This window comes from Sphingomonas sp. F9_3S_D5_B_2, assembly GCF_054263715.1.
This window is the reverse complement of the sequence record NZ_JBSZFB010000004.1, coordinates 1-54,497: the sequence shown is the minus strand read 5'-3', so window position 1 is coordinate 54,497 and position 54,497 is coordinate 1. Positions and strand designations below refer to the sequence as shown.

The 54,497-nt window shown below is 65.4% G+C and carries 58 protein-coding genes and 1 tRNA gene (1 of these 59 running past the window's edge); 34 read left to right on the top strand and 25 right to left on the bottom strand.

The genetic code is table 11. The features are described 5' to 3' along the window. Window positions 1-664, top strand: the 3' portion of a protein-coding gene (locus ACUXST_RS11420; protein WP_458390111.1) for a DUF2793 domain-containing protein. 122 nt of this gene lie to the left of the window's left edge; only the last 664 of its 786 coding nucleotides appear in the window; its start codon lies off the left edge, out of view; it ends in the stop codon at window positions 662-664. A 13-nt stretch (window positions 665-677) separates the two neighbouring features. On the opposite strand, the gene ACUXST_RS11415 is transcribed toward ACUXST_RS11420, so the two are convergent. Both ACUXST_RS11415 and ACUXST_RS11410 read right to left on the bottom strand, forming a co-directional pair. Then, window positions 678-1,904: a L,D-transpeptidase family protein gene (locus ACUXST_RS11415; RefSeq protein ID WP_458390110.1), complete on the bottom strand. Its 1,227-nt coding sequence runs from the start codon at window positions 1,902-1,904 to the stop codon at window positions 678-680. A 198-nt stretch (window positions 1,905-2,102) separates the two neighbouring features. Beyond that, window positions 2,103-2,498 (bottom strand): hypothetical protein, encoded by a 396-nt coding sequence (locus ACUXST_RS11410; protein WP_458390109.1) that lies wholly within the window; start codon window positions 2,496-2,498, stop codon window positions 2,103-2,105. A gap of 139 nt (window positions 2,499-2,637) precedes the next feature. Between ACUXST_RS11410 and ACUXST_RS11405 the strand changes: the two genes are divergently transcribed. After that, window positions 2,638-3,417, top strand: a complete 780-nt coding sequence (locus ACUXST_RS11405; RefSeq protein WP_458390108.1) for an SDR family oxidoreductase — start codon at window positions 2,638-2,640, stop codon at window positions 3,415-3,417. Next, window positions 3,392-4,243 (top strand): 3'(2'),5'-bisphosphate nucleotidase CysQ, encoded by an 852-nt coding sequence (cysQ, locus tag ACUXST_RS11400; protein ID WP_458390107.1) that lies wholly within the window; start codon window positions 3,392-3,394, stop codon window positions 4,241-4,243. Before ACUXST_RS11405 ends, cysQ begins: the two co-directional genes overlap by 26 nt. Here the strand turns inward: cysQ and ACUXST_RS11395 are convergent. Further along, window positions 4,240-4,515 (bottom strand): hypothetical protein, encoded by a 276-nt coding sequence (locus tag ACUXST_RS11395; protein ID WP_458390106.1) that lies wholly within the window; start codon window positions 4,513-4,515, stop codon window positions 4,240-4,242. The two genes, cysQ and ACUXST_RS11395, sit on opposite strands and share 4 nt — an antisense overlap. Window positions 4,516-4,674: 159 nt before the next feature. On the opposite strand from ACUXST_RS11395, the gene ACUXST_RS11390 reads away from it, so the two are divergent. Continuing rightward, window positions 4,675-5,589 (top strand): MarR family transcriptional regulator, encoded by a 915-nt coding sequence (locus ACUXST_RS11390; protein ID WP_458390105.1) that lies wholly within the window; start codon window positions 4,675-4,677, stop codon window positions 5,587-5,589. A 45-nt stretch (window positions 5,590-5,634) separates the two neighbouring features. Continuing rightward, window positions 5,635-5,710, top strand: a tRNA-Val gene (locus ACUXST_RS11385). Window positions 5,711-5,728: 18 nt separating this feature from the next. On the opposite strand, the gene ACUXST_RS11380 is transcribed toward ACUXST_RS11385, so the two are convergent. Next, complete coding sequence (locus tag ACUXST_RS11380; protein WP_458390104.1) at window positions 5,729-6,583, bottom strand: MBL fold metallo-hydrolase; 855 nt, start codon at window positions 6,581-6,583, stop codon at window positions 5,729-5,731. Window positions 6,584-6,887: 304 nt separating this feature from the next. On the opposite strand from ACUXST_RS11380, the gene ACUXST_RS11375 reads away from it, so the two are divergent. Next, window positions 6,888-7,064, top strand: coding sequence for a hypothetical protein (locus ACUXST_RS11375; protein WP_458390103.1), 177 nt, complete (start codon window positions 6,888-6,890; stop codon window positions 7,062-7,064). 44 nt (window positions 7,065-7,108) lie between these two features. Then, a complete protein-coding gene (locus ACUXST_RS11370) occupies window positions 7,109-7,267 on the top strand; it encodes a hypothetical protein (protein WP_458390102.1) in 159 nt (52 codons plus the stop codon). A 79-nt stretch (window positions 7,268-7,346) separates the two neighbouring features. Here the strand turns inward: ACUXST_RS11370 and ACUXST_RS11365 are convergent, their stop codons facing one another. Further along, window positions 7,347-7,913 (bottom strand): helix-turn-helix domain-containing protein, encoded by a 567-nt coding sequence (locus ACUXST_RS11365; RefSeq protein ID WP_458390101.1) that lies wholly within the window; start codon window positions 7,911-7,913, stop codon window positions 7,347-7,349. 91 nt (window positions 7,914-8,004) lie between these two features. On the opposite strand from ACUXST_RS11365, the gene ACUXST_RS11360 reads away from it, so the two are divergent. Continuing rightward, window positions 8,005-8,478 carry a DUF6456 domain-containing protein gene (locus ACUXST_RS11360; protein ID WP_458390100.1) on the top strand — a complete coding sequence of 158 codons (474 nt, stop codon included), beginning with the start codon at window positions 8,005-8,007 and terminating at the stop codon, window positions 8,476-8,478. Window positions 8,479-8,488: 10 nt separating this feature from the next. On the opposite strand, the gene ACUXST_RS11355 is transcribed toward ACUXST_RS11360, so the two are convergent. The 5 genes from ACUXST_RS11355 to rpsF form a co-directional block, all read right to left on the bottom strand. Further along, window positions 8,489-8,635 carry a hypothetical protein gene (locus tag ACUXST_RS11355; RefSeq protein WP_458390099.1) on the bottom strand — a complete coding sequence of 49 codons (147 nt, stop codon included), beginning with the start codon at window positions 8,633-8,635 and terminating at the stop codon, window positions 8,489-8,491. 147 nt (window positions 8,636-8,782) lie between these two features. Next, window positions 8,783-9,496 carry a hypothetical protein gene (locus tag ACUXST_RS11350; RefSeq protein ID WP_458390098.1) on the bottom strand — a complete coding sequence of 238 codons (714 nt, stop codon included), beginning with the start codon at window positions 9,494-9,496 and terminating at the stop codon, window positions 8,783-8,785. 161 nt (window positions 9,497-9,657) lie between these two features. Beyond that, window positions 9,658-10,263 carry a 50S ribosomal protein L9 gene (rplI, locus tag ACUXST_RS11345; RefSeq protein WP_458390097.1) on the bottom strand — a complete coding sequence of 202 codons (606 nt, stop codon included), beginning with the start codon at window positions 10,261-10,263 and terminating at the stop codon, window positions 9,658-9,660. 12 nt (window positions 10,264-10,275) lie between these two features. Then, complete coding sequence (rpsR, locus tag ACUXST_RS11340; RefSeq protein WP_249830161.1) at window positions 10,276-10,500, bottom strand: 30S ribosomal protein S18; 225 nt, start codon at window positions 10,498-10,500, stop codon at window positions 10,276-10,278. Next, window positions 10,500-10,952, bottom strand: coding sequence for a 30S ribosomal protein S6 (gene rpsF / locus ACUXST_RS11335; protein WP_458390096.1), 453 nt, complete (start codon window positions 10,950-10,952; stop codon window positions 10,500-10,502). The genes rpsR and rpsF overlap by 1 nt, the downstream gene beginning before the upstream one ends. Window positions 10,953-11,193: 241 nt before the next feature. On the opposite strand from rpsF, the gene ACUXST_RS11330 reads away from it, so the two are divergent. Next, complete coding sequence (locus ACUXST_RS11330; RefSeq protein ID WP_458390095.1) at window positions 11,194-11,718, top strand: hypothetical protein; 525 nt, start codon at window positions 11,194-11,196, stop codon at window positions 11,716-11,718. Between the two features lie 285 nt (window positions 11,719-12,003). Next, the gene (locus tag ACUXST_RS11325; RefSeq protein WP_458390094.1) at window positions 12,004-13,179 is read left to right on the top strand and encodes an aromatic ring-hydroxylating oxygenase subunit alpha; all 1,176 of its coding nucleotides are present in this window, start codon (window positions 12,004-12,006) and stop codon (window positions 13,177-13,179) included. Here ACUXST_RS11325 and ACUXST_RS11320 read toward each other — a convergent pair. Then, entirely contained in the window at window positions 13,115-14,464 is a 1,350-nt protein-coding gene (locus ACUXST_RS11320) for an amino acid permease (protein WP_458390093.1), read from the bottom strand. The two genes, ACUXST_RS11325 and ACUXST_RS11320, sit on opposite strands and share 65 nt — an antisense overlap. A 120-nt stretch (window positions 14,465-14,584) precedes the next feature. Here ACUXST_RS11320 and fabD point away from each other — a divergent pair, with 120 nt between their 5' ends. The 4 genes from fabD to dnaJ all read left to right on the top strand — a co-directional run bounded on the left by fabD (window position 14,585) and on the right by dnaJ (window position 19,558). Next, a complete protein-coding gene (gene fabD, locus ACUXST_RS11315; RefSeq protein ID WP_458390092.1) occupies window positions 14,585-15,523 on the top strand; it encodes an ACP S-malonyltransferase in 939 nt (312 codons plus the stop codon). Next, on the top strand, window positions 15,523-16,263 hold the full coding sequence (gene fabG / locus ACUXST_RS11310) for a 3-oxoacyl-[acyl-carrier-protein] reductase (RefSeq protein WP_458390091.1): 741 nt from the start codon (window positions 15,523-15,525) through the stop codon (window positions 16,261-16,263). The genes fabD and fabG overlap by 1 nt, the downstream gene beginning before the upstream one ends. Before the next feature lie 165 nt (window positions 16,264-16,428). After that, window positions 16,429-18,369, top strand: coding sequence for a molecular chaperone DnaK (gene dnaK / locus ACUXST_RS11305; RefSeq protein WP_458390090.1), 1,941 nt, complete (start codon window positions 16,429-16,431; stop codon window positions 18,367-18,369). Window positions 18,370-18,436: 67 nt separating this feature from the next. Continuing rightward, on the top strand, window positions 18,437-19,558 hold the full coding sequence (dnaJ, locus tag ACUXST_RS11300) for a molecular chaperone DnaJ (RefSeq protein ID WP_458390089.1): 1,122 nt from the start codon (window positions 18,437-18,439) through the stop codon (window positions 19,556-19,558). On the opposite strand, the gene ACUXST_RS11295 is transcribed toward dnaJ, so the two are convergent. Continuing rightward, entirely contained in the window at window positions 19,555-20,403 is an 849-nt protein-coding gene (locus ACUXST_RS11295) for a GAF domain-containing protein (protein ID WP_458390088.1), read from the bottom strand. The two genes, dnaJ and ACUXST_RS11295, sit on opposite strands and share 4 nt — an antisense overlap. 36 nt (window positions 20,404-20,439) lie before the next feature. After that, window positions 20,440-21,765: an adenylosuccinate lyase gene (gene purB / locus ACUXST_RS11290; RefSeq protein ID WP_458390087.1), complete on the bottom strand. Its 1,326-nt coding sequence runs from the start codon at window positions 21,763-21,765 to the stop codon at window positions 20,440-20,442. A 367-nt stretch (window positions 21,766-22,132) separates the two neighbouring features. On the opposite strand from purB, the gene ACUXST_RS11285 reads away from it, so the two are divergent. Beyond that, window positions 22,133-24,115, top strand: coding sequence for a TIR domain-containing protein (locus ACUXST_RS11285; RefSeq protein WP_458390086.1), 1,983 nt, complete (start codon window positions 22,133-22,135; stop codon window positions 24,113-24,115). Between the two features lie 128 nt (window positions 24,116-24,243). Here the strand turns inward: ACUXST_RS11285 and radC are convergent, their stop codons facing one another. Next, a complete protein-coding gene (gene radC / locus ACUXST_RS11280) occupies window positions 24,244-24,942 on the bottom strand; it encodes a RadC family protein (protein ID WP_458390085.1) in 699 nt (232 codons plus the stop codon). Window positions 24,943-25,119: 177 nt separating this feature from the next. On the opposite strand from radC, the gene ACUXST_RS11275 reads away from it, so the two are divergent. Genes ACUXST_RS11275 through ACUXST_RS11265 form a run of 3 tightly spaced genes read left to right on the top strand, consistent with a single transcriptional unit; the run spans window position 25,120 to window position 28,921 of the window. Then, on the top strand, window positions 25,120-28,332 hold the full coding sequence (locus ACUXST_RS11275; RefSeq protein WP_458390084.1) for an intermembrane phospholipid transport protein YdbH family protein: 3,213 nt from the start codon (window positions 25,120-25,122) through the stop codon (window positions 28,330-28,332). 5 nt (window positions 28,333-28,337) lie between these two features. After that, window positions 28,338-28,547, top strand: coding sequence for a YnbE family lipoprotein (locus ACUXST_RS11270; protein ID WP_458390332.1), 210 nt, complete (start codon window positions 28,338-28,340; stop codon window positions 28,545-28,547). Continuing rightward, window positions 28,544-28,921 (top strand): YdbL family protein, encoded by a 378-nt coding sequence (locus ACUXST_RS11265; protein ID WP_458390083.1) that lies wholly within the window; start codon window positions 28,544-28,546, stop codon window positions 28,919-28,921. Before ACUXST_RS11270 ends, ACUXST_RS11265 begins: the two co-directional genes overlap by 4 nt. Here ACUXST_RS11265 and ACUXST_RS11260 read toward each other — a convergent pair. Beyond that, the gene (locus ACUXST_RS11260; protein WP_458390082.1) at window positions 28,909-29,601 is read right to left on the bottom strand and encodes a PdaC/SigV domain-containing protein; all 693 of its coding nucleotides are present in this window, start codon (window positions 29,599-29,601) and stop codon (window positions 28,909-28,911) included. The genes ACUXST_RS11265 and ACUXST_RS11260 overlap by 13 nt on opposite strands. 165 nt (window positions 29,602-29,766) lie before the next feature. On the opposite strand from ACUXST_RS11260, the gene ACUXST_RS11255 reads away from it, so the two are divergent. Genes ACUXST_RS11255 through ACUXST_RS11235 form a run of 5 tightly spaced genes read left to right on the top strand, consistent with a single transcriptional unit; the run spans window position 29,767 to window position 32,256 of the window. Then, the gene (locus ACUXST_RS11255; protein WP_458390081.1) at window positions 29,767-30,105 is read left to right on the top strand and encodes an AtpZ/AtpI family protein; all 339 of its coding nucleotides are present in this window, start codon (window positions 29,767-29,769) and stop codon (window positions 30,103-30,105) included. An 18-nt stretch (window positions 30,106-30,123) separates the two neighbouring features. After that, the gene (locus ACUXST_RS11250; protein ID WP_458390080.1) at window positions 30,124-30,900 is read left to right on the top strand and encodes a F0F1 ATP synthase subunit A; all 777 of its coding nucleotides are present in this window, start codon (window positions 30,124-30,126) and stop codon (window positions 30,898-30,900) included. A 24-nt stretch (window positions 30,901-30,924) separates the two neighbouring features. Continuing rightward, entirely contained in the window at window positions 30,925-31,152 is a 228-nt protein-coding gene (locus ACUXST_RS11245) for a F0F1 ATP synthase subunit C (protein WP_249830143.1), read from the top strand. 32 nt (window positions 31,153-31,184) lie between these two features. Continuing rightward, entirely contained in the window at window positions 31,185-31,676 is a 492-nt protein-coding gene (locus tag ACUXST_RS11240; RefSeq protein WP_458390079.1) for a F0F1 ATP synthase subunit B family protein, read from the top strand. Beyond that, window positions 31,669-32,256: a F0F1 ATP synthase subunit B family protein gene (locus ACUXST_RS11235; RefSeq protein ID WP_458390078.1), complete on the top strand. Its 588-nt coding sequence runs from the start codon at window positions 31,669-31,671 to the stop codon at window positions 32,254-32,256. Before ACUXST_RS11240 ends, ACUXST_RS11235 begins: the two co-directional genes overlap by 8 nt. Window positions 32,257-32,295: 39 nt before the next feature. Here ACUXST_RS11235 and ACUXST_RS11230 read toward each other — a convergent pair whose 3' ends face one another. The 4 genes from ACUXST_RS11230 to paaG all read right to left on the bottom strand — a co-directional run bounded on the left by ACUXST_RS11230 (window position 32,296) and on the right by paaG (window position 35,854). Continuing rightward, entirely contained in the window at window positions 32,296-32,724 is a 429-nt protein-coding gene (locus ACUXST_RS11230; protein WP_458390077.1) for a CBS domain-containing protein, read from the bottom strand. Between the two features lie 62 nt (window positions 32,725-32,786). Further along, complete coding sequence (gene paaZ, locus ACUXST_RS11225; RefSeq protein ID WP_458390076.1) at window positions 32,787-34,808, bottom strand: phenylacetic acid degradation bifunctional protein PaaZ; 2,022 nt, start codon at window positions 34,806-34,808, stop codon at window positions 32,787-32,789. Window positions 34,809-34,861: 53 nt separating this feature from the next. Continuing rightward, window positions 34,862-35,017, bottom strand: a complete 156-nt coding sequence (locus ACUXST_RS11220; RefSeq protein ID WP_458390075.1) for a DUF3309 family protein — start codon at window positions 35,015-35,017, stop codon at window positions 34,862-34,864. Window positions 35,018-35,077: 60 nt separating this feature from the next. Continuing rightward, window positions 35,078-35,854, bottom strand: coding sequence for a 2-(1,2-epoxy-1,2-dihydrophenyl)acetyl-CoA isomerase PaaG (gene paaG, locus ACUXST_RS11215; protein WP_458390074.1), 777 nt, complete (start codon window positions 35,852-35,854; stop codon window positions 35,078-35,080). Between the two features lie 56 nt (window positions 35,855-35,910). Between paaG and paaA the strand changes: the two genes are divergently transcribed. The 10 genes from paaA to ACUXST_RS11165 are packed head-to-tail and all read left to right on the top strand — an operon-like array spanning window position 35,911 to window position 46,272. After that, entirely contained in the window at window positions 35,911-36,891 is a 981-nt protein-coding gene (paaA, locus tag ACUXST_RS11210; protein ID WP_458390073.1) for a 1,2-phenylacetyl-CoA epoxidase subunit PaaA, read from the top strand. Further along, window positions 36,888-37,172, top strand: coding sequence for a 1,2-phenylacetyl-CoA epoxidase subunit PaaB (paaB, locus tag ACUXST_RS11205; RefSeq protein WP_458390072.1), 285 nt, complete (start codon window positions 36,888-36,890; stop codon window positions 37,170-37,172). Before paaA ends, paaB begins: the two co-directional genes overlap by 4 nt. Then, window positions 37,172-37,981 (top strand): 1,2-phenylacetyl-CoA epoxidase subunit PaaC, encoded by an 810-nt coding sequence (gene paaC / locus ACUXST_RS11200; RefSeq protein WP_458390071.1) that lies wholly within the window; start codon window positions 37,172-37,174, stop codon window positions 37,979-37,981. Before paaB ends, paaC begins: the two co-directional genes overlap by 1 nt. 13 nt (window positions 37,982-37,994) lie before the next feature. After that, on the top strand, window positions 37,995-39,068 hold the full coding sequence (locus ACUXST_RS11195; protein ID WP_458390070.1) for a 2Fe-2S iron-sulfur cluster-binding protein: 1,074 nt from the start codon (window positions 37,995-37,997) through the stop codon (window positions 39,066-39,068). A gap of 19 nt (window positions 39,069-39,087) precedes the next feature. Continuing rightward, window positions 39,088-40,284 (top strand): amino acid aminotransferase, encoded by a 1,197-nt coding sequence (locus ACUXST_RS11190; protein ID WP_458390069.1) that lies wholly within the window; start codon window positions 39,088-39,090, stop codon window positions 40,282-40,284. Window positions 40,285-40,286: 2 nt separating this feature from the next. Continuing rightward, window positions 40,287-42,344: an alpha-ketoacid dehydrogenase subunit alpha/beta gene (locus ACUXST_RS11185; protein ID WP_458390068.1), complete on the top strand. Its 2,058-nt coding sequence runs from the start codon at window positions 40,287-40,289 to the stop codon at window positions 42,342-42,344. Between the two features lies 1 nt (window position 42,345). Next, on the top strand, window positions 42,346-43,545 hold the full coding sequence (locus tag ACUXST_RS11180; RefSeq protein ID WP_458390067.1) for a dihydrolipoamide acetyltransferase family protein: 1,200 nt from the start codon (window positions 42,346-42,348) through the stop codon (window positions 43,543-43,545). A 51-nt stretch (window positions 43,546-43,596) separates the two neighbouring features. Further along, window positions 43,597-44,274, top strand: a complete 678-nt coding sequence (locus tag ACUXST_RS11175; RefSeq protein ID WP_458390066.1) for an SRPBCC family protein — start codon at window positions 43,597-43,599, stop codon at window positions 44,272-44,274. Window positions 44,275-44,285: 11 nt separating this feature from the next. Next, complete coding sequence (locus ACUXST_RS11170) at window positions 44,286-45,506, top strand: zinc-dependent alcohol dehydrogenase (RefSeq protein WP_458390065.1); 1,221 nt, start codon at window positions 44,286-44,288, stop codon at window positions 45,504-45,506. Continuing rightward, entirely contained in the window at window positions 45,493-46,272 is a 780-nt protein-coding gene (locus ACUXST_RS11165; protein WP_458390064.1) for an SDR family NAD(P)-dependent oxidoreductase, read from the top strand. Before ACUXST_RS11170 ends, ACUXST_RS11165 begins: the two co-directional genes overlap by 14 nt. A gap of 7 nt (window positions 46,273-46,279) precedes the next feature. Here the strand turns inward: ACUXST_RS11165 and ACUXST_RS11160 are convergent, their stop codons facing one another. The 5 genes from ACUXST_RS11160 to ACUXST_RS11140 form a co-directional block, all read right to left on the bottom strand. Further along, window positions 46,280-47,314 carry a sensor histidine kinase gene (locus ACUXST_RS11160; RefSeq protein ID WP_458390063.1) on the bottom strand — a complete coding sequence of 345 codons (1,035 nt, stop codon included), beginning with the start codon at window positions 47,312-47,314 and terminating at the stop codon, window positions 46,280-46,282. Further along, window positions 47,314-47,757: a response regulator gene (locus ACUXST_RS11155; protein ID WP_458390062.1), complete on the bottom strand. Its 444-nt coding sequence runs from the start codon at window positions 47,755-47,757 to the stop codon at window positions 47,314-47,316. The genes ACUXST_RS11160 and ACUXST_RS11155 overlap by 1 nt, the downstream gene beginning before the upstream one ends. Then, a complete protein-coding gene (locus tag ACUXST_RS11150; RefSeq protein WP_458390061.1) occupies window positions 47,754-49,250 on the bottom strand; it encodes a sensor histidine kinase in 1,497 nt (498 codons plus the stop codon). Before ACUXST_RS11150 ends, ACUXST_RS11155 begins: the two co-directional genes overlap by 4 nt. A 79-nt stretch (window positions 49,251-49,329) precedes the next feature. Beyond that, entirely contained in the window at window positions 49,330-50,058 is a 729-nt protein-coding gene (locus tag ACUXST_RS11145; protein WP_458390060.1) for a metallophosphoesterase family protein, read from the bottom strand. Next, window positions 50,048-50,827 carry a nucleotidyltransferase gene (locus ACUXST_RS11140; protein ID WP_458390059.1) on the bottom strand — a complete coding sequence of 260 codons (780 nt, stop codon included), beginning with the start codon at window positions 50,825-50,827 and terminating at the stop codon, window positions 50,048-50,050. The genes ACUXST_RS11145 and ACUXST_RS11140 overlap by 11 nt, the downstream gene beginning before the upstream one ends. Window positions 50,828-50,962: 135 nt before the next feature. Here ACUXST_RS11140 and ACUXST_RS11135 point away from each other — a divergent pair, with 135 nt between their 5' ends. Continuing rightward, window positions 50,963-52,825, top strand: coding sequence for an ABC-F family ATP-binding cassette domain-containing protein (locus ACUXST_RS11135; protein ID WP_458390331.1), 1,863 nt, complete (start codon window positions 50,963-50,965; stop codon window positions 52,823-52,825). A gap of 1,087 nt (window positions 52,826-53,912) precedes the next feature. Here the strand turns inward: ACUXST_RS11135 and ACUXST_RS11130 are convergent. Then, the gene (locus ACUXST_RS11130) at window positions 53,913-54,101 is read right to left on the bottom strand and encodes a hypothetical protein (RefSeq protein ID WP_458390058.1); all 189 of its coding nucleotides are present in this window, start codon (window positions 54,099-54,101) and stop codon (window positions 53,913-53,915) included. Between the last annotated feature and the right edge of the window lie 396 nt (window positions 54,102-54,497).

Here is a 54,497-nt window from a genome sequence, read left to right as displayed (position 1 = left end):
GGTATTCCGGCGCAATCCGGTCGGCCAGCGCGCGGTGCGGCTGGTGTCGGGAATGCTCGGCGCGCTGACGATCGATGCGGTCGAGGGTGATCCGCGTGCGGTCGCGCTGATCCAGGCGGACGGGCTGCTGGAGAGCATCGCCGCGAACCTGCTGCTGCACGGCAATGCCTATGTGCAGCTGATCGCCGACGACCGCGACTTGGCGATCGTGCTCGGCTCCCACGTCTTCGAAAATTCATGCGCAGCGGCGGGGTTCGACCTCATCGCCGCCGCCGCGGTGGAGGAGGGACCGCGCGCGGCGCCTCCGGCGACTCCAGAGGTCGGAGCGACCTACATCGTGGCGGCAGGTGCGACGGGAGAATGGGTGGGCCGCGATCAGTGTCTTGCCGGATCCACGGACGGCGGCTGGCGGTTCATCGAGGCGCGACCAGGCATGTTTGCCTATGTCGTGAACGCGTCGCTCTGGGCGGTATTCAGAAGCGGCACCTGGGAGATTGGCGCAGTACGTGGTGATCGCCTGCTAGTCGCCGGCCAGCCGGTGGTCGGCCCAAGAGCAGCGGCGATCCCGAGGCCGTCGGCCGGCTCCGTCGTCGACACGCAGGCGCGCACCGCGATCGAACAGATCCTGTCGGCGTTACAAACTCACGGACTGATCGAGAGCTAGGCTCCCGGCGCGATCACTGCCCGGCGGAGGCGAGCTGCGACCTTGAGTTCGAATCCCAGCCGTACGGATCGGGCAGGTAGGCGATCTGACCGTTCCGTGCCTGGGCCGTGATGTAAGTCAGATAGACTGGGACGCCGCGCGGGAGCTGCACCTGAATTTCCGCGTCTCCTCCTGGAGCGCTCGGGTCCTGCCCAAGCAGCCAACGGCCGAGGCGGCGCGCGTCCTGGAGACGGACGCAACCATTGCTCAACGAGCGCTGGTCGCGATCGAAATACTCACGCTCCGGCGAATCATGCAGGTAGATGTCCTGGCTGTTCGGGAACGGGAATTTCAGCTTGCCCATCGAATTGGCAGGCCCCGGACGCTGACGGACACGGATGTGCACCTTACCTGAGGCGACCCCCTTCCAGTCAACTTCTGTCCACGGAACGACCGCAGAATTGACCGTCCAGTCGGCCATTACCTCATAGCCCTGGCGCTTCAGATAAGCGTTGCCTTCCTTGAGCACGTTCGGCGCCATGACCTTGCGGACCAGGTGATCCGGCACGTTCCAGTATGGGTTGTAGACGATGTAGTGCATGATGCTGGCGATGAGCGGCGTCGGCAGGTCGGGCTTGCCCGTGACGATGCGCATCGAGTCAACCGGCTGCCCGTTGTCGAACATCGTCAGCAGCTGCGAGCCGGAATCCACCAGGAGGTAGCGACCGCTTGCCGGGATCGAGCGTACCCGATCGAGGTTCGCCAGGAGCCGCGGGTCCGGGGTCAGATTGCCGCTAGCCTGCGCCTGAGCCCAAGCCGTGTCGCGGAGCTGCGAGTAGATCGGATTCACGTTGGCGACGCTTGAAATGTATGCGCCCAGCGAAGGCGCGGCGGCGGCCGTGAGCAGGATCTGGTCTGCGCGCGATCCCTGCGGCGCAAGCACCGGATAGGCGTAGATCATGCCTGCCGTCGGCTGCTTCACCGCCTGAGCGTACTCAACCCACGCCGTGGAGATGGCGCGGTCGGCCGCGGTGATGTCGGCCGGGTTGCCGCTACGCGCCTGGGCAAGCGCTCCCTGGACGTTGGCAGCGAGGGCTGGGCCGCTGGCGAGACCGTCGAACGGCGCGCGCTGCAGGATGTTGATCAGCTGGCCGACCGCCGGATCAGCGACGCCGTTACGGAACCAGATGGGGCGCGACTGGAAGCTGTTGTAGAAGCTTGCAACGGAGCTCGCCGCAGCAACACCCGAACCAGGGTTCATCTGGGCGGTTGCAAGGCTCGACGCCGAAATCAGTGACGCGCCGAGGACAAGACGCAGAGCAGACCGAAACTTCACCATAACCCCCCACAACCAAGACGAACGCAACATTGCATAGCGACTTGCTTGTGCGCCAGTTCATCTGGACGCAGGATGAATCCGGGCGGTCGAGTGTTGCCTATTTGCGGCAGAACGGCCCGATCAGGCCTCCGCGCGCTCACTTCGGGGCCACGTGCGGCCGGTTTGAGTGTCGAGACCGCGGGCGGCGTAGACATCCAACGCCGTGGCTCCGGCCACGAAACCGATCGCTCCCGCCAGAGCTGCCGGACGTGAAGTGCGCGGTGCGGCGATAACCAGTGCGCCGAGATCGATGATGTCACCGATCACTCGGTTCCAGACGTTGGTCGAAACCGCGGGGCCGCGCAGCAGCATGCCGCCGGCGAGAAGCTCACGAGCGCCGAACAGGCGGATCGTCGTCTCGGCCGCGCCGCCTTCGACGCCGATGCCCTTGGCGACCCGCTTCGTGGCGAGCACTTCGACTAGACCAAGCCCGATGCTGAAGATGCCGAGGCCGAAGCCCAGTTTCTTGTAATCCATCGCGAATACCTCCGGAACAGTTCACCCAATCCAACTGATCGCCCGCGGCGACTGTTCCCACGGTTGATGAGCGCCGACCTTGTCTTGGACGGCGTTCAGCGCATAGGCGTGCCGGGTCTTCACCGCGGAAGGGACAAGCATGGACGTCAACGGAGTAGCGGCAGTCGTCACAGGGGCGGCGTCGGGGCTCGGCGAAGCGACCGCGCGGGCACTTGCCGGGCGCGGCGCGAAGGTCGCCCTCTTCGACCGCGACGCGCAGCGAGGGGAGCAGGTTGCAAGCGAGATCGGCGGCGTGTTTTGCGAAGTCGACGTGACCAGCGACGACAAGGTGGCCGCTGCCTTCGCGAAAGCCCGGGACACGCACGGGCAGGAGCGGGTGCTGGTCAATTGCGCAGGCATTGCGAACGCCGCCAAGACCGTTGGCCGCGACAAGGAGACCAAGGCGCCCAAGTTCTATCCCATCCAGCAGTTCGAGCTGGCCATTCAGATCAATCTAATCGGCAGTTTTCGCTGCATCGCCCATTCCGCGTTCGGAATGGTGAGCCTCGACCCGCTCGCCGACGGCGAGCGGGGGGCCATCGTGAACACGGCGTCGGTCGCAGCGGAAGATGGCCAGATCGGCCAGGCCGCCTATTCCGCCTCCAAGGGCGGAGTCCTGGCGATGGCACTGCCGATTGCCCGCGACCTGATGAACGACGGCGTTCGCGTGAACACCATCCTTCCAGGTGTCTTCAAGACTCCGATGGTCGCGATGATGCCGCCGAACGTCCAGGACGCGCTCGGCGCGCAGGTGCCGTTCCCCAAGCGCCTCGGCCAGGCCGAGGAATATGCCCGCCTGGCCTGCTTCATGATCGAGAATTCGTATCTCAACGCCGCGGCAGTTCGCCTCGACGGTGGCATCCGCATGGCGCCGCGCTGAGGTGGATCGCGGCCGCCTGCTCGACGAAATAGCTGAAGCGGCGCGGGAAGCCGGTGCGACGATCCTGGAGATCGTCCGCCGCGGCTTCGAGATCGAGACCAAGTCGGATGCGTCTCCGGTCACCGTGGCTGACCGCGCGGCCGAGCGGATCATCCTGGCGGCACTGGCGCGGGCGGCGCCTGGCCTTCCGGTGATTGCCGAGGAGGAGGTTGCCGCAGGGCGCATACCGCAGCACGGCGGCACCTTCTTCCTGGTCGACCCGCTCGACGGCACGAAAGAGTTCGTGCGCGGCGGCGACGATTACACCGTCAACATCGCCCTAGTCGAAGACCGGCAGACGACACTGGGTGTGGTGTTTGCGCCTGCCACAGGCCGCTTGCATGCCGGTGCAGTGGGGCAGGGAGCCTGGCTCGACGAAGGCGCGGGACGCCGGCCGATCAACACGCGGTCCCGCAAAGATGAACCAGTCGCGGTCGCGTCGAAGTCGCACTTCACGCAGGTCACCGCCGACTATCTCGAACAGAGCATCGGCGTGTGCAGTCACCTCAGCATCGGCTCGAGCCTGAAGTTCTGCATCGTCGCGGAAGGCCAAGCCGACATCTACCCGCGCCTGTCGCCGACGAGCGAGTGGGATACCGCGGCAGGCCACGCCGTGCTGCTGGCGGCTGGCGGGCTGGTCGACGGTCCGGATGGAACGCCGCTGCGATACGGCAAGCCCGCGTTCCTGAACCGCGGCTTCGTGGCCACGGGCGGGTGGCAAGCGCCTCCGATCGGTCCGTTCGTCCAGCCGTTCTCGGGCGGCGGAGATCTCCCGCAGGGCGTTTAACGCCGCTCGCCAGATTTGCTGGGCCACGGCGCCGGATTGCTCCAGTTTGGACTACATTCCCCCGTCCGCTCATCAGCCTGGCCGAGCCTCAAGCTCCGGACCTGCGCGCGGGCGACAGTGACACGGGCAAAGAACTCCACATGTTCGGCCCTGCGCGATTGCGCCAGGCCAAGCTCTGCCGCCACGTTTACCGCCTCGACGAGCGCCTTCGCGAGTTCGGCGAGCCAGCGCGCGCGTTCGGCTGCACTATATTCCTTCGGTACCCAGCCCACCCGCAGCCCCCCGGCGCTCGTCAGCGGCGCCTATGCACGCGCAATCCTTGCCGCCTTCCAGCCGTTTGGTCCGATGTGGAGCCGAAAGCGTCTAACTCTTCTCCACTTTGCGCGTTATCAACGACCTGCTCGGTCCGCTTTTCTTATTGGGGTAGCCCAATGGATGCGATTTCGACCGTTTCGACTCTCGACTATTCTTACGCGCCGCCGGTCCTGATTGCCGGTTCAAACGAGGCGTGCATCCTGCGTGCGACCCGCACGGTCCGCGCTTTGGGCCTGCGTATCGGCGCGGCGATCCCGATCGAAGAAGCGGAGGCGAGGCTGCAGCGCCAAGGTGCGGCGGCGGCGGTGTGGCTCGAGCTTGATGGCGAGGTAAACGACGAGCTCGCGGCAACGCTGGCGACGCTTAACCGTGACGCAGCTGCGGGCCGCTATCCTGCGGTGGTATCGGCGACTCCGCTGCTCCTCGATCACCTGTTCGGAGCGGTCGACGACGAGGTTCAGTTGCTGATCGGTGCGAACGATGCCGAGCGCGCTTCGGCACTGTTGCTAGCGCTCGCGCTCCGCGGCGAGCGTCAGGTCGCTGCCGACGTGGCGTCCGACCGAAGTGCGGAGCGGCTACGGCAGCTCAGTGACGAAGTCGGCCGCATCGCCTCCACGCTCGCACGTCTTTCGATCGGACCTTCGGCAGCGACGCCGGCGCCGGTCATTGAGCAGAGCGGGACGACACCGGACGTTCCGTTGGAGGTGGTTCGCAAGGTAATCCGGGCGCGCCGCCTCCGAACGCAATTTTTTGCCGAGGACCTGTTCGCCGACCCCGCCTGGGACATGCTTCTCGACCTCCTCTGCGCCGAGATCGCACACCTGCGGGTTCCGGTCTCCAGCCTGTGTATCGCGGCGGCGGTGCCCGCGACGACGGCGCTCCGCTGGCTCAAGCGCACGGTTAAGGAAGGGCTGTTCGTGCGGCGCTCCGATCCGCACGACGGCCGCCGCGTGTTCGTTGAGCTCGCGCCGCAGACCAGTGACGCGCTGCGCCGATACTTCGCGGAAGTGGGCCCCGCCGCGGCAATCTAGCCCGCGCTTGCAGCCCAAGCGGCGCCGTGGCAACGGCGATGCCTTGGGCGGTTAGCTCAGTTGGTAGAGCATCTCGTTTACACCGAGAGGGTCGGCGGTTCGAGCCCGTCACCGCCCACCATTGCGCGCGACGAGTCGCTCAGCGCTCCCAGGTGACGGGTAGTTTCAGCATCCTCGGGACCCGGCCGGCGCGTATGTTCACCTGAAGCGCGGCGAGTAGCATCGCCGGGACTGCGAGCGTGGCATCGCGGGCCTCCCGCATCGCCACGAACGCCTCTTCACCGCCACCCCGGATGTGCACGTTCGCGCCTTGCTGCGCCACCGTCGTCTCCCATGCGTAGAAGTCGCGGCCAGGCGCCTTGTAGTCGTGGCAAAGGAACATGCGCGTTTGTGATGGCAGCGCGAGGAGGCGCTGCACCGACGCATAGAGCTGTCTTGCCGAACCGCCCGGGAAGTCGCACCGCGCGGTCCCGTAGTCCGGCATGAACAAGCTGTCGCCCACGAACACTGCGTCACCGATAGAGTATGCAACATCGGCGGGTGTGTGGCCCGCAACGGCGATGACGCTGATTTCGAGGTCGCCCAGCGGGAGGCGATCGCCGTCGACGACGAGGCGGTCGAACTCGCTGCCCTCGCCGGCAAGCGCGATCCCGAACCGCGGCGCGAACTCCCGCTGCACGTCGGTGACGGCGGCGCCGATCACGGTCCGCGCTCCCGTCTCTCCTCGGACGCGCTGCGCCGCCGAGAGGTGATCGGCGTGGACGTGGGTCTCGAGCGACCATTCGATCTGCAGCTTGAGCTCGCGAGCGCGGTCGAGGACCGCATCGACGGAGCGCGTGCCCGCTGTTCCGCTGGCAGGATCGAAGTCGAGCACCGGATCGACGATCGCGCCAGACAACGTCGCCGGATCCCAGACCAGATAGCTGATTGTGTTCGACGGCGCGTGGAAAAAGCCCTGCACCTGCGGACGCCGTTCAGTGTCGCTGCCGTCCATGCACCCCCCGTGGCCGCTCACAGACGGTGTAGTCGTCGGTGCGCCGGCGAGCAAACTCGGCCGCTCGACGGGCTTCGCACGCGCCCGCCTAGAGCCGTATCCAGCCGAGCAGGATCAGTAGCACCAGGGTGACGGCGGCGCTCACGAGCAAAGAGGCGATGCAGCCGAGCCGGTTCGAGAAAAGCAAGAACATGGGGGCCCGAACTCCTGGGCAGCGAGGCGGGTCCGATCTTCCTCGCTGAAATCGTGGCGACGTTTCATTCCGGCTACGAATCGTTGTAAGCGGCAGGCCAGAAGGGGGCAGATGCCAGAGTATCGATTGTACTGCTTCAACGAGCACGGCGGGATCAGCAAGGCGCACGAAATTGCCGCCGAGGACGACGCGGACGCGATCGCCCGGGCACGCGCTGTCGAACCGAAAGTACGCTGCGAACTCTGGAACCGCGACCGGCTCGTGGCGAAGCTCGGCGCGAGCCGCTAGCTGTCTGCGGATCGTTCGGGAGGCAAGCTTCCGCCGGCCCGCAAGTGCTCGAGATCGGCTTCGCCTTCTGCGGCCATCTGCAGGAGTATCGCGGCGACTCGTCGATCGGTTGTACTCGCAGCCAGGCGGCGGCAACGCTCGACCCGGCTGCGGATGTTAGCGATCACATCCTCATCCATGCAGGTCACAATAGCGCAGGGTGAACTGTCGTTCCGCCGACACTTGGATCGAGCGAAGATGAGCGCTTCTTGTTGCTTTCCGGCAACAGCGGAGTCACTGATGCTAAAGGCTGCGAACCAGCTTGGATGCAACTGCGATCCAGGGCGGGTTTGCCACCACTTGCTGGCGTCCACCGGCTTCCAGCGGCAGGATCTGCAGCTTGTCGACGTCCCGGTTGATCAAACGGCCGAACAGGAAGCGCCCAGCAGCCCTCGGGACGAGGATGTCCCGGTTCAGCGCCCGGGCGAAATCGCTGCTGTCGAGGACGTCGCACCAGATGTCGTCGCCGGCACGATAATTCCCGACGCTTGACGAAACGGTAACAGCGAGCTGCGCCTCTGACGGCCGCGGCGGAATGACCACGGCGGCCTTGCGCGGTGCGGTCGCGCCTGAAGCGCCGAGGACCGCTGCAACCTTGAGTTCGGCCTGCTCTGCACCAGTCGCGACCAGGTCCTGGGCATCGACCCCCACAGCCTTCGCGATCCGGTTGAGCCAGCCGACCGAGACGGTGCGTGTGCCAGTCTCCAGGCGGCCTATGGTCTGCGGGGTCGTCGGCGGATCGCAACGCTGAGCGACATCGTCGAGCGTGAGTCCGCGCGCCTTACGGACTTCCCGGATCCGAGTGATCATGTTTGCCTCCCCAGCTAACCAGAACGGTTTGTCCCTGTCCTACAGTTTCTCCGCTGTGGCAAGTCGCTGAACGACTCGAAGAGGAGAGGTCATGGCCAAGGATCAGTCCCGACTGCTGGAGGAGCGGCCAATCGACGGCGATGTTGGACCGGCGGTTAGATCCGTGACCGTCAACCTCGCCGAATCCCCGCTCGGTTGGCTGTTCTCGCGTGGCATGCTGACACAGCGGCAGTTCGACGCGGGCGAGCGCCTCCGCGGGGACTGGGAGCGCGCGCAACTGGCGCCTCGGGTGACGATGGGCTGGGACAACTCGCCAGTTTCGGGGAGCCGTGGCGGATCGGCGCCGTCGCCCGACCTGGCCGGCGCACAGATCGACTCCAAGCGCCGCTTCGAAGGCGCTGTGGCGAGTGCCGGTCCGGGCCTCGCGGACATCCTCTGGCGGATCGTCTGCGCCGGCGAGGGGATGCGGGATGCCGAGAGTGCCCTTGGCTGGCCGGCCCGGGCTGGCAAGCTCGTTCTGACGTTCGCCCTGGATCGCGTTGCGGATTATTACCGCGTGCGCTGATCCCCCTGAGTTAGTCCTTGCGGCCTTGCCTGTTGTCGGCGGGAGCCTTGGGCTCCTTCTCGGAATTGCCGGTCTCATCCCGGCCCATGCTGCGGTCGCGCAGGGTAGGGTCATGCAGATTGTTGCGGGCCTCGTCCTTGCCGCTGTTGCTGCGCATTCCTGGTCTCCTCGATTGCACCACATCAACGGATCAGGACGCCGCGTTCTCCACGGTTCATCGCTGACGGAACCGCGGCTCACCGTCGCGGACAAAAAGAAAGCGCCGCGCCCCACGAGGAGCGCGGCGCTTCCATGAGCCTAAGGCCTAGATAGAGCGGTCGCTCGACCCCGAGCCCCCGCCAGTCGATCCGGCGCCGGACTCGTCATCCGCATCGAGAGCGCCGCGGCCCTGGTTCGCAAAGTCCGCGCCGCCGGTCGCGCCGGCCGAGGACGATCCGCTGGTCGCGTCTGATGACGGGCCGTCCTGCTGCTGCAGGTAATCGTCCGAGCCGGTGCCCTGCGAGCCGATGAACCCTTCGCCCGTCGAACCGGGCGTCGTGCCGCCCTGGCCGCCGGTGCCGATGCCGCCGCCAGTGCCGCCGCTGCCCTGATCCGTGGTCAGCGTATCGCTGTCCGCGCCGAGCTGCGTCTGGCCGCTGGAACTCTGGCCCTGGCTGCCGAGACCCGATCCCTGACCGCTGCTGCCGATGTCGGAGCCGCCACTCTGGCTAAGCGTCGTTCCCGAGCCGATGTTGCTGTCGTTACCACCGATCGGCTGGCCGTTCTGCGCGCCGAGGCTGGATCCGCCGCTAGAGCTTTGACCCGAGCTCTGGCCGCCGAAGCTGCCCTCCGAGCCCTGGTTGCTCATGGTCGGTTGCGAGCCGTAACCCGGCTGTTCCTGGCTCTGCTGGCCTTGGCTGAACGCGCTCTGCTCGTTGTGTTGGCCGATCTCATTTTGTTGGCTCTGCTGGCCGGTGAACTGCTGGTTGTCGTTGCCTTGCGGCTCGCTCGATTGATCCTGGTCGCGTTCGTCAGCCATCGGAAATCTCCTTGTCCACGCCCACCTTGCTCCAGCGCCTAGAACAAGGTGGCGACAGCAACCGTTCCGAGCAGCAAACGAGCGATGCGACAAACGGCTGGTCGCAACGAAAAAGGCCGCCCCCGAAGGAGCGGCCTTTCGCTTGATCGTCAGTGAGGCGATTAGCCCTCCTGGGCGTCGCCACCTGCCGGAGCCGCAGCAGCCGCTTCCGCGGTAGCGCCGGGCTCGGCGTTCGGATCATAGTCTTCGGTGAACGCGGCGGTGTCGCGCTCGAACATCTGCGCCATGACGTCGACACCCTGCGCCTGCAAGTCGGCTTCCTCGGGCGAACGGGCCACGTTGACCTTCACGGTCACGGACACTTCCGGGTGCAGAGCGATGCGGATCTCGTGCACGCCGATCGCCTTGATCGGGCGATCGAGCACGACCTGGCTCTTGGTCACGTGGGCGCCTTCGGTCGCCAGCGCATCGATGATGTCGCGAGCGCTGACCGAACCGTAAAGCTGGCCGGTGTTCGAAGCCTGGCGGATCAGCTGGACCGTCTTGCCGTCGACACCCTTGGCGGACTTCTCCGCGTCGGTGCGACGGCTCGCATTGTCCTCTTCGATCTTCGCACGATTGGCTTCGAAGACCTTGCGGTTAGCTTCGTTGGCGCGAAGCGCCTTCTTGTTCGGGAGGAGGTAATTGCGGGCGAACCCGTCCTTGACCTTCACCACGTCGCCGATGGCGCCGAGCTTCTCGACGCGCTCAAGCAGAATGATTTCCATGTTCGCCGCTCCTTATTTCACGACGTAGGGAAGCAGGCCGATGTGGCGCGCGCGCTTGATCGCACGGGCCAGTTCACGCTGCTTCTTGGATGAGACGGCGGTGATGCGCGACGGGACAATCTTGCCGCGCTCGGACACGAAGCCCTGAAGCAGCCGGACGTCCTTGTAATCGATGCGCGGCGCGTCCTTGCCGGAGAACGGGCAGGACTTGCGGCGGCGGAAGAATGCGCGAGCCATTATTCGACCTCCTCTTCACGGGCGGCACGGAAGTCCGGGCGGTCGCCACGGTCGCCGCGATCACGGTCGCCGCTGCGGAACTCGCCGCGATCGCCACGGTCGCTGCGCGGGCCACGCTCACGCTCCTTTTCGCCGCGGCGCATCATTGCCGACGGTCCGGACTCATGCTCGTCGACGCGGAGCGTCAGAAAGCGGATGATGTCCTCGTTGATGTTCGACTGGCGCTCGAGCTCGGCAATGGCCGGAGCGGGCGCGTCGATGTCGAGAGCGACGTAATGGGCCTTGCGGTTCTTGGCGATCCGGTAGGCGAGGGAGCGAAGCCCCCAGGTCTCGGTCTTGGCGATCTTGCCGCCATTGTCCTCGATGATCTTGGTAGCGTTTTCCGCAAGCGCATCGACCTGTGCCTGTGCAAGGTCCTGACGCGCGAGGAAAACATGCTCGTAGAGCGGCATGCTGTTCTCTCATGTTGGCCGATCGCTGACGCCGCCCAGTGCGGCGCCCCTCCGGCTGTCGTTCCAAAAGATACAGGCGCCGTGGCAGGGCCGTGCGCCAGCGCCGCGCCTATGACGCCGGACGCCTGAAAAGGCAAGCTCGCGATAGACTTCAGTTCGGCTGCCGTTCACCCAGCATCGTGCAAGAAGCTTGGGAGCCGCTGTGCCTTTTCGCCGTTTAGACATCCGAAGGAGCTACACTATGAGTTCGAAACTGTTGAGAGGCGCAACTGCCTCGCTAATTGCCATCGCGATGGCGGGCTGCACGACCACCGGCGTCGGAACCGGCCAGGCGGTGGGTCAGAACCTTGGCGCAACTTTCACCTGGACCGAGAATGGCGGCACCCGGGGAACGATGGTCGCCCAGCTGAGCAATGGACAGGTCTACCAGGGACCGTTCTTCCAGGTCACCCAGGAAAGCCGCATCGACATGTACGGCCCGCTCTGGAACGGCTGGGGCGGCGGCTTCGGCTGGGGCCATGGCTGGGGCGGTCGCCGCTTTGGTTGGGGCTGGGGCGGCTGGGGTCCGTGGGGTCCGTCCGATGACACCATCACCCACTACAGCGGCCAGGTCCTTGCCAACCTGCAGGGTCCGGGTGGCTTCATGCGCTGCCACTTCAACCTGATGCGGCCAATGTCCGGAATGGCCGGCGGCGGCATGGGCGAGTGCCAGTTGCCGACGGGAACGATCATCAACGCTCAGTTCCCCGGCCGCAGCGGCTGGTAAGGGTCAGTCACGAGCGAGGGTTCGCGGGAGCGAACCCTCGTTCTGTATCAAGCTGATCAATTCCAGACGGCGTGCGCTCCGATGTAGGGCCCGCTCAGAAGTGGTTGTTGAGCTGTCCTACAGGCGCACGGTCTGACACACGGGGTGGTGCCCAAAAAAGGAGGTGGCGTCTCGGCCAGGTCGCAGTCCGTAGATTCGCCGTCGTCAGTGCGAACTTTGGGAACATTCCGCTTAGCTGAAGCGGATCGCTCTCCCGGACTCGCGCGAACGGCGCTAGAAGACATCATGGCCACCCAGCTTCGCACCGTTGAACCCACGCCCGATCCGCTCAACGGCATGAGCTTGCCGGGCTGGCTGTACCATGATGCGGAGTTCTTCGGGGCCGAGCAGCGGGCGTTCCTTCGCGCCGCGCCGCAAGTGGTTTGCCACGAAAGCGAGATCGCGCTGGCCGGCGAGTGGCGGAGCCTCGAATATCTCGGCGAAAGCGTGATCGTAATCCGCGGCGACGACGGGGAGGTCCGCGCCTTCGCCAACGTCTGCCGGCACCGCGGCTCACGGCTGGTCGACGGCACCGGAGGCTGCGCACGCGTTCTGACCTGTCCCTATCACGCCTGGAGCTACGCCCGCGACGGGCGGCTGGTCGGCGTGCCTCATCGCTACGAATATCCCTACCTGCAGACCGACAAGCTAGGCCTGGTGCCGCTGCCGCTCGAGCGCTGGCACGGCTTCCTGTTCGTGACGCTGGAGCCGGGTGCACCTTCGGTTGCCGAGATGATGGCGCCTTATGAGGAGGAAGTTGCGCCCTATCGGCTGGAGGACTTGCAGGCGATCGGCCGCGTGACCCTCCGGCCGCGCCCGCTGAACTGGAAGACCATCGCCGACAACTACTCCGACCACCTGCACATCCCGGTCGGGCACCCTGGCCTGACGCGGCTGTTCGAGCGCAACTACCGGATCGAGGCGCGCGATCACGTCGACCGCATGGAGGGCGATCTCGTCGAGAAGGACTCGGCCAACCCGTCCGAGCGCGCCTACCAGCACCTGCTCCCGGCGGTTGGTCACCTGCCGGCGTCGCACCAGCGCAAGTGGCTCTATTACAAGCTGTTCCCGAACGTAGCGTTCGACATCTACCCTGACCAGGTCGACTTCATGCAATTCCTGCCGGTCAGCGCGACGGAGACCGTGATCCGCGAGATCAGCTACGCTCTCCCCGATGACCGCCGTGAAATGCGCGCGTCTCGCTATCTGAACTGGCGGATCAACCGGCGGGTGAATGCCGAGGACACCGAACTGATCACCCGGGTCCAGCTCGGCATGCAGTCGCCGAGCTACGTGGCGGGGCCGCTGGGAAAGAGTGAGGTCTGCCTGCGCAGCTTCGCAGCCAAGCTCCGCAAGCTCATTCCGGAAGCGCGGCTGGAGCGAGCTCCGGCACCCGGCTGGAGCGGTTCAGCACGCGCGTGAAAAGATAGATGACTACGCCGGCGACGAGCAGAACGGCTCCCCACTTCAGCGCCTCGAGCCCCGCACCATAGAGGGCCCAAAGCGAGTAGATGATCGCAGCAATCGCCACGGCCGTCATCGGCCAGCGCCGCGCCATCAGTCCTGTTGCCTGAAGCCTTAATGCAGATGCAGCGCACGACAGGTACAAGATCAGGGCTGCAGCCGTTGCGAGCAGGGCCATGAAGGCAAACAGTCCGGCGAGCGTCCGGCTGTAATTGGCCGCGACGAGAATGGTGGCCAACGTGCTCGAGAGGATCTGCCCACGGACGGCGATGCCACGCCGCGATGCCTGGCCGAAGAAGCGCGGGAACACGCCGTCCCGCGCCCAGGCGAGCGGAAACTCTCCGGAGATCAGCACCAGACCATTTAGCGCGCCGATGCAGCTGATTGCCGCGAACAGCGCGATCAGGTTGCCGGCGGCAGGGCTCCAGAACTGGCTGACGAACATCGCGAACGGCGCATTGGATGCGGCGACGGCGCTGCTTGCCATGAACAAAGTCACCGGAGTGGCGGTAGCAAGGTAGAGCAACCCGACAATCAGCGTGCCCGCGATGGTTGCGCGAGGCACGTTACGTTCCGGGTCGCGCACCGCGCGTGTGGCAATGGAAGCGGCCTCGAACCCGAGCAGTGCCCACAGCGTGAGAGTTGCCGCGGAGTTGACCGACGCCACCGTGATGTCGGCTCCGTGATAGGCTGGCACCGGCGCCCCGTGCGATCCGCTCAGCACGCCCACCGCGAGTACCGCAACCACAATCAGCGGGACTACCTTGATGAGCGTGGTGACGAGCTGGACTCCGCCGCCGCCACGAACACTCAAGCAGTTCACCAGCGTCAGGATCCAGATAATGCTGATCGCGGCCACTGCACCTGCACCGGGCGTGCTGGCGAGCTGCGGAACGAAGACCGAGAGGTTGCTCACTGCCGCAATCGCGATGGCTGCGTTGCCGACCCAGATCGACAGCCAATAGCTCCACGCGACGATGAAAGCCGGCGGCCGGCCGAACGCCTCCTCGACATAGGCATAAGGGCCGGCGGCGAGCGGCAGTGCCCTGGAGAGGTTGGCAAATACGATGGCGAGACAGATCGCGCCGCCGATCGTGATCAGCCAGCCCCAAACGGAACTCCATCCAAGCGGCGCAAGCTGCGCCGGCAGCTGAAAGATGCCTGACCCGATGAAGGTACCGACGACGAGCGCCAGCACCATCCAGAACCCAAGCTTTCGCTCTGCCGGTGCGCCTCGTGTCACCTGCGCGGTGTCGCAGGTCGAGACGCAAGAGGCAACGCCGCGCCGTTCGGCAGCTGCTTGACCCGTCCCAGCCGAGCGGCCAACGAGCGGTCCGATCCAGAGACACAGGGGTTCTTCCGAATGCGCGCGTTCCTTTTCCCAGGGCAGGGCAGCCAGGCCGTCGGCATGGGCGCTGCCCTCGCCGAAGCAAGCCGAACCGCCCGCGACGTGTTCAACGAAGTTGACGAGGCGCTTGGCCAGAACCTGTTCCGGCTGATGCGGGATGGGCCGGACGATGAGCTCAAGCTCACCGAGAATGCGCAGCCGGCGATCATGGCCCATTCGCTCGCCGTCTTCCGGGCGCTGACGAAGGACGGCGGAGTGGAGATCGCAAAGGCGGCGAGCTTCGTCGCCGGGCACAGCCTTGGCGAATATTCGGCGCTCTGCGCTGCGGGTGCCTTCGACCTCGCGACGACGGCGAAGCTGCTGAAGCTCCGCGGGCAGGCGATGCAGCAGGCGGTGCCGGTCGGCGAAGGGGCAATGGCTGCGCTCCTCGGCGCCGACATCGGCCTTGCCCGGAAGATTGCCGATGCTGCCGCGCAGGGCGAGGTCTGCACCGTCGCCAACGATAATGACCCGAGCCAGGTCGTGATCTCCGGCAACACGGCTGCAATCGACCGGGCGATCGCAATGGCGAAGGACATGGGCGCCAAGCGCGCCGTACCGCTTCCGGTCTCGGCGCCGTTCCACTGTCCGCTAATGCAGCCGGCCGCCGAAGCGATGCGCGACGCCTTGAGCTACGTCGTGCTGGAGGAGCCTGCAGTGCCGCTGGTCGCCAATGTTACGGCCGAGCCCGAGAGCGATCCCGACACCATCCGCAACCAGCTCGTCGAGCAGGTCACCGGCATGGTCCGGTGGCGCGAAAGCGTCAGGAATATGGGAGCGGCTGGCGTCGAAGAATTCGTCGAACTGGGCGGCAAGGTGCTCGGGCCCATGGTCAAGCGCATCCTGCCGGATGCAAAGGTCACGAGCGTGATTGCCATCGAAGACATCGAAGCACTGGCAAAGGAGATCGCATGATGTTCGATCTCACTGGAATGACAGCGCTGGTCACGGGAGCATCGGGCGGGCTCGGTAGCGCGATTGCGCAGGCGCTCGCGTCGCAGGGTGCGCGGCTGGCCGTCAGCGGCAGCAATGTCGACAAGCTCGAGAGCTTCCGCGGGACGCTCGGCGGCGATCACGTGGCGCTGCCCTGCAACCTGTCGGACGGAGCTGCGGTGGACCAGCTAGTCCCGCAAGCGGTCGACGCGCTGGGCGGCAAGCTCGACATCCTCATCAACAATGCGGGTGTCACCCGCGACAACTTGCTGATGCGGATGAAGGACGATGAGTTCGAGGACGTCATTCGCATCAACCTCGAGGCTGCATTCCGACTGATGCGCGCGGCGGCGAAGCCGATGATGCGCGCGCGCTTCGGCCGCATCATCTCGATCACTTCGGTGGTCGGCGTAACGGGGAACCCGGGGCAGGCGAACTATGTCGCGTCGAAAGCGGGACTGATCGGCATGACGAAGTCGGTCGCGCAGGAACTCGCGAGCCGCGGCATCACGGTGAACGCCGTCGCTCCAGGCTTCATGAACTCCGCCATGACCGAGGCGCTGAATGATCAGCAGCGCGGCAGCATCCTGTCGCGCATCCCGCTCGGGCAGATGGGCAACGGCGAGGACATCGGCGCCGCCTGCGTCTATCTCGCGAGCCGGGAGGCGGGCTACGTCACCGGGCAAACCGTGCACGTCAACGGTGGCATGGCGATGCTATAAAGGAGCCCGTCGCCGGGAAGGTGCGGCGATCTGCAGCTACTCTCCTGCTGCCCTCCCACAGCAATGCCTTGTTGTCGCGCGGACCGCACCTATATCGCCTTCGAAATCAACAATCCGGCTGCCTGGCGGGGGCCGGAGTGGGGCTGAAGAAGAGGGATAGAAAATATGGCCAAGGTCATTGGTATCGACTTGGGCACGACCAACAGCTGTGTCGCTGTCATGGAAGGCGGCAAGCCGAAGGTTATCGAGAATGCGGAAGGCGCGCGCACGACGCCTTCGACGGTCGCGTTCACCAAGGACGGTGAGCGGCTGATCGGCCAGCCGGCGAAACGCCAGGCGGTCACCAACCCCGACAACACCATCTTCGCGGTCAAGCGCCTGATCGGCCGCCGCTTCGACGACCCGATCACCAAGAAGGACACCGAGCTGGTGCCCTACAAGATCGTCAAGGGCCAGAACGGTGACGCGTGGGTCGGCGCCGGCGGCAAGGACTATTCGCCGTCGCAGATCAGCGCCTTCATCCTCCAGAAGATGAAGGAAACCGCCGAGGCTTATCTCGGCGAGAGCGTTGCCCAGGCGGTCATCACCGTTCCGGCGTACTTCAATGACGCGCAGCGGCAGGCGACCAAGGACGCCGGCCAGATTGCCGGACTTGAGGTGCTGCGCATCATCAACGAGCCGACTGCCGCGGCGCTCGCCTACGGGCTCGAGAAGGAAGACGGCAAGACGATAGCGGTCTACGATCTTGGCGGCGGCACGTTCGACGTGTCGGTCCTCGAGATCGGCGACGGCGTGTTCGAAGTGAAGTCGACGAACGGCGACACGTTCCTCGGCGGCGAGGATTTTGACGCACGGATCGTCAACTGGCTCGCGGACCGCTTCAAGGCCAAGGAAGGCATCGACCTTCGCACCGACCGGCTCGCGCTGCAGCGCCTCAAGGAAGCTGCGGAGAAGGCCAAGATCGAGCTGAGCTCGGCCGCGACGACGGAAATCAACCAGCCGTTCATCACCGCCCGCATGGAAGGCGGAACGACGACGCCGCTCCACCTCGTGGAGACGATCAGCCGCGCCGACCTCGAAAAGCTCGTCGAAGACCTCATCGACCGCACCATGGAGCCTTGCAAGAAGGCGTTGAAGGATGCCGGCGTCGACGCCAAGGACATCGCCGAAGTCGTTCTCGTCGGCGGCATGACCCGCATGCCGCGGGTTCGTGAGCGGGTGAAGGAATTCTTCGGCCGCGAACCGCACACCGGCGTCAACCCGGACGAGGTCGTTGCAATGGGCGCGGCCATCCAGGCTGGCGTTCTGCAGGGCGACGTCAAGGACGTGCTTCTGCTCGACGTCACCCCGCTGTCGCTCGGCATCGAAACGCTGGGCGGCGTGTTCACCCGGATGATCGACCGCAACACGACGATCCCGACCAAGAAGAGCCAGGTCTTCTCCACCGCCGAGGACAACCAGAACGCGGTGACCATCCGCGTTTTCCAGGGCGAGCGCGAGATGGCCGCGGACAACAAGATGCTTGGCCAGTTCGACCTCGTCGGAATCCCGCCGGCGCCGCGCGGCGTGCCGCAGGTCGAGGTCACGTTCGACATCGACGCCAACGGCATCGTCAACGTGTCGGCCAAGGACAAGGGCACCGGCAAGGAGCAGCAGATCCGCATTCAGGCGTCTGGCGGTCTCGGCGACGCGGACATCGACAAGATGGTCAAGGAAGCGGAGCAGTTCGCCGAAGAGGACAAGAAGCGGCGGGCTGCGGCGGAGGCCAAGAACCAGGCCGAGAGCCTCATTCACTCCACGGAGCGCCAGCTTGCCGAACACGGCGACAAGGTCACTCCGGAAGTGAAGACAGAGATCGAGAACGCGATCGCCGAAGCCAAGTCGGCAGTTGAGTCGGGCGATCCCGACCAGATGACGACCAAGACCAACGCCCTCACCCAGGCAGCGATGAAGCTCGGCCAGGCGATGTACGAGCAGCAGCAGGCGGAAACGCAGGCTGCGGCGGGTGCAGACGCCGGAACGTCGGGCACGGAAGAGTCCGGCGCCGGCAAGGAAGAAGTCGTTGACGCCGAGTTCTCCGAAGTCGACGACGAGGCCAAGGGCTGATGACATGGCGCGGCGCCGTCACCTTCCGGGGGGCGGCGCCGCATCCTGTGTTGCGTAGGGGGATCGGGTGACGGTCGAGCAGGATTATTACGAGCTGCTGGGCATTCCGCGCGCGGCGGACGACGCCGCGATCAAGTCGGCGTACCGCAGACTCGCGAAGGAGCATCACCCGGACCGCCGCGGCGGGTGCAAGGATTCCGAAGCGCACTTCAAGGCAATCAACGAAGCCTATGACGTGCTGAAGGATCCGCAGAAGCGCGCGGCTTACGACCGCTTCGGCAAGGCGGCATTCCAGAATGGCGGCGGCGGTGACCCGTTCAGCGAGGGCGGGTTCAACGGCTTTTCCGACATCTTCTCGACGATCTTTGGCGACTTCATGGACCAGCGCGGGCAGCAGCAGAATGCCGCCCGCGGCGCCGATCTCCGGTATGACATTCAGCTGAGCCTGGAAGAGGCGTTCAGCGGTAGCGAAAAGGCAATAACGGTCGAGGCGCTCGCCCGGTGCGAAGTCTGCCACGGCCGTGGCTGCACGCGCAGCGACAATTGCGCGGCGACATGCTCGACGTGCCGCGGCATGGGCAAGGTCCGGGCTCAGCAGGGCTTCTTCGTTGTCGAGCGCGGCTGCCCGACGTGCCGGGGCAGCGGCGAAGTGATCAGCGATCCGTGCGGCAATTGCCAGGGCGAGGGCAGGGCGCTTACGCAGCGCCGGCTGTCGGTCAAGATTCCGCCCGGTGTCGACGAGGGCACGCGTATCCGGATCGCCGGAGAAGGCGAAGCGGGGGTCCGTGGTGCTGCCAGCGGCGACCTCTATCTGTTCGTGCACATGAAGCGGCACTCGATCTACGCGCGTGAAGGTACGACCCTGATCGCCGACTGTCCGGTCAGCTTTACGACGGCAGCGCTTGGCGGAGCGATCACTCTGCCGGGGATCGACGGCGAGAAGGTGGAGCTCAAGATCCCGGCCGGGATCCAGTCTGGCGAGCAGCTGCGGCATCGCGGCTCGGGAATGGCAGTCCTGAACGGCCGCGGGCGCGGCGACCTCGTCGCGCGCATCCTCGTCGAGACGCCGACGCGGATGAGCAAGGAGCAGAAGAAGCTGCTCGAGGAATTCCGCGCGACCGAGACCGGCGACGAATGCCCTGCAGCGAAGGGCTTCTTCGGCCGCGTCAGGGATATGTTCGGCGCCTAGGCGCCAAGGCGGTCCAACTCCATCGCGACGATCTGCGCGAACAGCTCCGCGGCGGCGTGGAGCTCCAGTGAAGGCGATCGCACCGTCCGGCTCTCGCAGCGGAAGCGGCCGATCACATTGCCCCGGCGAGAAACCGGCACCGACAGCGTGGAGCGAATGCCGCTGCCCTGAAGTTCGTCGCGCTCGGCGCCGGTGAGATCGCGCAGCAGTGCGTCGGCGACCATCGTCTCGCCTTTGGCGGCAGGAAATAGCCGCACAGGCGAAGCATCGGTGTCGGCTACGATCGCGGGCAGTGCCAATGCGCTGGCAGGCTTTTCGAAGCGGCTCCGCGTACTCTCTGCCCGCTGCTCGTCAGCGCCGCTCGAGAGGATCAGTGTCACTCGGTCGAAGCCGGTCAGCGCCCGCATGCGGCGAGACGCATTGTCGAGCAGGGCGGCCGGGGTGCCGCCGGTCATTCCGTCGATCAGCCGGCTGACCGCGCCGAGTGCGTCGCCAAAGCCGTCGGTGCCGCTGGGCAGTCCCTCCAGCAGCATCCGGCCGTCGAGCTGCTGGAAAGCGATGTCGAAGTACCGCGGCTCGTTGGTGAGGCGCGTGCGGTAGGCGCGCGCAATGCCGTTGCTGCTGCGTTGTCGCGACAGGCCGTTGCGCAGGTCGTGCAGCGGCTGGGCAAGCGTGAACTTGGAGAGCGGTTCGCCGACGAGCCGTGCGGGATACTCACCAAGGAAACCGTGCGAGTTCTCGGACGCGCGCAGGATGAGCCAGTCGGGCGACAGCTCGAGAACGAAGCCGCAGGATTGCGTCTGGTCATCCGCCTGCTGAAGCGCTGGCGACGGCCTGGAAGTCACGATGCTCGCCATGTCCTGCATCAATCGGCGAAGCGGCTAAGAGTTGCCGCCGAACACGCGCCCGAAGATCGTGTCGACATGTTTCAGGTGATAACCGAGGTCGAACAGGTCCTCGAGCTTTTCGCCGGACAGATGGGCGGTGACTTCCGGGTCCTGCTTCAGCAGGTTGAGCAGCGAGAGCTCACCATCCGACTGCCACACCTTCATCGCGTTGCGCTGAACCAAGGCATAAGATTCTTCGCGGCTGAGCCCGGCCTGGGTCAGGGCGAGAAGCACCCGCTGCGAGTGAACGAGGCCGCCCATCCGGTCGAGGTTCTTCTGCATCCGCTCGGGGTAGACGACCAGCTTGTCGACGACCGCTGTGAGCCGCGCGAGCGCGAAGTCGAGCGTGATGGTCGCGTCGGGGCCGATGAACCGCTCGACCGAGGAGTGGGAGATGTCGCGCTCATGCCAGAGGGCGACGTCCTCCATGGCCGGCAAGGCGTAGCTGCGGACGATGCGGGCCAAGCCGGTGAGGTTCTCGGTCAGCACGGGGTTGCGCTTGTGTGGCATCGCCGAGCTGCCCTTCTGGCCGGGCGAGAAATATTCCTCGGCCTCAAGCACCTCGGTGCGCTGCAGGTGGCGGATCTCGATCGCCAGCCGCTCGATCGACGAGGCGATAACGGCCAGAGTCGCGAAAAACATCGCGTGGCGGTCGCGCGGGATGACCTGGGTGGAGGTCGGCTCGACCGTCAGCCCCAGCTCTCCGGCAACATGCTCCTCGATCGCCGGAGGCACGTTGGCGAAGGTGCCCACCGCACCGGAGATGGCGCAGGTCGCAACGTCGTCACGGGCACGAACCAGCCGCTCGCGATTGCGCTCGAACTCGGCATAGGCCTGTGCCAGCTTCAGGCCGAAGGTCACCGGCTCGGCATGGATGCCGTGGCTGCGCCCGATGGTCGGTGTCAGCCTATGCTCCAGGGCGCGGCGCTTGAGCACTTCGAGAAGCCGGTCAAGGTCGGCAATGAGGAGGTCCGCGGCCTGCTTCAGCTGGACCGCGAGAGCCGTGTCGAGGACGTCCGAGCTGGTCATTCCCTGGTGGAGCCACCGTCGCTCCGGACCGAGCTTCTCACCGGCCCAGGTCAGGAAGGCGATCACGTCATGCTTGGTCACCGCCTCGATCGCGTCGATGGCCGGCACGTCGATGTCTCCGAGCACGTTACCGTCGTAGGCAGCGCGGATCGTCTTCGCGTCCTCGGCCGGGATCATGCCGATCTTGCCCATCGCTTCCGCCGCGAACACCTCGATCTGCCACCAGATGCGGAAGCGGTTTTCGGACGACCAGATGGCCGTCATCTCGGGACGGGAATAACGGGGGACCATGGCCGCGGCGGCTAGCAGGAAGGGCCCGGGGGTTCAAATGGCGCCCGCCAAGGGTCACAAAGTTCGGGTTCGATCCGATCTTTGCGAAGTTGCCGCCTCTCCTCGAGGGCTCGTCAGAGTGGATGGAGATGTGACTTTCGAGGGAGGACGGATGGAGCATCATCCCAGCGGCAGAACAACTCATTCCCCAACTGGAGCACATCGAGCGGACTGTAGGACAGTCTTTCATGTAGTATCGATGAGGGTGGAAAGCTGACATTAGCTGCTGATGTGAGCCAGCAGAAGCAAGACCTATGCGTAGGCGCTCCTGCAAACTTCTAATCCGCGTTGAAGAACTGTAGGTTGCACGCCGCGGCAAGGGGGAACAGTGGACGACCCAGCGCGATCCACTGCTGAAAAAGTCAGGTCCAGCGGACCGGTGTTCATCAGCTACGCCACCGCTGACCGGAAACGGGCGTTGCGCGTTTGCGACGCGATCGAGCAACGCGGCACCGACTGTTGGCTGGCCTTCCGCGACGTTCAACCCGGTGAGAACTATCAGGAAGCCATCGTAAGAGCGATCCGGGGCGCGCCGGCGCTGGTGCTGGTCTTTTCGAAGTCCGCTAACGACAGCGACGAGATCAAGAAGGAGCTGTCGCTCGCCAGCCGTTACCGGAAGCCCGTTCTGGCGGTGAGGATGGAGGCCGTCGAGCCCAGCGACGCCTTCGCCTACGAATTGGCAACGCGGCAGTGGATCGATGCTTTCGAGGGCTGGGAACGTGCCCTCGACGCGCTGATCGGTCGCATCGGGCAGGCCTCGGGCGCTGCGGATGCGGGAGCCTCCGAGAAGCGCACCATACATGGCCGCTCCACCCCGCGCTCCGCGCATCGCACAAGCGGCAAGTGGCGGATCAGCGCCCTCGCGGCAGCCCTGCTCCTTATCGTGGTTGGCACGTTGTGGTGGTCGCTTCGTCCGATGCAGGCAAACGCGCATGCCCTCACGGTTCGCCTCGCCGTCTTCCAGCTACTCTCCCCGGAGCTGCCACCCACAATGGGCGACGCCGTCAGGGCGGAAATCAGCGCGGCCTTCAATGCGGACGGGGCTGTTGGCGTGTCCACTGGCTCCAAACCGCTGAGCGGCAAGGGGCCTGCTTATGCGCTTGGCGGCACTATCCAGCGTTCCGGCAACAGCATTCGGGTGATCCCGCGGCTGATTGATGAACGGTCCGGAGCAACCCTGTGGTCGGGCACATTCAACTATGAAGACGATGTCTCCAGGTTGGCGCGTCACATTGCGGTCGATACGGGCAATGTCGTTCGTTGCGGCCTGTTCGGCGCCTCGACCTACCACAAGCCCATGCCGGCCGACGTGATGCGCAACTACATGCAGTCATGCCAAGCCTACTGGGATCCCAGCATGAGCGAGGGCCGCAAAGGCCTGGTGCCCGCCGAGCGCGTCGTCGCTGCGGCACCGGATTTCTCTTGGGGGTGGGCAGCCGTTGCCGGCGCTTACTGGAAGATCGTGATGGGCGCGAACGATCCGCGGCAGCTCGAGCAGGCGCGGGAAGCCGGCAAGAGAGCAGCGGATCGTGCGGTAGCCATTGACCCAAGAAACAGTGAGGCGCTGTTCATAAAGGCCATGCTTCTGGACCAGCGGGACTGGCTTGGCCGTGGAAGCTTGCTCGAGCGGGCGGTCGGGGCTCAGCGACTGGATTGCGGGTGCGAGCGCCACCAATACGGCGACTTTCTTGTGGAGGTCGGACGGGTCACGGATGGCGTCGACCAGCTTCGGCAAGCGAACCAGATGCTCGCGCTCTACGTTTACACGCCGCTCAGCCTTGCCGGTGCGCTCGTCATGTCGGGGCAGCCGCAGGAAGCGAGAGAGTTCTATTCAGCGGCAGCCGACCTGGCGCCGGACAGCGGGTTTGCTGAAAGCATCCGGACCGCCGAGGCGGAGGAGACCGGAGACCTTAAGACACTCGCTGACCGGAAACTGCCAATATCCGCCGAGCGCCGCGCCGCTCTGGTTGCCGCCTACCGTGCGGTGGGTTCGGCAGAGGTTGGAGCAAAGGCGCAGGCGGTGCGTGCATTGCTTGCTCTTCCCGAAGACAATCAGGACGGGATCGTCGCGCGGCTGCTGGCTGGCCTCGGTGAGCCTGAGAAAGCATTTCAGATCACGCGAAGACTGCTGATCGACCGCCGCGGCTATTCGGAGTTCTTGTGGCATCCGCAAATGCGTGCGGTGCTCGACGACCCGGCCGCTCCGGCACTCTTCAGACAGCTTGGCCTGCTTGATTACTGGAAAAGGTCGCACAGCAGACCTGACGTTTGCGGCGGGAACAAACAGCCGCAATTTTGTTCAGCAATTTAGCTGACGTGTCCGATCGCACTTGCGCTTTCGCTTCCTTTTCGCCGGGGAGCTGAAACAGCCAACTCTCATACTCACATCTCTGCGCAGGCGCTGATCCGAGCGCGAGTAGGAGCGGTCGAAAGCAGACATCAGATCAGTCCCATTGCCCGCATGCTCGTGCGGCCGCTCGCGCCCACGATGACGTGATCGTGCACCGTCACCTTCATGTGCCGCCCGGCCTCGACCAGGTCGCGGGTCAGGCGGATGTCCTGGTTCGAGGGGGTCGCGTCGCCGCTCGGGTGATTGTGGACGATGATGATCGCGCTGGCGCCGAGCGCGATGGCGCGGGCGATGACCTCGCGCACGTGGACGGAGGCTTCATCCACCGAGCCCTGCCACAGGGCTTCGTTGGCGAGGAGCTGGTTCTTGGCGTTCAGGAACAGCACCCGGACTTCCTCAGTCCGCCTGTGGGCCATTCGGGCGTGGAGATAGTCGCCCAATGCATCCCAGCTCGAGAGCACCGGCCGCTCCTCGACCCGCACTTCAAGCATCCGCAAGGCGGTGGCTTCCGCGATCTTGAGAGCGGCGATCGTCGCGTCGCTCAGCCCCTCGCGCCTGAGGTTGTCGGCATTTTCGGTAAGCAGGCCGCCGATGCCCCCGAAGTCGTCCAGCAGCCGCTTTGCAAGCGGCTTGGTATCGACGCGCGGGATGGTGAGCGTCAGCAGATATTCGATGAGCTCATAATCATGGAAGCCGGCCGGCCCTGCATCGAGCAGCCGCTGGCGAAGGCGCGCGCGGTGTCCGCCGCTCCCGTCCTGTGCTTCCGTTCTTGGGGCGCGCTCAAGCACTCGCCGCTTCTCCCTTGCGACGTCGAGCCGAGCACGGCTGCAATAAACAACGGCCGCAGGCTTTGGGAAGTGGCTCGCCGGCCACAGCAAGGCGTCAGTCATGCCGCTTCTGGAACGGTCGCGTGACGGGAGGGTTAGATATCGCCATTGGCGGGGTGAAGGAGCAACGAGGCTCGAGTGCCGGACGGAGCTGGCGAGACGATTGTGATCCACCGGCGGCGCCCCTGGCGTCGGCTGGCGATCATCGTCGCCTGCTCGCTGCTGGCGTTGATGCTGGCTGCCGTCATCGGCGTCTGGATCGAGCGGCGACCGATCGCCACCCACTTCCTGCAACAGGAATTCCAGCGCCGGGGAGTGCAGTCCAGCTATCACCTCGACCGGGTGGGACTGCGGACCCAGCAGGTCAGCAATCTCGTCATCGGGGATCCCAAGCGGCCTGACCTCACTGCCCGCTACGCGCAAATCCAGATGCGGGTGCACTGGACCGGCAATTTCGAAGTCTACCGGATCGTCGCTCGCGGCGTCCGCCTGCGCGGCCGGATGGTAAACGGGCGGGTGAGCTGGGGCCAGATCGACAAGCTGATGCCGCCGCCGAGCAATAAGCCGTTTGCTCTGCCCGACTTCGTCATCGACGTGGCCGACAGCAGCATTGCGCTCGCAACGCCGTTCGGGCCGCTGGGCGCCTCCGTCGAAGGCGCCGGGCGCCTTAGCGGCGGGTTCAAGGGCCGCATCGCGCTTTCGAGCCCGCACATGGCGCCGGGCCGCTGCGCCGGGACCGGGCTGCGCGCCAATTTCGCCGTTGCCGTGGTCGCCCGTCACCCGCGCGTGAAGGGGCCGGTCAGCCTGGCGCGGTTCAGCTGTCCAAGCAGCGGCATCGACATCGCCGCGCCCCGCTTCGACGCGAAAGCAAGCTTCGACGAGGCGTTCACGAAGGTGGACGGCAGCGGGCGAATGGCGATCGCCAAGCTCACCGCGGGAGCGAACGGCCTCGCGAACTTCGCCGGCGAGTTGACCTACAGCGGCTCCTTCGCGGACGTCCGCGGTCAAGTGAAGCTGTCGGCGCAGCAGTCGCGAATGGCGACCATCTATGCCGACCGGACCGCGCTGAACGGCCGTTATGCGCTCGGCACGCGAGCCGGCACCTTCGTGCTTGTCGGCAACGTGCTTGCCGACAGCGCCAAACTCGACCCGTCGATGATGGCTGGGGTGACGCAACCGCTTGCCGCTGCCTCGGCCACTCCGATCGGACCCATCGCCTCGGCGATGGGCGGCGCGATCATCCGGACGGCGAACAACTTCGACACATCGGGCGAGCTGCGCGTCGTGAACTTCCCGGGCGGCGGCGCGGCGCGGATCCAGAACGCCGCGATCCACGGCCCGCAAGGCGCCCAGGCGCGGATCGTCGGCGGCAGCGGCGTGACTTATTACTGGCCCGCGGGAGCGCTGCGCATCGACACTAACATCCAGATGGGCGGCGGCGGGCTCCCGAACGGCCGGGTAACGCTTCGCCAGCCGCGCCCCGGAGCACCGATGAACGGTGTCGCCGTAATCGCGCCCTATAGCGCGGGCGGCGCACGACTTGCGATGGCGCCGATCCGCTTCGCCGATGCCGGCGGCGGACGCACCCGTCTGAGCACTGCGGCCCAGCTCGACGGACCGTTCCCGAACGGCCGGGTGGTGGCGCTCCGAGTGCCGATCGAGGGGCACGTCGGTCAAGGCGGCAGCTTCGCATTCGGCACCGCGTGCGAGGTCGTGAGCTTCAACTATCTCGAGACTGGACCCCTGAAGCTCGGGCCGACGCGGCTTCCGGTCTGCCCGGTTGGCGCAGCGATGATTTCGAAGACCGGGTCGGGGCCGCTGCTGATGGGCGCGCGGATGAACTCGCCGGTGCTGAACGGCAGGATCGGCAGCTCGCCGCTACACGTCGCTGCGGCAAGTGGCCGGATCGTCGGCAAGCAGTTCAACTTCGACCGGATGGAAATGCGGTTGGGTCGCTCGGCGTCACCCATCGTATTCAAGGCGGCGCACCTCAGCGGCAGCTTCCTGTCGTCGGGATTCGGCGGTGTATTCAGCGGTGCCGGCGGGACCGTTGGCAACGTGCCGCTGGTGATGAGCGATGCCACGGGCAAGTGGAGCTTCATCAACAGCAACCTCAAGGTCGACGGCGCCATGCTGGTGGCGGACCGCGACCCGAACCCGCGCTTCTATCCGCTACGCAGCAACGACATGCATTTCACGCTCGCCGGCGATTACGTCCGTGCGGCCGGGATTCTCCGGCACCCTGCGAGCGGGACGGAACTCACCGACGTCAGCATCGAGCACCGGCTGTCCACGGGCGCCGGTCACGCCAGCCTGGACGTTCCCGGAATCCCCTTCGGACCGGACCTGCAGCCCGAAGAGCTGACGCGGCTGACGGAGGGGGTCGTCGCGCTGGTGAACGGCACGGTGCGGGGGCAGGGCCGCATCAACTGGAGCTCGACGGGTGAGGTGACCTCGACCGGCGACTTCTCGACGCAGAACATGGATCTGGCGGCGCCGTTCGGGCCGGTGGCCGGTCTCACGACCAGCCTGCACTTCACCGACCTGCTGAACCTGGAGACCGCTCCGCACCAGGTCGCGACGGTCGCGACGGTGAACCCCGGCATCACGGTCACCAACGGGGTGATCAACTACCAGATCCTGCCGGGTAACCGGGTCAAGGTGGAGCGCGGCGAGTGGCCGTTCATGGGCGGGCAGCTCGTGCTGCGGGAGACCGTGCTCGATTTCAGCGCGCCAACCGCGAAGAAGCTGACCTTCCAGCTCGTCGGCTTCGACACCAAGCAGTTTATCGACAGCCTCGGCTTCCAGGGAATCGAGCTTACCGGCCGATTCGACGGCGACCTGCCGATGGTGTTCGACGAAAATGGCGGCCGGATCGTCGGCGGCCGGCTCGACGCCCGCGCTCCTGGCGGAGAGCTCAGGTACACCGGCACCAAGCCCAAGGGACTAGTTCCTGGCCTCGCCTTCAGCATCCTCAGCGACATCCGCTACCGGACCATGATCATCCGTCTAGATGGCGACCTCGCCGGAGAGTTCGCGACCAAGGTCGCGATCGACCACGTGTCGCTCGGGCCGGGTCACGGCATCGTAGCGGCGCTGTTCCATCGCGCGTTCGACCGCTTGCCGCTGAAGCTCAACCTCAACATCAACGGGCCGTTCCGCGCGCTCATCCAGACCGCCAAGGCGTTCAAGGATCCGACGCAGGTGATCGCCCCGGTGATGCCGTTCCCGATCGATTCGCCGGCGCTCAAGGTCGAAGTCCTCAGCACCACCAAGCAGCAGCGGCCCGCGGCCGCGCCCGCCAAATCGCCACCCGCAAACCCGTCCCCACCACCTGGAGGCAAGAAGTGACCAGAATGCATTGGAAGACCGCTCGGCTGGCGGCAGGAATCTCGGCCATCCTGCCGCTCACCGGCTGCATCACGGTCAAGCCGCCGGACAAGCCCATCGAGGTCAACCTCAACGTCGACATCAGGCAGGAGGTGCTGGTGCGCCTTCAGCAGGACGTCCAGCAGATGATCCAGAAGAACCCGCAGGCCTTCCCGCCGGCGCCGACCAACCCATGACCCCGGCACGTGCGTTCGTGATTGCCGCGACGGCTGCCCTGGCATGCGCTCCGGCCGCCGCCCAGGCGCCGACCTCCTTGGGAGCGGCGGTGCGGGCGGGGCAGGTGGGAGAGCGGTTCGACGGCTATATGGGGATCGCGGGCGCGCCATCAGCCGAGGTGCGCCGCCAGGTCTCGGCGGTAAACCTGCAACGGCGCACTCTGTATCTGCAGCTTGCGTCCGCGCGCCACGTCAACGCTCAGGTCGTAGGGATTGCGACCGGGTGCGAGCTGATCGGGCGACTGGCGGTCGGGCAGGCCTACATGCTCGGTGACGGCGTGTGGCGGCGTCGCGTCGCCGGGCAGGCGCCTCCTTCTCCGGACTACTGCCGCTGAACCTCGAAGGAGGAGCGATACCGGGGCCTCAGGGCGGCCAACAGAGCCGGCGTAACCGGCAGCAGCACGATATAATAGCCTTCGGCATATGAGCCGACGTCGTACGGATTGGCGGTAACGTTGATGGTCTCGAACCGACCGTTCCTATCCTGGTCCTCGGGGATGATCGAGAGCTTCAGGGGATCCGGGCATCGTTCCCAGATGCTGATCACCTCGTCGGTGCCGGTCTTTTGCTTCCGCTGCCTGGCCAGTTGCTTGCAATAAGCGGGCTGAAGGATCTTCGGCGACCTCACGAACAGATCGGCAAAAGCGGCGGTCTTGTTGGCGGCGAGGTCCCACAGGAGTGCTTGCGTGCTCGGGTTACCGTGCGCGCCTCCCGTGAAGGCATTGCGCTCATCAGCAAACGACACCAGCCGCGGGGTCCGACCGCCGAAATGAAGAACACGGCTGAACGAGTAAGGGAAGAAGGGAAAGTTCTTGTCGGTCCGCTGGGCGCGATCGCTTCGGGCCATATTCGTATAGCGGGATCGATCGTGCTCCATCTGGGTCGCCAGCTGGCGCCGGAGCGCAGGGATCGCAGATGCCTGGCTCGGCCACTTGTACTCGAAATCGAGAAGGGCGCTCTGGCGGTGGATCTGGAAAGCCGGCGCGGAAGCCGCAAGCAGCAAGGCGAAGATCATGCGGAAGTTTAGCTGCCGGTCCGTGCCTTGGAAACGCCTGAGTGCGGTTGACTATATGGACGTCCGTTCATAAAGGAGCGGCGCCTTGGCGGTCGCGAATTCCGCCATGTTCCTCGTCCTTTGCTTGGCTCCACTCACAGGCGGGGCGACGCACAGGGGAGACGCATGGCAGAGGACGAAACCGGTGAGGTCCCGAGGCTTCCACCAGACGCACGGCTCGAATCGCTCGATAAGCGGCTCGAGCATTTGCAGCAGGCGGAAGCCAGGCGGACCGAGGGGAAGCAGCCCGATCCGAGCACTCGGCTCTGGCAGCAACTCTTTGGGCAACTGATCGGCGCTCCCTTCGCGGGGGCCTTGATCGGCTGGGGTCTGGATCATGTGGCCGCGATGTTCGGCCACCGGACTTTCCCGCTGTTCTTCCTGCTGATGCTGTTCTTCGGTTTCGGCGTCGGCGTGAGGAACATCATGCGACTTTCCAAGACCCGGACTCCTCCGGGCAACTGAGTAGAGGCGAAGAGAAGCGTGGCGGCCGGCACCAAGATCGACCCGATGCACCAGTTCACGGTGGAGCCGCTGGTTCCGCTGCACCTGGGCAAGTACGACATCAGCTTCACGAACAGCTCGCTGTGGATGCTGATCACGCTTGCGCTGATCGGCGGTTTCATGGTGCTCGGGTCGAAGGGGCGACTGGTCCCGGACCGCTGGCAAATGGCCGTCGAAGGCCTGACCGGCTTCGTCGACGACATGGTCAAGGTCAACGTTGGCCCCGAGGGCAAGAAGTATGTCCCCTACATCTTCTCCCTGTTCACCTTCATCCTGGTGTCGAACTTGCTGGGGCTGCTGCCACTGGCAGTGATCCCCGGCCTTCACTCGTTCACCACGACGAGCCACTTCAGCATTACCTACGTGCTTGCGATCCTGAGCTTTTCGATCGTCCTGATTGTCGGCTTCTGGCGCCACAAGCTTCATTTCTTCTCGCTATTCGTCCCGCACGGCACGCCGATGGTGATGATTCCGCTGATCTTCCTCGTCGAGTTCATCTCGTTCATGGTGCGGCCGTTCAGCCTCGGCCTGCGACTGTTCGTGGCGATGATCGCCGGTCACATCCTGATGGAAGTCTTCGGAAGCTTCATCGTCAGCGGGTTCAGCGGCGGCCCAATGGGCTGGGGTGTGGGCTTGCTCAGCTTCCTGTTCATCGTCGGCGTTGCCGCGCTCGAACTGCTGGTCTGCGCGATTCAGGCTTATGTGTTCGCGCTTCTGACGACGCTGTATCTCAACGACGCAATCAACCTTCACTAAGCAATCAACCCAGGGAGTTTTCAAATGGATTTCGCTTCGGCTCAGGTCATCGGTGCCGGTCTCGCCGCGATTGGCGTTGGCGCTGCCGCAGTCGGCGTCGGCAACGTCTTCGGCTCGTTCCTCGAGAGCGCGCTTCGCAATCCCGCGGCTGCGGACAGCCAGCAGGGCCGCCTTTTCATCGGCTTCGCGGCCGCCGAGCTTCTCGGCCTGATCGCGTTCGCCGTTGCGATGATCATCCTCTACGCGCGTTGATCGCCTCAAGGGCGTGATCGCCGGGGACTCGAATGCCTCAAATTGAGCAACTTCCGTTCATCTTCTTCTCCCAGCTGTTCTGGCTGGTGGTGGTGTTCGGCATCATCTTCTTCGTGATCGGACGGGGAATGCTGCCGAAGGTGCAGGGCACCGTTGAGCTTCGCGAGAAGACGATCGCCGAGGACCTGGAGCGTGCGCAGGCCGCCCGTTCCGGTGCCGAGGAGACCGAGGCTGCGTGGCGCGCCCGGATGGACGCGGCGCGTTCCGAAGCGGCGCGGATCGCCCAGGAAGCCAAGCAGGCGAGCTCGCGCGAAACGGAAGCGCAGGTTCGCGCTGCCGGCGACAAGCTCAACCTGAAGGTTGAGGCGGCGGAAACACAGATCCGGCAAGCGCTCGAGTCCGCCCGTGGCGAGATCGAAGCTGTTGCTGCCCAGGCGACGCAGGATCTCGTGTCGCGGCTCACCGGACTGACGGTCGCTCCCGAAGAGGCTGCTCAAGCAGTGAAGGCTGAGCTCAATGTCTAATCAGCACCAGCCCCAGGATCCAGGCCAGCCGGCGGGTCACCCCGAGGCTGTACCGTCCGTGCAGCACGACGGTGGCGAGCTTCACGCGGAGCCCGGCTTCCATGGCATCACGGCTCCGATGTTCATCTCGCTGGCGATGATCGCCGTCATCGCGTTGATGATCTGGAAGAAGGTGCCCGGCGCTGTAGGGCGTGCGCTCGACGCCAAGATCGCGCTGATCCGGAACCAACTGTCCGAAGCCGAGGCGCTGCGCAAGGAAGCGGAAGCGCTCAAGGCCGAGTATGAGGCGAAGGCCGCCTCCGCCGACAAGGATCGAGAAGCGTTGCTCGACCGGGCGCGGCATGAGGCAACCGAGATCGTTGCCAACGCCCACATCCACGCCGAGGCGCTGGTCGAGCGGCGGACTCGAATGGCCGAAGACAAGATCGCTGCCGAAGAGCGCAGCGCGATCGAGCAGCTGCGCGCAACGGCGGCCGATGCGGCGACCCGCGCCGCTGCTCGGATCATCGCCGAGCGCCACGACGCCGCCACCGACGATCGCCTGGTCGACCAGGCGATCCGGGAAATCGCCTCCCGCTAGGGAAGTCCTCCCCGAGGAAGCCCCGGGGAGGCAATTCACTTACTGCTGATGCTGGCCGCCGGGCTGGCTGACGCCTTCGAGCGCCTGCTCGGCGGCGCTGTCGTCGCCCTTCTGGCTGAGGTCGCCAAGGCTGACGATACCGCACAGCTTCTGCTGATCGTCGATGACTGGGAGGCGGCGCACCTGCGCCTCGCTCATGCGAACGGCGACGTCATCGGTGTCGTCGTCGAGCCGAACGGCGACGATGTCGTTCGTCATCAACTGGCTGACCGGCGTCTCCGGGCCATGGCCCTCGGCGACCCCCCGAACCGCGATGTCGCGATCGGTGATCATGCCCATCAGTCGGTCGCCGTCGGTGACCGGGATGGCACCGGCGTCAGCGCTGAGCATGAAGCCTGCCGCTTCGCGCGCGGTCTGGTCGGGGCGCACGGTCTGGACGTCGCGAGTCATCACTTCACTGATTTTCATGGTCTTTCTCCTAGGGGGATCGGACCATGCAAACGAATGGCGAGACAGCGCCGTTCCTATCGTTACGGGACGTTCTCGGTCAGGAGGTCATAGGTGGCGACCAGTTCGTCCTTCTGGTTGAAGGCTTCGACAGCCCAGCGAACTTGCCCCGTCTCCTCCGATTTGATCGACTTGGCCCTCACCGTGAGCTCCACGCGAATGGAATCGCCGGGGTACAGCGGCGTCAGGAAGCGCAGGTTCTCCAGGCCGGTGTTCGCAAGCACCGGACCGGGTTCGGGATCGACAAACAGGCCGGCGGCAAAGCTCAAGACGAGATAGCCATGCGCAACGCGGCCTTCGAAGATCGGCGATGCCTTGGCTGCCTCCTCATCCATGTGGGCGTAGAACTTGTCGCCGGTGAACTCCGCGAAATGCTCGATGTCCGCGAGCGTGACGGTCCGGCTGCGGGTCTTCCAGGTGTCGCCGATGTGCAGTTCGCTCATCTTCAGCCGGAACGGGTGGACGTCGATCACGTGCTTGGGTGCACCGGGGACGTACTGCCCGGTGATCGCCGCGATCATGGCGGGCGACGACTGGATCGCCGTGCGTTGCATGTAATGCTTCACGCCGCGGACGCCGCCCATTTCCTCGCTACCCCCGGCCCGGCCCGGCCCGCCGTGGACAAGCACGGGCAGGGGCGATCCGTGGCCCGTGGACTCGGCGGCGTTGGTGCGGTCGATGACGAGCATGCGGCCGTGATAGGCGGCCGCTCCCTGGATGAAGTCGCGCGCCGCTTCGGCCGAGTGGGTGAACAGCGAAAGCGCGAGGCTGCCGCGGCCGCGGTTCGCAAGCGCCACCGCGTCCTGGATGTCGCGATACGGCATGATCGTCGAAACCGGACCGAACGGTTCGCAGTCATGCACCGCGTCCGTGCCCCACGGATCGTCGGCGCGCAGAAGAACTGGCGGAAGGAACGCGCCGCCGGGGATCGGCGGCTCGGCGTCGGGATCGCCGGCGACGATACGGGCGCCAGCCGCCTCCAGTTCGCGGATCTTGTCGCGCACGTCGTCGCGCTGGCTGACGCTGACGAGGGCGCCCATGCGGGTGTCCTCAGCGCGCGGGTGGCCGACCTTCGTCTTCGCAAGCCGTTCGCCGAGCGCTTTCTCGACGGCGTCGAGATATGGCGCGGGAGCCATGGCGCGGCGGATCGCGGTGCACTTCTGCCCCGCCTTGACCGTCATCTCGGTCGCGACTTCCTTGATGAAGAGGTCGAACTCGGGCGTGCCCGGCGCGGCGTCGGGGCCGAGCAGCGAGGCGTTCAGACTGTCCTGCTCGGCAACGAAGCGAACGGATTCGCGGACGACCGTCGGGTGCGACTTGAGCTTCAGCGCCGTGTGGGCGGAGCCGGTGAAGCTGACCACGTCCTGGCCGGTGAAGTGATCGAACAGATCACCGACACCGCCGACGATGAGCTGGATTGCGCCAGCCGGGAGCACGTTCGCCTCGATCATGATGCGGAATGCGGCTTCAGTCAGGTAGGCAGTGGCCGAAGCGGGCTTCACGATGGCCGGGACGCCGGCGAGGATGGTCGGCGCTAGCTTCTCGAGCATGCCCCAGACCGGGAAGTTGAAGGCGTTGATATGCACCGCCGCGCCTTGAAGCGGCGTGTAGATGTGCTGGCCAACGAAAGTGCCCTGCTTCGACAGGCCTTCAAGCTGGCCGTCCAGGAGCACGTGGGCGTCGGGGAGTTCGCGGCGCCCCTTCGAGGAGAAGGAGAACAGCGTGCCGGCGCCGCCTTCGATGTCGATCCAGCCGTCCTTGCGCGTGGCCCCGGTCAGGTAATTAAGTTCGTAGAGCTCTTCCTTGCGCGCCATGATCGCCAGGCCGAGCGCCTTGATCATCCGCGCGCGCTCATGAAACGTCAGCTTGCGAAGCGCCGGCCCCCCGACCTCGCGGGCGTGGCGGAGCATGGCGCCGAAGTCGACGCCGCTGGAGCCCGTCAGTGCAACCGGCGCGCCGTCGATTGCGCTGGGGATTTCAGCAAGGTTGCCGTCGCCGGCCGTCCAGCGGTCGCGTTCGTAGTTGAGAAGCTGCGCAGTTTTCATGCGTTCGCCCTTCGCCCTCGCTCAGAACGAACGCAAGAGTGGCACGGTTCGCGTTACAGCCGGCCGAGCAGCAGCAGGATGACGACGACGACGAGGATCAGTCCCAGAATCCCCGACGGGCCATAGCCCCAGTTGGTGCTGTGCCCCCAGCGCGGCAGTGCGCCGATCAGGAGCAGGATCAACAGGATGATGAGAATGGTGCCAAGCACTATGGTCTCCCTGAAAGTTGTTCGGACCCGTAACGGTCTATCCGGAGGAGAGTTGCACGGCTAACGGCCGGTGAAGTTTGCCGTTCGTTTTTCGAGGAACGCGGCGACGCCTTCGCGATAGTCTTCGGTAAAGCCGAGGCGGCGCATTTCGTCGCGCTGCAGGTCGAGCTCCTCGTCTAACGAACGACTGCCGCTGGTGCGGATCAGCGACTTGATGGCGGCAAGGCCGAGCGGCGGCAGCGACGCGAGCCTGTTCGCAACTGCATCCACTTGCGCGTCGAGCGCCTCGTCGTCGACGGCCTTCCAGATCATGCCCCATTCGGCAGCCTTGTCGGCCGGGAGCGGCTCGCCGGTCAGTGCAAGGCCAAGAGCGCGCGCCTGCCCGACTAGCCGCGGCAGGTGCCAGCTGCCGCCGCTGTCCGGGATCAGGCCGAGTGCCGAAAAGCTCTGGATGAAGCGCGCCGACTTCGCTGCGATCACGATGTCGCACGCGAGCGCGATGTTGGCGCCAGCGCCGGCGGCGACCCCATTCACCCGCGCGATCACCGGCTGCGGTAGCGAAGCAAGCGTGCGAACAAGCGGGTTCCACGACCGCTCGACGGTTTCGCCAAGGTCCACCGCTTCGCCGGGAGCCACTGCGCGATCGTTGAGGTCCTGCCCGGCGCAGAAGCCGCGGCCTGCTCCGGTGAGCACCACCACGCGCGCTTCTCCGAGTTTCGATAGTGCGTCCCGCAGGTCCGAGTGCATCTGAACGGTGAAACTGTTGAGCCGCTCGGGCCGGTTGAGCGTTATCCGGGCAATCGCGCCGGGCTCGAAGAGGATCGTCTCATAGGCCATGGCGCTAGTTACGCGGGTGATTTGAACCGCGCTACGGCAAAGGCTACATCGGACCCATGTACACGACCGAGCTCCAGAAGAGCGCCAAGATCGAGAACCTTGAGGACCCGCAGCTGCTCGAGGCTTTCGAAGCGCGGGTTGCGGCGGACGAGTTCATCGAGCCGAAGGACTGGATGCCTGAGGCGTATCGGCGGACGCTAACGCGGCAGATCAGCCAGCATGCTCATAGCGAGATCGTCGGCATGTTGCCCGAAGGCAATTGGATCACGCGAGCGCCGTCGCTGCGGCGCAAGGCGATCCTGCTCGCCAAGGTGCAGGACGAGGCCGGGCATGGGCTGTACCTCTATTGCGCGGCGGAAACGCTGGGCACGAGTCGGGAGCAGATGATCGAGGCGCTGCACAGCGGCAAAGCGAAGTACTCCACGATCTTCAATTATCCGACGCTGACATGGGCCGACATCGGCGCGATCGGCTGGCTGGTCGACGGCGCCGCGATCATGAACCAGGTGCCGCTGCAGCGGACGAGCTATGGGCCCTACGCTCGGGCGATGGTCCGCGTGTGCAAGGAAGAGAGCTTCCACCAGCGCCAGGGCTACGAGATCATGATCGCGCTTGCGAACGGCACCGCTGAGCAGAAGCGAATGGCGCAGGACGCGCTAAACCGCTGGTGGTGGCCGAGCCTGATGATGTTCGGCCCGCCGGATGCCGACAGCCCGAACACGGCGCAGTCGATGCGCTGGCGGATCAAGCGCGAGACGAATGACGAGCTTCGCCAGAAGTTCGTCGACATCACGGTGCCGCAGGCCGAGTTCCTGGGGCTCACGGTGCCCGATCCCGATCTCAAGTGGAACGAGGAGAAGGGCGGTCACGACTTCGGTGCCGTGGACTGGGACGAATTCTACTCCGTCGTGCGCGGGGAAGGCCCGGTGGCCAAGGAGCGCATGAAGGCTCGCCGCGACGCCTGGGACAATGGCGCGTGGGTTCGAGAAGCCGCCGTCGCGCACGAAGCGAAGCGCCGCGCGAGGAAGGCCGCTTGAGTGGCGACTGGCCGCTCTGGGAGGTCTTCGTCCGCAGCAAGGGCGGCCTTTCGCATCGCCACGTTGGCAGCGTTCATGCTCCTGACGCGCAGCTCGCGCTGGCCCATGCGCGGGACACGTACACCCGGCGCATGGAAGGGGTGAGCCTGTGGGTCGTGCCATCGGCCGAGATCGTTGCCAGCGACCCTGATCAGGCCGGCGAGCTGTTCGAGCCCGCGGAGAGCAAGATCTACCGCCACCCGACCTTCTACGAGATCCCCGACGAGGTGAAGCACATCTGATGGCGTCGTTGCCGCCGATCGACGTGCCGGCCGGAGCCACGGGGGCGGGGGTCTTCGACGCACCTGCGGCTTCGCCGCAGGACAGTGCTCGCCGCGACTATCTGCTGCGCCTTGGTGACGACGCGCTGGTGCTTGGCCAGCGGCTTGGCGAATGGTGCGGCCATGGGCCCGTCTTGGAAGTCGACATCAGCCTCGCCAATCTGGCGCTCGACCTCGTCGGGCAGGCGACCTTGCTGCTTAGTGAAGCGGGCGATGGCGACAAGTTGGCCTTCCATCGCGACGTGCTCGACTTCAAGAACTGCCTGCTTGTCGAGCAGCCGAACGGCGACTTCGCGCAGACGATCGCTCGACACCTCCTCTATTCGACCTGGCAGCACATGCTGCTGCAGCGGCTGACCGGGTCGAGCGACCGCTTCCTTGCCGAGTTCGCGGCCAAGGCGGTCAAGGAAATCGCTTATCATTGTGAGCTCGCCACCGAGTGGACCGTGCGGCTCGGCGATGGCACCGAGGAGAGCGCGCGGCGCATGATCGAAGGGCTCGACTGGTGCTGGCGCTTCGTGCCGGAGCTGTTCGAGGTCGACGAGGCGCTCCAGGGCGCGATCGACTGCGGCATGGCGCCGGACCCGCGCGCGTTCGAAGCAGAATATCGAGCGGCGATTGGCGCCATCCTTGCCGATGGGCAGCTTGCAGCGCCTGCCGACCAGCGGCCGATACTCGGCGGGCGGCGCGGGCATCATAGCGAGCACCTCGGGCACTTGCTCGCGGTCATGCAGTATCTGCCGCGCACGTACCCCGACGCGACCTGGTGAGATGAGCAGGTAGATGGCCGAGCATTTCCACGCACTTCGCGTCACCGAAGTGATTGCCGAAACCGCCGACGCCAACTCCATCCGTCTCGAAGTCCCGCCGGAGCTTCGGGACAGGTTCGTGTTCAAGCCCGGACAGCACCTGACTTTACGCGCCATCATCGAGGGCGAGGACGTGCGGCGCAGCTACTCGTTGTGCACGACACCTGCCGAGCGAGACTGGATGGTCACCGTGAAACGAATCGGCGGCGGCCTGTTCTCCAACTGGGTGGGCGAACGGTTGAAGGCCGGCGACACGATCGAGGTGATGCCGCCGCACGGGTCGTTCACGACGCGGTTCGACCCCGAACGGGCGCGGCACGTCGTCGCGATCGCCGGCGGCTCCGGGATCACCCCGATCATGTCGCTGGTGAAGTCGCTGCTCAAGGTGGAGCCGCGAAGCCGCTTCACGCTGCTGTACGGCAACCGCGACAGCAGCTCGGTCATATTCCTCGAGACGCTTGCGGCATTGAAGGACAAGCACCTCGGCCGTTTCGAGATCTACCACTTTCTCGACCAGGAAGAGCAGGACATCGACCTGTTCAACGGCATGCTGGACCGGGAACGCTGCGCGGAGGCGATCGCGCACCTCGTTCCTGACGCGGCGGATGTCTCGGACTGGTTCATCTGCGGGCCTGGGCCGATGATGGACGCTGCCGAGGGCGCGCTGCTCGACCGTAACATTCCCCGTGATCGCATCCACATCGAGCGGTTCACCGCCGACCGTCCCGCCGAAGCGGTCACACGAGAAATGGCGCAGCTGCAGACCGCGGCGGAAGGGGTGACTCTCGCCGTCACTCTCGACGGCCGCACGCGGCGCGTTCCGTTCGTGGCCGGCAACATTCTCGATAGCGCGCGCGAGGCCGGGCTGCCCGCGCCGTTCGCATGCAAGGCGGGCGTCTGCGCGACGTGCCGTGCGCGGGTGACGAGCGGCAAGGTCGAGATGGCGGCCCGCTATGGGCTGACGGACGAGGAGGTGGCGGCCGGCTATGTCCTCACCTGCCAGTCGGTGCCGTTCGGCGACGGCGTGGCGGTGGATTACGACGCTTGAGTTCGCTAATCGCGCTTTCATGCTAACCACTGCCGAGAGAGCCAAGGGGCTCGCCGATCTCCCGCCTGTCCAGAGCGACTCGCTGCTGCAACTGATCGCGTTGTGCAACGCCGACGAGAGGCCGGAGAAGATCGACGTCGGCGTCGGCGTGTGGCGCGACGGCGCCGGCAACACGCCGATCCTGAAGACGATCAAGAAGGCGGAGCAACGGCTGGTCGATAGCCAGCCGACCAAGTCCTATCTCGGCGGCGCGGGCGACAAACGGTTTGCCGAGCTTCTGCGGCCCATCTTCCTTGGCGAGCATGCGTCGGACCAGCGGATTGCGGGGCTTCAGACGCCGGGCGGCTGCGGGGCGCTCCGGCTCGGGTTCGAGCTGATCGCGGCCGCCAATCCGAATGCGCGGGTGCTGTTTGGTGCTCCGACCTGGCCCAATCATCCGCCGATCATCAAGTCGGTCGGGTTGGAAGCGGTCGAATATCCCTATTATGAGCGCGGTCAGGGGGCGATCCGCTTCGAGGACATGCTGGCCGCGCTTGAGAGTGCGCAGGCGGGCGATGTCGCGCTGCTGCACGGCTGCTGCCACAATCCGACCGGTGCCGACCTCGACGAGGACCAGTGGCGCGAGGTCGCGCGCGTGGCCGCGGAACGGGGGCTGATCCCGTTCATCGACATCGCTTACCAGGGCTTTGGCCGCGGGCTTGAGGAGGATGCGTTCGGCGTCCGCCTGATGCTCGATGCTTGCGACGAAGTCGTCATCGCCCAGAGCTGCGACAAGAGTTTCAGCGTCTACCGTGATCGCGTCGGTTCGCTGTGGATCAAGACGCGCTCTCCCGAGAATTCGGCGACGGCGATGGCGCATGTTCTCCAGATTGCGCGTCAGATGTGGTCCATGCCGCCCGACCATGGCGCCGCGGCGGTCCACATCGTGCTCGAGGACCCCGAGCTGCGGGCCGAGTGGCTCGGCGAACTCAGTGCGATGCGCGACCGGATCAACGCGGTGCGTCAGCGGATTGCATCGGCCGACCCGCGGCTGGCCTTCATCGGGCGACAGTTCGGGATGTTCTCGATGCTGCCGCTGTCCAAGGACCAGGTGCTGAAGCTGCGCGCGGACGATGCGATCTACATGGCAGACAGCGGACGCTTCAACGTGGTCGGCCTCAGTGACGAGCAGATCGACCGATTTACCGCCGCCGTGGTCGAGGCGCTGGACGCCTGACCATGGCCGACCGCGATCCGGGCAAGGTGACCGCTGAGGTCGATTGGCGCGAGGTCGCGCGGCTGGTGCTGACGAGCCGGGAACTGGACCGTCTCGAGGAGGAGGAGCTCGTTCCCGCGAGGAAGGTGCTCTACCAGTTCTCCGCGCGCGGCCACGACATGGCGCAGGTGCTGCTCGGCTTGCGGCTCAAGGACGGTGACGCGGCGTTCGGTTATTATCGTTCACGGCCGCTGCTCCTCGCGCTCGGCGTGCCGCTTGCCGACGCGCTCGGTTCGGGAATGGGCTTGGCTGGCGGCTATTCCGACGGCCGCGATATCGGCGTCGTGTTCAACTACCCAAACCCGGGCGGCGCCCACGCGATGCCGATGGCGGGCGGGGTAGGGGCGCAATACACGCCGGCCGTCGGCTGGGCGCAGGCGATCAAGTACAAGAACCACGTGCTCGATGAAGGCGCGCTCGACAATATCGCGCTGGTGCTTGGTGGCGACGCCAGCTGTGCGACCGGTGGATTTTGGTCCGCGTTAACCATTGCGACGACGCAATCTTTGCCGCTGCTGATGTACGTTGAGGACAACGGCTACGGCATCTCGGTGCCGTCCGACTATCAGACGCCGGGCAAGGACATCGCAGCGAACCTCGCGAGCTTCTCCGGGCTGACGATCTTCAGCGGCGACGGCACCGATCCCGCCATCGCGGCGCGCCTGATTGACGACGCCGTCAGCCACGTCCGGACGCACCGGACGCCGGCGCTACTGCGGCTGACGGTGCCGCGGCTCGAGGGGCATAGCGCGCAGGACACGCAAGCTTACAAGTCGGAAGCGGAGATCGCTGCCGAGTGGGCGCGCGATCCGCTGCCCAAGCTTAAAACGCATGTCGCCCGATTTCAGATCGGCGACGAACAATGGTCGGACCTGGAGCGCGAGACCGCCTGGCAGGTCGAGGCGTCGCGCACCGAGGCTGAGGCGAGGGGCGTGTCTTCCCCGGAGCAAGTTACCAGCCATGTCTTCTACGAAGGCGAGCTGCAGCAGGTCGGTGGCCTGTGGAACAGTGGCTATGTCCCGCCGCAGCCAAGCAACGAAACCGCAAGGGCCGGGCAGCGCATCAACATGGTGACGGCGATCCGCCGCGTGCTCGATCAGGAGCTTGAGTCCAACCCGCGCGTGGTGGTGTTCGGCGAGGACGTCGGACCCAAGGGCGGCGTGCACGCGGTGACGCTCGGCCTGCAGGAGAAGTTCGGGCGTGAGCGGGTGTTCGACACCTCGTTGAACGAGGAAGGGATCGTCGGTCGTGCCGTTGGCATGGCGCTCGCCGGGCTGATGCCCGTGCCGGAGATCCAGTTCCGCAAATATGCCGAACCAGCGACCGAGCAGATCCACGATTGCGGGACCATGCGCTGGCGGACGCACAACCGGTTCGCCGCGCCTCTGGTGCTTCGTGTGCCCGGCGGCTTCTTCAAGTGTGGGGACCCGTGGCATTCGATGACGAACGAGGTCGAGTTCGTCCACAATCCTGGCTGGAAGGTCGCGGTGCCGTCGAACGCTGAGGACGCGGTCGGCCTGCTGCGCGGCAGCCTGCGCGGCAACGACCCGGTGTTGTTCTTCGAGCATCGGGCGATGCTGGACGATAGTTGGGCGCGGCGGCCTTGGCCCGGCGACGATTACGTGCTGCCGTTCGGGCGCGCGAAGAAGACGCGCGAAGGCGACCGGATCACGATCGTCACTTGGGGCGCGATGGTGCCGCGCTGCGAGGCTGCGGCCGAGGGTGTCAGCGCCGACGTCGTCGATCTTCGTACATTGCAGCCGTGGGACCGGGAGACGGTGCTCGACAGCGTTCGCCGGACCCGCCGCTGCCTGATCGTCCACGAGGATCTGCGGACCGGCGGCTTCGGCGCGGAGATTGCCGCCATCGTCGCCGATGAAGCCTTCCTCGACCTGGATGCGCCGGTTGCCCGGGTGACCATGCCCGACATCCCGAGCCCGCATCATCCCAAGCTGCTCGAAAGCGCGGTTCCGTCGGTGGAGCGCATCCGCGCCGAGATCGACCGGCTGCTGGGGTTCTGACTTGATCGAGGTCCGCGTTCCCGACGAGCAGGAGGGCACCAAGGCCGTCGTTCGCGCTTGGCTCAAGCAGATCGGCGACGCGGTCGCGGAGAACGATCCCCTGGTCGAGCTTGAGACCGACAAGGTGACGCAGGAGGTGCCCGCGCCTGCTGCGGGCGTGCTGGCCGAAATTGTCCTCGAAACCGACGCGGAGGCGATGCCGGGAGCATTGCTGGCGAGGATCAGCACGGAAGCGTCCGTTCGACTGGGATGCAGGTCCGAGCCCGAGGTCGAAGGGCATGTGGTGCCAACCGTTCAGGAACGCCCCTCGATTTCGCCCAGCACGGACGCAGACGTCGAAACCCGGCTTAGCCCTTCCGTTCGAAGAGCCTGCCAGCAGCACGGTATCGATCCGGCGCGCATCCAGGGCACAGGCCGCAACGGCCGCGTGACGCGGGACGACGTTGACCGCGCGGTGGCGGGCGCGACCACTGTCAGCGGCGGCCAGCCTTCCTCGGCACAGCCGCGCCACTTCTCCGCCCAGGACGTTCCGCACGACCGGATGCGGCTCGCGATCGCCGAGAACATGGTTCGCGCGGTCTCGGAAGCACCGCATGTCACGGCGTTGTTCGAGGCCGACTTCTCGGCCGTTGCCGCGCACAAGGCCGCGAAGGCCGCTGGCGGCTTGAAGCTCAGCTACACCGCCTACATCGTCAAGGCCGCCGCGGAGGCGATGGCTGTCGCTCCGGCAATCAACGGCCGCTGGGAGCAGGACCGAATCGCCATTTCGCCGACGATCGACGTGGGTGTCGGGACGGCACTGGGCGAGAAGGGGCTGGTCGTCCCTGTCGTGAAGGGCGCAGGTGCGATGACGCTCCAGCAGATTGGCGCCAGGCTCGACGACCTCACCCGCCGAGCGCGTGACGGGAAGCTCGAGCGGTCGGACGTGTCCGGCGGCAGCTTTACCATCTCCAACCACGGCGTGTCAGGGTCGCTGCTCGCGGCACCGATCATCCTTCATCAGGGGCAGGCGGCGATCCTCGGCGTCGGCAAGCTCGAGAAGCGCGTTGTGGTGCGGGAAGTCGGCGGACAAGACGCCATCCTGATCCGCCCAATGGCCTATGTGACGCTGACAATCGACCACCGCGTGGTCGACGGTCACCAGACCAACGCGTGGCTTACGCGCTTCGTCGAGATCATCGAGAACTGGCAACAACCTTAGGAACTTGGAATAGCCGTTTAGGTTGACCCCCGTACGCGACGGAGGAGTCCCATGGCGGATCAATCAACAGTTTCAGGCAATCAGAAGGCGCTCATCGGCGCCGGGCTGGCGGTCGCAGTGGGCGCCGCCGGTTTCCTGCTCGCACGCCGGTCGGCGGACGTGCACGACGATGGCACCAACATCAGCGACGCCCCGGACCATACGTTCCGGCGCAAGACGGGGCGGTACGAGGAAGGTCTCGTCGGCCGCACGGTGTCGATCAACAAGCCGCGCGATGAAATCTACCGCGAGTGGCGGGACTTCACGAAGTTCCCGCGCTTCATGGAGAATGTGGAGCGCATCATCACCGAGGGTGACGGCGCTTCCAAGTGGACGATCAAGGCGCCGGCGGGAACGACCGTCGAGCTGCGGACGCGGATCACCGAAGACCGGCCCGGCGAGACGATCGCGTGGAAGAGCGAGCCCGACTCGCAGATCCAGACCGAAGGCCGCGTCGAGTTCTTCGAGGTGGCGCCGGGCCGCGGCACTGCGGTCCGCCTGACGATGAAATACGATCCGCCCGCCGGGCTGCCAGGCCGAGCGATCGCCAAGCTGTTGCAGCGCGAGCCGAACGTTCAGGCACGGCGCGACCTGCGGCGCTTCAAGCAGCTGATCGAAACGGGCGAGGTTGCGACCAACGCGTCGCCTTCCGCCCGCAAGTCCGAAACCCCAACCGAAGCGACAGTCTAAGGAGCATCGCGATGCGCGCACTCACCTGGCACGGCCGCCACGATGTCCGCGTGGACACCGTCCCCGATCCCGAGATCGTCAACCCGAAGGACGCGATTCTGCGGGTTACGTCGACGGCTATCTGCGGGTCCGACCTTCACCTCTACGACGGCTATATCCCCGGGATGCGGACCGGCGACATCCTTGGCCATGAATTCATGGGCGAAGTCGTCGAAGTCGGGTCCGAAAGCACCTTGAAGAAGGGACAGCGCGTCGTCGTGCCGTTCCCGATCGCCTGCGGCCAGTGTTTCTTCTGTCAGAAGCAGCAGTTCAGTTGCTGCGACAACACCAACCCGGCGGAAACGTCCGACGCCACGGAGACGCAGTACGGCTACCCGATGGCCGGCGTTTTCGGATACTCGCACCTCACCGGCGGCTATGCCGGCGGACAGGCGGAATATGTCCGGGTGCCTTTCTCGAACGTCGGACCGCTCGTCGTTCCGGACCATCTCGAAGACGACAAGGTCCTGTTCCTGACCGACATCCTGCCCACCGGCTGGATGGCCGCGGAGAACTGCGAAATTGAGCCTGGCGACACCGTCGCCGTCTGGGGCTGCGGTCCGGTCGGACTGTTCGCGGTTCAGTCCGCACTGATCATGGGCGCGCACCGCGTGATTGCCATCGATCACTACAAGTCGCGGCTGCAGCTGGCCAAGGGGCTGGGCGCGGAGATCCTCGACTATCGCGAGGTGGACGTCCGCGAAGCGCTTGCCGAGATGACCGGTGGCATCGGCCCGGATGCGGTGATCGACGCGGTTGGCCTGGAGGCCCACGGCATCTCGATCGATAACATCATGGACCAGGTGAAGAGCATGACCTTCATGGTCACGGACCGCATCCATGCGTTCCGGGAGGCGATCCTGTCGGTGCGCAAGGGCGGCCGCGTTTCGGTGCCCGGCGTCTATGGCGGCTTTGCCGACAAGTTCCCGGTCGGCGCCTTCATGGAGAAGGGGCTGACGATGAAGACGGGCCAGACCCACGTCCATCGCTACCTGAAGCCGCTGCTGACGCTGATCGAGGAGGGGAAGGTCGACACCACCTTCCTCATCTCGCACCACGCGCCGCTCGAGCAGGCTGCCGAGATGTACAAGCACTGGCACGACGATCAGGAGCAATTCACCAAGATAGTACTGAAAACAGAAATGGCCACTCCCAAGCAGGACCAGAAGGAGCAGCAGCATGAGCTCGCGTAAACTTGCAATCGTCACCGGCGCGTCGAGCGGAATCGGGCTCGAGCTCGCGAAGCTCGCGGCGCAGGACGGCTACGACCTGATCGTCGCTGCCGATACGCCGTTCGTCGAGGCTGGGCCGGCGCTGAAGGAGTTCGGCGTCGACGTGCAGCAGATCGAGGCAGACCTCGCGACGCAACAGGGGCTGGACCAGCTGATCGCCCGCATCGGTGACCGCCAGGTCGACGTGCTCGTCGCCAATGCGGGCCACGGCCTCGGCCACGGGTTCCTCGATCAGGATCCGCAAGAGTGGCAGCACATCGTCAACACCAACATCACCGGCACGCTGCTGCTCATCCAGCCGATCGTGAAGAAAATGGTCGATCGCGGCGAAGGCAAGGTGCTGATCACCGGATCCATCGCCGGTCACATGGCGGGCACGTTCCAGGCGGTCTACAACGGCAGCAAGGCCTTCATTGACAGCTTCTCGGCGGCGCTCAACGAGGAGATCAAGGGCAGCGGCGTGACCGTCACCTGCCTGAAGCCCGGCGCCACCGAAACCAACTTCTTCCACCGCGCCGAGATGGAAGACACGAAGATCGGGCAGGCGAAGAAGGACGATCCGGCGGACGTCGCGAAGGCCGGCTGGGAAGCCATGAACAGCGGTGAGGCTTCGGTCATCTACGGCCTCAAGAACAAGATGCAGGTGGCCGGCGCGGAAGTGATGACCGACGCGATGACCGCCAAGATGCACCGGGCGCAGGCCGAGCCGGGCAGCGGCGCGGAGTGACGCCGGCCTAGATTGCCGCGGTGACCACAGCGCGCACGCCGCTGTGCGTGGTGTCGTACTGGACCGAGGTCGACAGCGCCCTGGCCATCGCGGCGATCAGCTTGGAGCCGAGGCCGGTGCCGCGCGGCTCGGCGCCGTCCTCCAGACCGGGACCGTCGTCCTCGACACAGAGACGGAAGCGCTCGCCGGACGTACGGGCAAAGTCCACGCGAATCTCGCCCTGGTCCTTGGGCCCATAGGCATATTTGCAGGCGTTGCTGACCAGCTCGTTGACGATGACGCCGAGGCTCAGGGCCTTCTCCGCATGAAGCTGTAGCGGCTCGGCCGTGAGGCGGATCGCCCGCGGCGCCAGGTCGCTGGACCAGGTCTCCTCGAGCTCCGTCACGAGAGCAGCCAGATATTCATCCATCGCGACGGTCTGGACGTCGTCCGACGTGTAAAGCCGGCGGTGAACCTGGGCGATCGCCTGGATGCGGCGCTCGGTGTCATCGAGCGCGTCGCGCGCCCGCTCGTCGCTGATCAGCCGGGCCTGCATCGACACCATCGTCGCGACCAGCTGGAGCGAATTGGCGACCCGGTGATTGACCTCGCGAAGCAGCGTCTGGAGCCGCTCGTTCGATGCCTTCAACGCGTCCTCCGCCTCGACCTTGGCGCGTTCCAGCCGAAGCTTGGCAAGCGCGTGGCCAAACGCAAGCTCGAGCCGGTCGACGAAATCGTCGCCGACCGACTTCACGACATAGTCGGCCGCGCCGGCCTTGAGGGCGGCGACGGCGACACTGCTCTCGTCCGAGCCCGTAACGTAGATGATCGGCGGCGATTCCGGCAGCTTGCGCAGCTCGGCGACCGTCTGCAGGCCGTCCATCCCGGGCATGTAGTGGTGGACGCCGATCAGGTCGAAACGCTCGGCCCGGGCGATATCCACCCCTTCGGCGCCGCTGCCTGCCCCCACAACCGAATGACCGCGGCGGACGAGCAGCTTCTCGACCAGCCGACGAAGGCCGGGGTCGTCGTCGATATAGAGGATGCGTCGCGGCTCCTGCATCAGTCGGGCGCGACCTCCGGCACCTGGATGACCGACAGGAACAGCCCCAGCTGGCGGATCGCGTCCGCGAAGCTTTCGTAGTTCACCGGCTTGGTGATGTAGACGTTGCACCCGAGGTCATAGCAGCGCTGGATCTCGCGCTTGTCGTCGGTGGTCGTGAGCACGACGACCGGAGTCCGGTGCAGCGCCGCGTCCTCCTTGATGCGGGCGAGGATGTCGGTTCCGCTCATGTCGGGCAGGTTGAGGTCGAGGAGGACGAGTGCAGGGCCGTTCTTGGCCGGCCCGGCGGGATCGTTGAACAGGAAGTCGACCGCACTGCCGCCGTCGGCGAAGTGCTTGATCGCGTTGTTGATCCCGGCACGGCGGATGTTCTTCTCGATGAGGCGGGCATGCCCCTCATCGTCCTCGATCATGATGATGTTGACGGGCCGCTCGTCGGTCAATTGTCCGCTCCCTTGTCGCGATAGGTCAGTGGAAGGCGCAGTCGAAAGGTCGAGCCCTGCCCGACCTGTGAAGTGCAGTCGATCATGCCGCCAAGGCGATAGACCAGAGCGCGCACGTGGGCGAGACCAATCCCTTCGCCGGGCTGGTTCTGCGCTCCGGCGCGGCGGAAAAGCTCAAACACCCGCTCATGGTCGCGCGGGTCGATCCCGCGGCCGTTGTCCTCAACCTCGTAGATCAGCCATTCGCCTTCTGAGCGGCCGCGAACCACCAGGTGACCGGGCCGCTCCGGGTCGAGATACTTCACGGCATTGTCGAGCAGGTTCGAGAAGATTTGCTCTAGCGCGAGGCGGTCGCTGACGATGTCGGGCAGGGATCCCTCTATATCCGCAGTTGCTCCGACTTCGGTCAGGCGGTGATCCAGGCTGGCGATGATGTCCCCGATCAGCGCGTCCATGTCGACAGGTGCCGGCGTCAGCACCCGGCGCCCCTGCCGGGAGAGCTGAAGGATGGCATTGATCAGCCGGTCCATTTTCTGCGTCGACGACCGGATGAAGCCGATGGCTTCCGGCAGGTCCTCGCGTGCGTGCCGGACGTCGGCGGTAATCAGGTCGGGGCGCTCGGCCTCCACTCGCTCCACGAGGGCGCCGATAGTTGTGTTCGCCGCCTCCAGCTCCGAGGTGAACCCCATCACGTTCACGAGCGGCGAGCGAAGGTCGTGGCTGACGATGTATGCGAACTTCTGGATCTCGTCGTTCGCACGGCGAAGCTGGCCGCTGCGGCGCTCGACCTCGCCTTCGAGGTCGGCATTCAGCAGGTTGAGGCGGTCGCGGGCGCGGGTCAGGTCGATCGTGTAGCGGCGCACCAGCATGAAGGCCGCTGCGCCGATCAGCAGCAGCAGGATGCCGGTGACGGCGAGAATCGCGACTAGCTGCGTCTGCCTGCTACTCTCGACATTTTCGCGCTCGGCAAGCAGCCGTTCCTCTTCCCTGCGCATGCGGCGGGCGATCGTCCGGGCCTGCTCGACCCGGCGGACCTTCGCAGTGCTCACGAACTCGGCGCGTGCCGCGTCGAGGCGGCCACTCACCGCCTTGGCCATGATGCTGTCGGAAGTCGCGCGCTGGGCAGCGACCATCGCGCGAAGCTCCGCCACCGCCTCCTGCTGGTGGGCATTGTCGCGGGTCATCGCAGCGATCCGGTCAAGCGTAGGAGCGATGCGCGCGAGATTGTCGTTCCGCGTCTGGATGCGCACGGGATCCGGAGCGAGCAGGTAGCCGCGAGTCGCCGTTTCCGACCGGTCGATCGCCAGCATGACCTGGTCGATCTGGTCGGCGACCTGATAGGTGTGCCTGACGGCGAGCGTCGCGCGCTGGCTGGTCAGGGTGGTGCCGACCGTCGTCACGAACCCGATGACCAGCAGCGCGAACCCGAACACGACCGCAAGTAGCGCCAGCTGATTGAAGCGACGTTGATTGAGTCTGAGGTCGAACGGCATCAGGGCGCGAGGGCAGCTCCGGAAGGGAAGCCGAGGCCGTAACGAACGCCTACATCAGGCGCAAGTCATTCTGCTGTGGTCAGATTTCCAGCACCGTATAGGGTTTGCCGAAGCGCGGCTTCAGCACGAACTGCGCGACGTTGAACACGGGCGTGCCGCGCGGAGTGCGGCCTTCGTAGCTGCCGTGGTGGGCATGGCCGTGAACGACGGCCTTGACGTGATCGAAGCGGTCGATCGCGTCTGCCAGGCGAGCCGAGCCGAGATATTGGTAGATCTCCGGCGGCTCGCCCTCCAGCGTTTCGCACGTCGGCGAGTAATGGAGGACCGCGACGCTCCGTTCGGTCCGGATCGTTCGAAGTCCGTTCTCCAGCTTTCGGGCCTCGTTCATGGCCTCGTCGACAAAGGCCTTGATGATTGGCTCGCCGAACGGCGCGATCTCGCCGCGCCCGAAGCCGCCGAGGAAGCCTTTGACGCCCGCGAAGCCGACGCCGCCGATCTCGACCGCCTGCTCGTCGAGGATGGTCATGCCGGCGTCATGGAGGATCTCCGCGACATGCTTGGGCTGGCCGCATTCATAGTCGTGATTGCCGAGTACGCCGAGCACCGGGATCGAGCAGGACTTGATGTCCTCGGCAAGGATGTTCGCTTCCTTCGTCTTGCCGAAGTTGGTGAGGTCGCCGCACAGCACAAGCACGTCGGCAACGGACGAAATCTCCGCAAACAACTCGCGATAGGGGGCGCTGTCCGTCTCCTGCACGTGGAGGTCGCCGATGGCGGCAACGCGCAGCTTCTGATCTTTATTGTCCATATTGCTCTTCAAGGTTTCCGACGGCTTCCGAGAAGCCCCATTGTTCGACGTCCACGCCATAGTCCCGCGGAGAGAAGATCCGGCCGCGGCAAACCTTTTTGTCGGGCGGGTCGACGGCGTCCTGCTTGTGCAAGCGGTCGAGCAGCTCGTCGAACAGCCACTGCGGGATGACCTTGCGCTCGCTGGGATAGACGAAGCGGAAGTTGAGCACCGCCATCAGCAGCACTTCCCAGTAAAGCTCCATGTGCGAGAGCAGCTGCCGCCAGTCGACCTTGCCGTGACACTTCAGGATCATGTGGGCGACGTCGGCCCCGTCGTAGCGGTGATGGTCCTGGACGAAGATCTTCGACCAGATGAATTGGGTCGGCGGGACCAGCTTGACCCGCGTTCCGAACAGCTCCGTCTCGGGCGCGTTGCGGAACCAGTCTTCGGTCACGTGCGAGGACGAGGTTGGCATGTTGTAGATGATGTCGACGAACATCTCGCCGCGGGTGACGCGAGCGAGCCAGCGCTCGTCGACGACGACGGTGTCAAAGCCCTGGTCCCGAAAGAAGGCGAGGAGCTTCAGCGCGTCGCCGGCCGTGGCGAAGACGTCCACGTCCTTCGTCGGGCGGTCGATGCCGGTGTAGTCTGAAAGCGCGTAGGTCCCGGAGACGAGGAACGGGATACCTGACTCCACCATCTTCGTCAGCACCTCGCAGTAGAAGGCTTCCGCCTCCGGCGAGGGCTGGATCAGTGATCCGTTCGGTCTGCTCGCCTGCTGGTCCATCCCGCCTCTCAACGGGAGGGGGAAGGGCGGGTTCCTTGAATGGCGGAGCGGATACTCCTTCGCCCGCGCCAGGGTCACTTCTGCAACTCAGACCTGCTGCTTGGGCTAGACGCAATTGGCTGCTACGGGCGGCCCATGCTGACCATCAATGGCCTTACGGTTCGCCTCGGCGGGCGCATCATACTTGACCGCGCTTCGGCGGCGATCCCACCGGGCGCGCACGTCGGGCTGATCGGCCGTAACGGCGCCGGCAAGTCGACTCTGATGAAGGCGATCATCGGCCTCATCGACCCGGACGAGGGCGCGATCGAAATGCCGCGCCGCACACGGCTCGGGTACATCGCGCAGGAAGCGCCGGCCGGCACCGCGACGCCGTTCGAAACCGTGCTTGCCGCCGATGTCGAGCGCGCAACGCTGACCGAAGAAGCCGAGATCTGCAGCGATCCGCACCGGCTTGGGGACATCCACGAGCGCCTCCTTGCGATCGACGCGTACACGGCGCCGGCCCGTGCCGCCCGCATCCTGCTGGGACTAGGCTTTGACGAGGACATGCAATCGCGGCCGCTCGACAGCTTCTCCGGCGGATGGAAGATGCGTGTGGCGCTTGCCGCACTGCTCTTTTCCGGGCCGGACCTGCTGCTGCTCGACGAGCCCTCCAACCACCTCGACCTCGAAGCGACGCAATGGCTCGAGAACTTCCTCAAGAGCTACGCCGGCTCCCTGATCGTCATCAGCCACGAGCGGGATCTGCTTAACAATGTCGTCGACACCATCCTGCACCTCGAGCGCGGCAAGATCGCGGTCTTCAGCGGCGGCTACGACAGCTTCGAGCGGCAGCGCGCCGAGCGGGCGGCCCAGATTGCCGCAGCGCAGTCCGCCCAAGAGGCACAGCGAGCCCGTTTGCAGGACTATATCGCTCGTAACAGCGCGCGTGCCTCGACCGCGAAGCAGGCCCAGTCGCGGGCCAAGATGCTCGCCAAGATGCAGCCGATCGCCGCCCTGGCTGACGATCCCAGTCTCAGCTTCGAGTTTCCAAGCCCGTCGCAGCTCAAGCCGCCCCTGATCACGCTCGACATGGCGGCCGTCGGCTATGCCGAGGAGCCGGTTCTGCGCCGGCTGAACCTGCGGATCGATCCCGACGATCGCATCGCATTGCTCGGCCGCAACGGCAACGGCAAGACCACGCTCGCGCGTCTGCTGGCAGCCCAACTGATGCCCATGGAAGGCGACGTGACCGCGTCGGGCAAGATGCGGGTCGGCTATTTCACCCAGTATCAGGTCGAGGAACTGCACGGCGAGGACACGCCGCTTCAGCACATGACGCGCGCCATGAGCGGCAACACGCCGGGAGCGGTACGTGCGCAGCTCGGCCGGTTCGGCTTCTCCGGAGACAAGGCGACGACGGTCGTCGGCAAGCTGTCGGGCGGTGAGCGCGCGCGCCTGGCGCTGGCGCTGATCACGCGCGATGCGCCGCACCTGCTCATCCTCGACGAACCAACGAACCACCTCGACGTGGACTCGCGGGAGGCGCTCGTTCAGGCCCTCAACGGGTACGACGGCGCAGTGATCATCGTCAGCCACGACCGGCACATGATCGAACTTACGGCTGACCGGCTGGTGCTCATCGAGAATGGCGGCGCGAGCGAATATGCCGGCAGTGTCGACGACTACATCGACCTCGTTCTCGGACGTGGCGCTGCAGGCGCGGACAATCCGAAGCAGAAGCGTCACAACCGCAAGGCTGCGGCCAAGGCCCGCGAAGATGCCCGTGCGCTCAAGAAGGCTGCGGCGGAAGCGGAAGCTGCAAGTGCGCGTCTGGCCGCGCAGTGCTCGGCGCTGGACCAGGCGATGTCTGATCCCGCGAATGCGCCTCGTGAGTTGGCGAATCTGCCGATCAGCGAGCTTGGCAAGCGCCGTGCCGACGTGGCGTCACAACTGAAAGCCGCAGAGGCGCGCTGGCTGGAAGTGAACGAGCAGCTCGAGAGCTTGGCAGCCTAAGCACATCTGGGCGAGCGCCCCAGAACGGCGAGGCTTCGTAGCTGGCTTTCCCTAGGCGAAAACCTGTCGGACGCGGACGGGAGATCAAGTTCACTGACGTAGCATGTTAGCGCAGCCCTGCTCAGCACCGTGGCTGCGGGCCGCTCCGTCCTTTGCCATCATACCGACGCCGGCTTTGATTATGCCGAGTATAACTAGGTCGATTAGCTTGCCCAGGGAGACCACGGGTATCCGATTCTGCATGATCCGACGCCAGGCAACATTAGCCATGCGGAAGTACGCCACTTCGCAGATTATGACCTGCGGTTGCTAGATGGCCTCGCAACGGTGTTCGCTCGGTTCGATACGGTCGCATCCTTGAAGCTATCAAAAGGGGCAGCCTGACTCAGGTCAGGGACGGGGCAGGCCGCAGCAGCGGATTGGCACAGACGACACAACCAGAGGTTGTTTATATAAAAATCAACGCAGCATGGTTCGCCGAATTACATGACTCGGGGGCGTCCATGCGCAACTGGCTAAGTCTTCTTGCTGCGGTGTCGCTGAGCGCAGGTGCGAACGCAGAGACCGAAGATTGGCATACACGGGATCGTTGACGGCAACATCGGCGCTCGTTTCGTCAAAGGCATCCCCGCCCTAAATGCAGCTCTTCAGAACGGCGCCGTGCAAGTTCGTCCACTCGGATTTGACCATAACGATGCTGTTTTCACCGTCTTGGTGTTCAATGCGGGATCTGATCCTGCGAACATCTCTCTTGAGGACATGCATGCCGCGGTTAGCGGCGCTCCCGTTCGCATTGGGACGGGCCAAGACTTGGCTCGGCAAGCAAAGAACCGCGTCACCTGGGCACAGATCGGCATCGCCTTCTCTCGCGGTAGCAATCGGCCTTTCATATTATGCGGTCGGCCGGATGCGCAGATTGACCGTACCCGTCCAGAATTAAACCTGCGCCACGCGCCGGCTCGAAGCCACTGCAAGGAACGAGTACATCGCCAGACTATTGTCAGCTTTGGGCCGAAAGCAGACGTTACCCGAATGTCAGCAATGGGTGGGGAGCTGACATTCGTTTTCCGTGGTAGGTTGTCCGCTGTCAGTGCTCGGGCGGTGCGACCGGTTGGAGCATGCCGCCGGCCATCCGACCGTCGGCGTTGAGCGCGACCGACATTCTCACCCGGCCCTTGGCGAACACGAGATCGTAAACGTCGTCGCCCATCGGACCACGCCCGCGGAGAGTCACCGATTTCAGCTCGCCCATCGAGCTGAACATCGGATGTGTCATAGGCGGGTCCCGGCGGACAACTTCGGGAACTGAGGAGAGAGCTTGCTGTAGTCGGGCGAGCCGCTCGCCAGACCGGCGACAAGCCTCCGCAACATCGCCTCGGTGCCAGAGGTCGGCACCCCGCCTCGGGTTATCGCCAATTCTCCAGGCCGCCCGGCGACTTCCTTATCACCGGCTTGCGAGAAGGCCGAGGGCTGATTTCCGGTTGAGGCCGAGGCGAAAACCCCATGACAACCTTGTCCCTGTTCGCCGCGGCGACGGTGCTTGCCGGCCTGTCGGCTTCCACATCCGCCCAGCCCCACGGCCAGAACATTGCCGCGCCCCCGCCGCGACACACGCCGCCTCCACCCTTCGTCGCGCCGGCGCCGATCCGCGAGATCGTCGATCGGCAGCTCG

What these genes read in the sequence shown, in the direction of transcription:
- ACUXST_RS11390 (WP_458390105.1), top strand. Translation starts at nt 4,675, where the DNA reads ATGGATGCGATTTCGACCGTTTCGACTCTCGACTATTCTTACGCGCCG.
- ACUXST_RS11185 (WP_458390068.1), top strand. Translation starts at nt 40,287, where the DNA reads ATGGCCGACCGCGATCCGGGCAAGGTGACCGCTGAGGTCGATTGGCGC.
- ACUXST_RS11135 (WP_458390331.1), top strand. Translation starts at nt 50,963, where the DNA reads ATGCTGACCATCAATGGCCTTACGGTTCGCCTCGGCGGGCGCATCATA.
- fabG (WP_458390091.1), top strand. Translation starts at nt 15,523, where the DNA reads ATGTTCGATCTCACTGGAATGACAGCGCTGGTCACGGGAGCATCGGGC.
- ACUXST_RS11360 (WP_458390100.1), top strand. Translation starts at nt 8,005, where the DNA reads ATGGCCAAGGATCAGTCCCGACTGCTGGAGGAGCGGCCAATCGACGGC.
- ACUXST_RS11170 (WP_458390065.1), top strand. Translation starts at nt 44,286, where the DNA reads ATGCGCGCACTCACCTGGCACGGCCGCCACGATGTCCGCGTGGACACC.
- ACUXST_RS11150 (WP_458390061.1), bottom strand. Translation starts at nt 49,250, where the DNA reads ATGCCGTTCGACCTCAGACTCAATCAACGTCGCTTCAATCAGCTGGCG.
- ACUXST_RS11130 (WP_458390058.1), bottom strand. Translation starts at nt 54,101, where the DNA reads ATGACACATCCGATGTTCAGCTCGATGGGCGAGCTGAAATCGGTGACT.
- ACUXST_RS11265 (WP_458390083.1), top strand. Translation starts at nt 28,544, where the DNA reads ATGACCCCGGCACGTGCGTTCGTGATTGCCGCGACGGCTGCCCTGGCA.
- rpsF (WP_458390096.1), bottom strand. Translation starts at nt 10,952, where the DNA reads ATGCCGCTCTACGAGCATGTTTTCCTCGCGCGTCAGGACCTTGCACAG.
- rpsR (WP_249830161.1), bottom strand. Translation starts at nt 10,500, where the DNA reads ATGGCTCGCGCATTCTTCCGCCGCCGCAAGTCCTGCCCGTTCTCCGGC.
- rplI (WP_458390097.1), bottom strand. Translation starts at nt 10,263, where the DNA reads ATGGAAATCATTCTGCTTGAGCGCGTCGAGAAGCTCGGCGCCATCGGC.
- ACUXST_RS11230 (WP_458390077.1), bottom strand. Translation starts at nt 32,724, where the DNA reads ATGAAAATCAGTGAAGTGATGACTCGCGACGTCCAGACCGTGCGCCCC.
- ACUXST_RS11375 (WP_458390103.1), top strand. Translation starts at nt 6,888, where the DNA reads ATGCCAGAGTATCGATTGTACTGCTTCAACGAGCACGGCGGGATCAGC.
- ACUXST_RS11330 (WP_458390095.1), top strand. Translation starts at nt 11,194, where the DNA reads ATGAGTTCGAAACTGTTGAGAGGCGCAACTGCCTCGCTAATTGCCATC.
- ACUXST_RS11140 (WP_458390059.1), bottom strand. Translation starts at nt 50,827, where the DNA reads ATGGACCAGCAGGCGAGCAGACCGAACGGATCACTGATCCAGCCCTCG.
- ACUXST_RS11240 (WP_458390079.1), top strand. Translation starts at nt 31,185, where the DNA reads ATGCCTCAAATTGAGCAACTTCCGTTCATCTTCTTCTCCCAGCTGTTC.
- fabD (WP_458390092.1), top strand. Translation starts at nt 14,585, where the DNA reads ATGCGCGCGTTCCTTTTCCCAGGGCAGGGCAGCCAGGCCGTCGGCATG.
- ACUXST_RS11355 (WP_458390099.1), bottom strand. Translation starts at nt 8,635, where the DNA reads ATGCGCAGCAACAGCGGCAAGGACGAGGCCCGCAACAATCTGCATGAC.
- paaZ (WP_458390076.1), bottom strand. Translation starts at nt 34,808, where the DNA reads ATGAAAACTGCGCAGCTTCTCAACTACGAACGCGACCGCTGGACGGCC.
- ACUXST_RS11350 (WP_458390098.1), bottom strand. Translation starts at nt 9,496, where the DNA reads ATGGCTGACGAACGCGACCAGGATCAATCGAGCGAGCCGCAAGGCAAC.
- dnaK (WP_458390090.1), top strand. Translation starts at nt 16,429, where the DNA reads ATGGCCAAGGTCATTGGTATCGACTTGGGCACGACCAACAGCTGTGTC.
- paaG (WP_458390074.1), bottom strand. Translation starts at nt 35,854, where the DNA reads ATGGCCTATGAGACGATCCTCTTCGAGCCCGGCGCGATTGCCCGGATA.
- ACUXST_RS11325 (WP_458390094.1), top strand. Translation starts at nt 12,004, where the DNA reads ATGGCCACCCAGCTTCGCACCGTTGAACCCACGCCCGATCCGCTCAAC.
- ACUXST_RS11260 (WP_458390082.1), bottom strand. Translation starts at nt 29,601, where the DNA reads ATGATCTTCGCCTTGCTGCTTGCGGCTTCCGCGCCGGCTTTCCAGATC.
- ACUXST_RS11160 (WP_458390063.1), bottom strand. Translation starts at nt 47,314, where the DNA reads ATGCAGGAGCCGCGACGCATCCTCTATATCGACGACGACCCCGGCCTT.
- ACUXST_RS11145 (WP_458390060.1), bottom strand. Translation starts at nt 50,058, where the DNA reads ATGGACAATAAAGATCAGAAGCTGCGCGTTGCCGCCATCGGCGACCTC.
- ACUXST_RS11175 (WP_458390066.1), top strand. Translation starts at nt 43,597, where the DNA reads ATGGCGGATCAATCAACAGTTTCAGGCAATCAGAAGGCGCTCATCGGC.
- purB (WP_458390087.1), bottom strand. Translation starts at nt 21,765, where the DNA reads ATGGTCCCCCGTTATTCCCGTCCCGAGATGACGGCCATCTGGTCGTCC.
- ACUXST_RS11415 (WP_458390110.1), bottom strand. Translation starts at nt 1,904, where the DNA reads ATGAACCCTGGTTCGGGTGTTGCTGCGGCGAGCTCCGTTGCAAGCTTC.
- ACUXST_RS11165 (WP_458390064.1), top strand. Translation starts at nt 45,493, where the DNA reads ATGAGCTCGCGTAAACTTGCAATCGTCACCGGCGCGTCGAGCGGAATC.
- ACUXST_RS11255 (WP_458390081.1), top strand. Translation starts at nt 29,767, where the DNA reads ATGGCAGAGGACGAAACCGGTGAGGTCCCGAGGCTTCCACCAGACGCA.
- ACUXST_RS11380 (WP_458390104.1), bottom strand. Translation starts at nt 6,583, where the DNA reads ATGGACGGCAGCGACACTGAACGGCGTCCGCAGGTGCAGGGCTTTTTC.
- ACUXST_RS11410 (WP_458390109.1), bottom strand. Translation starts at nt 2,498, where the DNA reads ATGGATTACAAGAAACTGGGCTTCGGCCTCGGCATCTTCAGCATCGGG.
- ACUXST_RS11190 (WP_458390069.1), top strand. Translation starts at nt 39,088, where the DNA reads ATGCTAACCACTGCCGAGAGAGCCAAGGGGCTCGCCGATCTCCCGCCT.
- ACUXST_RS11195 (WP_458390070.1), top strand. Translation starts at nt 37,995, where the DNA reads ATGGCCGAGCATTTCCACGCACTTCGCGTCACCGAAGTGATTGCCGAA.
- ACUXST_RS11405 (WP_458390108.1), top strand. Translation starts at nt 2,638, where the DNA reads ATGGACGTCAACGGAGTAGCGGCAGTCGTCACAGGGGCGGCGTCGGGG.
- ACUXST_RS11365 (WP_458390101.1), bottom strand. Translation starts at nt 7,913, where the DNA reads ATGATCACTCGGATCCGGGAAGTCCGTAAGGCGCGCGGACTCACGCTC.
- ACUXST_RS11245 (WP_249830143.1), top strand. Translation starts at nt 30,925, where the DNA reads ATGGATTTCGCTTCGGCTCAGGTCATCGGTGCCGGTCTCGCCGCGATT.
- ACUXST_RS11235 (WP_458390078.1), top strand. Translation starts at nt 31,669, where the DNA reads ATGTCTAATCAGCACCAGCCCCAGGATCCAGGCCAGCCGGCGGGTCAC.
- ACUXST_RS11270 (WP_458390332.1), top strand. Translation starts at nt 28,338, where the DNA reads ATGCATTGGAAGACCGCTCGGCTGGCGGCAGGAATCTCGGCCATCCTG.
- paaA (WP_458390073.1), top strand. Translation starts at nt 35,911, where the DNA reads ATGTACACGACCGAGCTCCAGAAGAGCGCCAAGATCGAGAACCTTGAG.
- paaC (WP_458390071.1), top strand. Translation starts at nt 37,172, where the DNA reads ATGGCGTCGTTGCCGCCGATCGACGTGCCGGCCGGAGCCACGGGGGCG.